Source organism: Paenibacillus humicola, from assembly GCF_028826105.1.
In the GTDB taxonomy this organism is placed as follows: Bacteria; Bacillota; Bacilli; order Paenibacillales; family Paenibacillaceae; genus Paenibacillus_Z; species Paenibacillus_Z humicola.
Genome location: NZ_JAQGPL010000001.1, coordinates 3,479,020 through 3,534,965, shown reverse-complemented (window position 1 = coordinate 3,534,965; position 55,946 = coordinate 3,479,020). Strand labels below are relative to the sequence as shown.

General features: G+C 57.0%; 64 protein-coding genes, 1 tRNA gene and 1 riboswitch (1 of these 66 running past the window's edge). Of the genes, 63 read left to right on the top strand and 2 right to left on the bottom strand.

The genetic code is table 11. From position 1 onward, the window contains the following. The first annotated feature begins 703 nt into the window (after nt 1-703). From PD282_RS16305 to PD282_RS16165, 29 genes are all read left to right on the top strand, one after another. Complete coding sequence (locus PD282_RS16305) at nt 704-1,399, top strand: stage V sporulation protein AA (protein ID WP_274651706.1); 696 nt, start codon at nt 704-706, stop codon at nt 1,397-1,399. Continuing rightward, nucleotides 1,392-1,829: a stage V sporulation protein AB gene (locus PD282_RS16300; protein ID WP_274655276.1), complete on the top strand. Its 438-nt coding sequence runs from the start codon at nt 1,392-1,394 to the stop codon at nt 1,827-1,829. The genes PD282_RS16305 and PD282_RS16300 overlap by 8 nt, the downstream gene beginning before the upstream one ends. Nucleotides 1,830-2,072: 243 nt before the next feature. Continuing rightward, nucleotides 2,073-3,695 (top strand): spore germination protein, encoded by a 1,623-nt coding sequence (locus PD282_RS16295; RefSeq protein WP_420832362.1) that lies wholly within the window; start codon nt 2,073-2,075, stop codon nt 3,693-3,695. A gap of 131 nt (nt 3,696-3,826) precedes the next feature. After that, on the top strand, nt 3,827-5,158 hold the full coding sequence (lysA, locus tag PD282_RS16290) for a diaminopimelate decarboxylase (RefSeq protein WP_274651704.1): 1,332 nt from the start codon (nt 3,827-3,829) through the stop codon (nt 5,156-5,158). A gap of 201 nt (nt 5,159-5,359) precedes the next feature. Next, on the top strand, nt 5,360-5,791 hold the full coding sequence (locus PD282_RS16285; RefSeq protein ID WP_274651703.1) for a peptidylprolyl isomerase: 432 nt from the start codon (nt 5,360-5,362) through the stop codon (nt 5,789-5,791). Between the two features lie 413 nt (nt 5,792-6,204). After that, nucleotides 6,205-6,777: a hypothetical protein gene (locus PD282_RS16280; RefSeq protein WP_274651702.1), complete on the top strand. Its 573-nt coding sequence runs from the start codon at nt 6,205-6,207 to the stop codon at nt 6,775-6,777. Then, on the top strand, nt 6,767-7,291 hold the full coding sequence (locus PD282_RS16275) for an accessory gene regulator B family protein (protein WP_274651701.1): 525 nt from the start codon (nt 6,767-6,769) through the stop codon (nt 7,289-7,291). The genes PD282_RS16280 and PD282_RS16275 overlap by 11 nt, the downstream gene beginning before the upstream one ends. Then, a complete protein-coding gene (locus PD282_RS16270; protein WP_274651700.1) occupies nt 7,288-7,419 on the top strand; it encodes a hypothetical protein in 132 nt (43 codons plus the stop codon). The genes PD282_RS16275 and PD282_RS16270 overlap by 4 nt, the downstream gene beginning before the upstream one ends. A 3-nt stretch (nt 7,420-7,422) precedes the next feature. Then, nucleotides 7,423-7,827, top strand: coding sequence for a LytTR family DNA-binding domain-containing protein (locus PD282_RS16265; RefSeq protein ID WP_274651699.1), 405 nt, complete (start codon nt 7,423-7,425; stop codon nt 7,825-7,827). A gap of 136 nt (nt 7,828-7,963) precedes the next feature. Continuing rightward, nucleotides 7,964-8,173: riboswitch (FMN riboswitch) on the top strand. A 147-nt stretch (nt 8,174-8,320) separates the two neighbouring features. Beyond that, nucleotides 8,321-9,439: a bifunctional diaminohydroxyphosphoribosylaminopyrimidine deaminase/5-amino-6-(5-phosphoribosylamino)uracil reductase RibD gene (ribD, locus tag PD282_RS16260; RefSeq protein ID WP_274655274.1), complete on the top strand. Its 1,119-nt coding sequence runs from the start codon at nt 8,321-8,323 to the stop codon at nt 9,437-9,439. A gap of 61 nt (nt 9,440-9,500) precedes the next feature. Next, nucleotides 9,501-10,169 (top strand): riboflavin synthase, encoded by a 669-nt coding sequence (ribE, locus tag PD282_RS16255; protein ID WP_274651698.1) that lies wholly within the window; start codon nt 9,501-9,503, stop codon nt 10,167-10,169. 60 nt (nt 10,170-10,229) lie between these two features. Continuing rightward, nucleotides 10,230-11,468, top strand: a complete 1,239-nt coding sequence (locus tag PD282_RS16250) for a bifunctional 3,4-dihydroxy-2-butanone-4-phosphate synthase/GTP cyclohydrolase II (RefSeq protein ID WP_274651697.1) — start codon at nt 10,230-10,232, stop codon at nt 11,466-11,468. 123 nt (nt 11,469-11,591) lie between these two features. Continuing rightward, nucleotides 11,592-12,062, top strand: coding sequence for a 6,7-dimethyl-8-ribityllumazine synthase (gene ribH / locus PD282_RS16245; RefSeq protein WP_274651696.1), 471 nt, complete (start codon nt 11,592-11,594; stop codon nt 12,060-12,062). 33 nt (nt 12,063-12,095) lie between these two features. Next, the gene (locus tag PD282_RS16240; RefSeq protein ID WP_274651695.1) at nt 12,096-12,875 is read left to right on the top strand and encodes a segregation and condensation protein A; all 780 of its coding nucleotides are present in this window, start codon (nt 12,096-12,098) and stop codon (nt 12,873-12,875) included. Continuing rightward, complete coding sequence (gene scpB, locus PD282_RS16235) at nt 12,844-13,467, top strand: SMC-Scp complex subunit ScpB (RefSeq protein ID WP_274651694.1); 624 nt, start codon at nt 12,844-12,846, stop codon at nt 13,465-13,467. The genes PD282_RS16240 and scpB overlap by 32 nt, the downstream gene beginning before the upstream one ends. A gap of 76 nt (nt 13,468-13,543) precedes the next feature. Then, a complete protein-coding gene (locus PD282_RS16230; protein WP_274651693.1) occupies nt 13,544-14,239 on the top strand; it encodes a DUF2953 domain-containing protein in 696 nt (231 codons plus the stop codon). A gap of 131 nt (nt 14,240-14,370) precedes the next feature. Continuing rightward, a complete protein-coding gene (ytfJ, locus tag PD282_RS16225) occupies nt 14,371-14,826 on the top strand; it encodes a GerW family sporulation protein (protein WP_274651692.1) in 456 nt (151 codons plus the stop codon). A 347-nt stretch (nt 14,827-15,173) separates the two neighbouring features. After that, nucleotides 15,174-16,376 (top strand): D-alanyl-D-alanine carboxypeptidase family protein, encoded by a 1,203-nt coding sequence (locus PD282_RS16220; RefSeq protein WP_274651691.1) that lies wholly within the window; start codon nt 15,174-15,176, stop codon nt 16,374-16,376. Next, nucleotides 16,370-17,059, top strand: a complete 690-nt coding sequence (locus PD282_RS16215; RefSeq protein WP_274651690.1) for a nucleoside recognition domain-containing protein — start codon at nt 16,370-16,372, stop codon at nt 17,057-17,059. The genes PD282_RS16220 and PD282_RS16215 overlap by 7 nt, the downstream gene beginning before the upstream one ends. Before the next feature lie 37 nt (nt 17,060-17,096). Continuing rightward, nucleotides 17,097-17,588: a spore maturation protein gene (locus tag PD282_RS16210; RefSeq protein ID WP_420832361.1), complete on the top strand. Its 492-nt coding sequence runs from the start codon at nt 17,097-17,099 to the stop codon at nt 17,586-17,588. 156 nt (nt 17,589-17,744) lie between these two features. After that, on the top strand, nt 17,745-18,485 hold the full coding sequence (locus PD282_RS16205) for a pseudouridine synthase (protein ID WP_274655272.1): 741 nt from the start codon (nt 17,745-17,747) through the stop codon (nt 18,483-18,485). An 84-nt stretch (nt 18,486-18,569) separates the two neighbouring features. Then, on the top strand, nt 18,570-19,103 hold the full coding sequence (locus tag PD282_RS16200) for a redoxin domain-containing protein (RefSeq protein ID WP_274651688.1): 534 nt from the start codon (nt 18,570-18,572) through the stop codon (nt 19,101-19,103). 126 nt (nt 19,104-19,229) lie between these two features. Continuing rightward, entirely contained in the window at nt 19,230-20,894 is a 1,665-nt protein-coding gene (resB, locus tag PD282_RS16195) for a cytochrome c biogenesis protein ResB (RefSeq protein WP_274651687.1), read from the top strand. Between the two features lie 26 nt (nt 20,895-20,920). Beyond that, nucleotides 20,921-22,156 carry a c-type cytochrome biogenesis protein CcsB gene (gene ccsB, locus PD282_RS16190; protein ID WP_274655270.1) on the top strand — a complete coding sequence of 412 codons (1,236 nt, stop codon included), beginning with the start codon at nt 20,921-20,923 and terminating at the stop codon, nt 22,154-22,156. Between the two features lie 27 nt (nt 22,157-22,183). Next, on the top strand, nt 22,184-22,900 hold the full coding sequence (locus PD282_RS16185) for a response regulator transcription factor (protein ID WP_274651686.1): 717 nt from the start codon (nt 22,184-22,186) through the stop codon (nt 22,898-22,900). Nucleotide 22,901: 1 nt separating this feature from the next. After that, nucleotides 22,902-24,353: an ATP-binding protein gene (locus PD282_RS16180; protein WP_274651685.1), complete on the top strand. Its 1,452-nt coding sequence runs from the start codon at nt 22,902-22,904 to the stop codon at nt 24,351-24,353. A gap of 291 nt (nt 24,354-24,644) precedes the next feature. Next, on the top strand, nt 24,645-25,337 hold the full coding sequence (locus PD282_RS16175) for a FadR/GntR family transcriptional regulator (protein ID WP_274651684.1): 693 nt from the start codon (nt 24,645-24,647) through the stop codon (nt 25,335-25,337). Between the two features lie 114 nt (nt 25,338-25,451). Continuing rightward, nucleotides 25,452-26,828, top strand: coding sequence for a dihydropyrimidinase (hydA, locus tag PD282_RS16170; protein ID WP_274651683.1), 1,377 nt, complete (start codon nt 25,452-25,454; stop codon nt 26,826-26,828). A gap of 38 nt (nt 26,829-26,866) precedes the next feature. Beyond that, nucleotides 26,867-28,303 (top strand): MFS transporter, encoded by a 1,437-nt coding sequence (locus PD282_RS16165; RefSeq protein WP_274651682.1) that lies wholly within the window; start codon nt 26,867-26,869, stop codon nt 28,301-28,303. Nucleotides 28,304-28,493: 190 nt separating this feature from the next. Here PD282_RS16165 and serA read toward each other — a convergent pair whose 3' ends face one another. Then, on the bottom strand, nt 28,494-30,086 hold the full coding sequence (gene serA, locus PD282_RS16160; RefSeq protein ID WP_274651681.1) for a phosphoglycerate dehydrogenase: 1,593 nt from the start codon (nt 30,084-30,086) through the stop codon (nt 28,494-28,496). 273 nt (nt 30,087-30,359) lie between these two features. Between serA and PD282_RS16155 the strand changes: the two genes are divergently transcribed. After that, entirely contained in the window at nt 30,360-30,686 is a 327-nt protein-coding gene (locus tag PD282_RS16155; protein ID WP_274651680.1) for a rhodanese-like domain-containing protein, read from the top strand. Between the two features lies 1 nt (nt 30,687). Here the strand turns inward: PD282_RS16155 and PD282_RS16150 are convergent, their stop codons facing one another. Next, nucleotides 30,688-31,608, bottom strand: coding sequence for a hypothetical protein (locus PD282_RS16150; protein ID WP_274651679.1), 921 nt, complete (start codon nt 31,606-31,608; stop codon nt 30,688-30,690). 155 nt (nt 31,609-31,763) lie between these two features. On the opposite strand from PD282_RS16150, the gene PD282_RS16145 reads away from it, so the two are divergent. The 33 genes from PD282_RS16145 to PD282_RS15985 form a co-directional block, all read left to right on the top strand. Continuing rightward, the gene (locus PD282_RS16145; RefSeq protein ID WP_274651678.1) at nt 31,764-32,357 is read left to right on the top strand and encodes a CPBP family intramembrane glutamic endopeptidase; all 594 of its coding nucleotides are present in this window, start codon (nt 31,764-31,766) and stop codon (nt 32,355-32,357) included. Beyond that, complete coding sequence (locus PD282_RS16140; RefSeq protein ID WP_274651677.1) at nt 32,354-32,587, top strand: hypothetical protein; 234 nt, start codon at nt 32,354-32,356, stop codon at nt 32,585-32,587. The genes PD282_RS16145 and PD282_RS16140 overlap by 4 nt, the downstream gene beginning before the upstream one ends. 72 nt (nt 32,588-32,659) lie before the next feature. Next, the gene (locus tag PD282_RS16135; protein WP_274651676.1) at nt 32,660-33,502 is read left to right on the top strand and encodes a metallophosphoesterase; all 843 of its coding nucleotides are present in this window, start codon (nt 32,660-32,662) and stop codon (nt 33,500-33,502) included. 172 nt (nt 33,503-33,674) lie between these two features. Beyond that, complete coding sequence (locus tag PD282_RS16130) at nt 33,675-33,980, top strand: hypothetical protein (protein WP_274651675.1); 306 nt, start codon at nt 33,675-33,677, stop codon at nt 33,978-33,980. A 289-nt stretch (nt 33,981-34,269) separates the two neighbouring features. Next, on the top strand, nt 34,270-34,878 hold the full coding sequence (locus PD282_RS16125) for a genetic competence negative regulator (RefSeq protein ID WP_274651674.1): 609 nt from the start codon (nt 34,270-34,272) through the stop codon (nt 34,876-34,878). Nucleotides 34,879-35,021: 143 nt separating this feature from the next. After that, entirely contained in the window at nt 35,022-36,272 is a 1,251-nt protein-coding gene (locus PD282_RS16120) for a Glu/Leu/Phe/Val family dehydrogenase (protein ID WP_274651673.1), read from the top strand. Nucleotides 36,273-36,336: 64 nt separating this feature from the next. After that, complete coding sequence (prsW, locus tag PD282_RS16115) at nt 36,337-37,035, top strand: glutamic-type intramembrane protease PrsW (protein WP_274651672.1); 699 nt, start codon at nt 36,337-36,339, stop codon at nt 37,033-37,035. A gap of 337 nt (nt 37,036-37,372) precedes the next feature. Then, complete coding sequence (ypeB, locus tag PD282_RS16110; protein ID WP_274651671.1) at nt 37,373-38,707, top strand: germination protein YpeB; 1,335 nt, start codon at nt 37,373-37,375, stop codon at nt 38,705-38,707. Nucleotides 38,708-38,820: 113 nt separating this feature from the next. After that, nucleotides 38,821-39,474 (top strand): flagellar brake protein, encoded by a 654-nt coding sequence (locus PD282_RS16105; RefSeq protein ID WP_274651670.1) that lies wholly within the window; start codon nt 38,821-38,823, stop codon nt 39,472-39,474. A gap of 96 nt (nt 39,475-39,570) precedes the next feature. Continuing rightward, nucleotides 39,571-39,783: a hypothetical protein gene (locus tag PD282_RS16100; RefSeq protein ID WP_274651669.1), complete on the top strand. Its 213-nt coding sequence runs from the start codon at nt 39,571-39,573 to the stop codon at nt 39,781-39,783. 139 nt (nt 39,784-39,922) lie between these two features. Next, entirely contained in the window at nt 39,923-40,618 is a 696-nt protein-coding gene (gene cmk, locus PD282_RS16095; protein WP_274655268.1) for a (d)CMP kinase, read from the top strand. Nucleotides 40,619-40,621: 3 nt separating this feature from the next. Then, on the top strand, nt 40,622-41,206 hold the full coding sequence (locus PD282_RS16090; protein ID WP_274651668.1) for a lysophospholipid acyltransferase family protein: 585 nt from the start codon (nt 40,622-40,624) through the stop codon (nt 41,204-41,206). 92 nt (nt 41,207-41,298) lie between these two features. Further along, entirely contained in the window at nt 41,299-42,522 is a 1,224-nt protein-coding gene (gene rpsA, locus PD282_RS16085) for a 30S ribosomal protein S1 (protein ID WP_274651667.1), read from the top strand. 188 nt (nt 42,523-42,710) lie between these two features. Then, nucleotides 42,711-43,340: a YphA family membrane protein gene (locus PD282_RS16080; protein ID WP_274651666.1), complete on the top strand. Its 630-nt coding sequence runs from the start codon at nt 42,711-42,713 to the stop codon at nt 43,338-43,340. A gap of 1 nt (nt 43,341) precedes the next feature. Next, nucleotides 43,342-44,268 carry a YIEGIA family protein gene (locus tag PD282_RS16075; protein WP_274651665.1) on the top strand — a complete coding sequence of 309 codons (927 nt, stop codon included), beginning with the start codon at nt 43,342-43,344 and terminating at the stop codon, nt 44,266-44,268. Further along, nucleotides 44,261-44,446 carry a capping complex subunit for YIEGIA gene (locus tag PD282_RS16070; RefSeq protein WP_274651664.1) on the top strand — a complete coding sequence of 62 codons (186 nt, stop codon included), beginning with the start codon at nt 44,261-44,263 and terminating at the stop codon, nt 44,444-44,446. The genes PD282_RS16075 and PD282_RS16070 overlap by 8 nt, the downstream gene beginning before the upstream one ends. Nucleotides 44,447-44,547: 101 nt before the next feature. After that, nucleotides 44,548-45,870 (top strand): ribosome biogenesis GTPase Der, encoded by a 1,323-nt coding sequence (gene der / locus PD282_RS16065; RefSeq protein ID WP_274651663.1) that lies wholly within the window; start codon nt 44,548-44,550, stop codon nt 45,868-45,870. A 78-nt stretch (nt 45,871-45,948) separates the two neighbouring features. Continuing rightward, the gene (gene plsY, locus PD282_RS16060; RefSeq protein WP_274651662.1) at nt 45,949-46,551 is read left to right on the top strand and encodes a glycerol-3-phosphate 1-O-acyltransferase PlsY; all 603 of its coding nucleotides are present in this window, start codon (nt 45,949-45,951) and stop codon (nt 46,549-46,551) included. Between the two features lies 1 nt (nt 46,552). Further along, nucleotides 46,553-47,608, top strand: coding sequence for an NAD(P)H-dependent glycerol-3-phosphate dehydrogenase (locus tag PD282_RS16055; RefSeq protein WP_274651661.1), 1,056 nt, complete (start codon nt 46,553-46,555; stop codon nt 47,606-47,608). Nucleotides 47,609-47,655: 47 nt separating this feature from the next. Then, nucleotides 47,656-47,937, top strand: a complete 282-nt coding sequence (locus tag PD282_RS16050; protein WP_476703962.1) for a stage VI sporulation protein F — start codon at nt 47,656-47,658, stop codon at nt 47,935-47,937. Nucleotides 47,938-48,114: 177 nt separating this feature from the next. Then, the gene (locus PD282_RS16045; RefSeq protein ID WP_274651660.1) at nt 48,115-48,294 is read left to right on the top strand and encodes a DUF2768 family protein; all 180 of its coding nucleotides are present in this window, start codon (nt 48,115-48,117) and stop codon (nt 48,292-48,294) included. Nucleotides 48,295-48,330: 36 nt separating this feature from the next. Beyond that, nucleotides 48,331-48,627 carry a 2Fe-2S iron-sulfur cluster-binding protein gene (locus tag PD282_RS16040; protein WP_274651659.1) on the top strand — a complete coding sequence of 99 codons (297 nt, stop codon included), beginning with the start codon at nt 48,331-48,333 and terminating at the stop codon, nt 48,625-48,627. Between the two features lie 19 nt (nt 48,628-48,646). After that, nucleotides 48,647-49,246 carry a nucleotidyltransferase family protein gene (locus tag PD282_RS16035; protein ID WP_274651658.1) on the top strand — a complete coding sequence of 200 codons (600 nt, stop codon included), beginning with the start codon at nt 48,647-48,649 and terminating at the stop codon, nt 49,244-49,246. Beyond that, nucleotides 49,243-49,587: a 2Fe-2S iron-sulfur cluster-binding protein gene (locus PD282_RS16030; RefSeq protein WP_274651657.1), complete on the top strand. Its 345-nt coding sequence runs from the start codon at nt 49,243-49,245 to the stop codon at nt 49,585-49,587. Before PD282_RS16035 ends, PD282_RS16030 begins: the two co-directional genes overlap by 4 nt. Nucleotides 49,588-49,600: 13 nt before the next feature. Continuing rightward, nucleotides 49,601-50,347 (top strand): DUF3939 domain-containing protein, encoded by a 747-nt coding sequence (locus PD282_RS16025; protein WP_274651656.1) that lies wholly within the window; start codon nt 49,601-49,603, stop codon nt 50,345-50,347. A 333-nt stretch (nt 50,348-50,680) separates the two neighbouring features. Continuing rightward, on the top strand, nt 50,681-52,159 hold the full coding sequence (gene spoIVA / locus PD282_RS16020; RefSeq protein ID WP_274651655.1) for a stage IV sporulation protein A: 1,479 nt from the start codon (nt 50,681-50,683) through the stop codon (nt 52,157-52,159). 299 nt (nt 52,160-52,458) lie between these two features. Then, nucleotides 52,459-52,734 carry an HU family DNA-binding protein gene (locus PD282_RS16015; protein WP_274651654.1) on the top strand — a complete coding sequence of 92 codons (276 nt, stop codon included), beginning with the start codon at nt 52,459-52,461 and terminating at the stop codon, nt 52,732-52,734. Nucleotides 52,735-52,917: 183 nt separating this feature from the next. After that, a tRNA-Pro gene (locus tag PD282_RS16010) sits at nt 52,918-52,994 on the top strand. A gap of 212 nt (nt 52,995-53,206) precedes the next feature. Then, nucleotides 53,207-53,428 (top strand): trp RNA-binding attenuation protein MtrB, encoded by a 222-nt coding sequence (gene mtrB, locus PD282_RS16005; protein ID WP_274651653.1) that lies wholly within the window; start codon nt 53,207-53,209, stop codon nt 53,426-53,428. Between the two features lie 77 nt (nt 53,429-53,505). After that, on the top strand, nt 53,506-54,111 hold the full coding sequence (locus tag PD282_RS16000) for a hypothetical protein (RefSeq protein ID WP_274651652.1): 606 nt from the start codon (nt 53,506-53,508) through the stop codon (nt 54,109-54,111). Between the two features lie 81 nt (nt 54,112-54,192). Next, on the top strand, nt 54,193-55,062 hold the full coding sequence (locus tag PD282_RS15995) for a heptaprenyl diphosphate synthase component 1 (protein WP_274651651.1): 870 nt from the start codon (nt 54,193-54,195) through the stop codon (nt 55,060-55,062). 4 nt (nt 55,063-55,066) lie between these two features. Further along, the gene (locus PD282_RS15990; RefSeq protein ID WP_274651650.1) at nt 55,067-55,792 is read left to right on the top strand and encodes a demethylmenaquinone methyltransferase; all 726 of its coding nucleotides are present in this window, start codon (nt 55,067-55,069) and stop codon (nt 55,790-55,792) included. Continuing rightward, on the top strand, nt 55,789-55,946 hold the start of the coding sequence (locus PD282_RS15985) for a UbiA-like polyprenyltransferase (RefSeq protein ID WP_274651649.1). The gene runs 718 nt beyond the window's last position; 158 of the gene's 876 nt are visible here — the first part of the coding sequence; its start codon is at nt 55,789-55,791; its stop codon lies beyond the right edge, outside the window. The genes PD282_RS15990 and PD282_RS15985 overlap by 4 nt, the downstream gene beginning before the upstream one ends.

Genomic DNA, 55,946 nt, shown 5'->3' with positions numbered 1-55,946 from the left:
GCCCTTGGGGCCCTCTCCTGGAGGAGAGGGTTTGGGAGAGGTCGAAAGCTCTCCGCAATGACCGCCAAAAGCAAAGCTTTGTCCGCGAAAGCGGACAAGAGCGGGCAAAATTCTCGAAGCGGCGGTCACAGAGACGGAGGCAAAACGCAGCGGACGGAGCTCCCAAAGTGGAGCTTTGTTCGCGAAAGCGGACAAAAGCGGGGTTCACTCGAAAGGAGCATCAAGGCCGGCCGCGGAGAAGGCACGCCCATTTCGGGTGTCCAGAGGGCGGAGCCCTTGGGGCCATCTCCTGGAGGAGAGGGTTTGGGAGAGGTCGAAAGATCTCCGCAATGACCGCCAAAAGCAAAGCTTTGTCCGCGAAAGCGGACAAGAGCGGGCACAATACTCGGAGGGGCGGTCACAGAGACGGAGGCAAAACGCAACGGACGGAGCTCCCAAAGTGGAGCTTTGTTCGCGAAAGCGGACAAAAGCGGGGTTCACTCGAAAGGAGCATCAAGGCCGGCCGCGGAGAAGGTACGCCCATTTCGGGTGTCCAGAGGGCGGAGCCCTTGGGGCCCTCTCCTGGAGGAGAGGGTTTGGGAGAGGTCGAAAGCTCTGGAGGAGAGGGTTTGGGAGAGGTCGAAAGCCTTTGTATACCTTTCCGCCCAGGAATCATACTAAAAGGGAATCGACCGGCAGCGCTGACGGTAAACGGAGGAGGTGCATGCGCGTGAATGCCGCCGAATCGAAGATCGTCTATTTGCGTCTGCGCAAACGAATCGGCATCAAGCCGGGTCAAGCGGTGACGCTAAGCCAGGCGGCGAGACTGTTTGCGTCCGATGCCGGCCTGGAGCGTAAGCTGAACGCGCTCGTGCTGCACCGCCACCGCGAACGGGACGGCAACCGCGTCGTGATCGACCTGCTGCAAATCGTGCGGGCGATCCGTGAAACCGAGCCGGAGGCGCTCGTCGAGTCCTTCGGCGACCCGCAGGTGCTGGTGATGGTGGCGGAAAAAGAGCAGAAGCCCCGGATCGTGGTGCTGATCGCTTCGTGGCTGCTGCTTTTTTTCGGCTCGGGCCTGGCCATTATGAACTTCCATACGGATGTCAGCATGAAAGAGGTGCACAGCCGGATCACCGAGCTGGTGACGGGCCGCCCAGCCGAGCATCCGTTATGGTTCCAGATCCCCTATTCCTTCGGCATCGGCTTCGGGATGGTTCTGTTCTTCAATCATTTGTTCCGCAAGCGGTTCAACGAGGAGCCGAATCCGCTCGAGGTCGAGCTGTATATGTATGAGGAAAACGTAAATGCATACGTCATCGCCGACGAGATGCGGCGGAAAAACGATGCCGGAGCGGAAAAGCACGGAACGAATACAAGTGAAAAGCCGGAAATCGGAGCCGGTGACGGGCATGCATGACATCGCCGCAAATGCGTTCGTCGCTCTCCTGGGCGTCGGCGGCGGGCTTGCGGTCGGCAGCGGCCTGGTGGCGTTGCTGATCGTGCTCGATCTGGTGCCGCGGCTCGCGCAAATCGGCCGCGCCTACCGCAAATCGATCTGGTACGAAACGGCGATTATTGCCGGCGGCGTTTTCTGGTCGTTGGCCGATTTTCTGGATTGGCGGCTGCGGCTGCCGGATGCCGCCGCGCTTGCGTTTATCGGCTCGTTCGACGGGATTTTTGTCGGCATGCTGGCCGCGGCGCTAACCGAGGTGATGAACGTACTGCCGATCCTGGCGAAAAGAATGGGACTGAGCCGGTTTATCGCCGGCCTGCTGATGGCCATGGTGCTGGGCAAGGTCGCAGGTTCGCTGTTTGATTGGCTTTATTACCAATGGATGGACCACTGAGGGGGGAGCGCAGCCATGAACGACCGCGAACAACAACCCGACAAGACGGAAATGAAACGTCCCAAAATGATCGGCGAATGGATTCGAACCCGTCACGGACAAGATGACAACGAGATGGAGATCGCAGCCGCGCCGGCTGTGTCGGAACACGAACATCCGTCGGAAACGTCATCCGCAGCCGCACCGGCCGAGTCGGAACGCGAACATCCGCCGGAAACGTCCTCCGCGGAAGCGCCGGCTGAAATGCGGCCCGCTGCGCATTCCGCGGATGCGACCGACGAAGAAGAGGAGCAGCCGTTTGAAGAAATTCCAATTGCCGGGCGCCGAAAAAAGAAGCCGGTTCCGGCTCGGGAGCGGGAGCGAGAACAGGATAAGGATAAGGATAAGGATAAGGATCAGAATAAAGAGCCCATCCCCGGCAGCCTGGACGATTTCATCGCGAAGCTGGAGGAGGAGCTGGGATATAAAAGAAGCTTCGACGTCGTCGTTCGCGAGATGACGTTCGGCGAGAAGCGGACGGCGATGGTGTTCATCAACGGCTTCGCCAAGGATACGATCCTGACCGAGGTGCTGAAAAGACTGACGTACCTGGACCCCGGCGATTTGTCCGCCGATGCGCTGGAGTCGTTTCTCAACCTGTACGTGCCGGCCATTCAAATCGTCAAAGAATCGGACTGGAACAACGTGCTTACGAACGTGCTGGCCGGTTCGAGCGCCTTTTACATCGATGGCGAACGGACGCTGCTTCTGATCGACGCAAGAGTGTTTCCCGGCCGCAATCCGGAGGAGCCGTCGCTCGAGCGGGTTGTGCGCGGCTCCCGCGACGGTTTCGTGGAGACGATGCTCGTCAACGTGACGCTGGTGCGGCGCCGGCTGCGGGACAAGCGTCTGCGCTATGAAATTTTGCGGCTCGGCGAACGGACGCAGACGGACGTGTGCATCGCTTATATCGACGACATCGCCGATAAGCGGCTGGTCGAATCGATTCGCGATAAAATCAAAATGATTGAGCTCGACGGGCTGCCGCTGGCCGACAAGCAGCTGGAGGAGGCGACGGTGAAGCGGGGCTGGAATCCGTATCCGCTCGTCCGCTATTCGGAGCGGCCGGATACCGTCGCCGTCAATCTGCTCGAAGGCCACGTAGCCGTGTTTGTGGATACCACGCCGAGCGTCATGATATTACCGGCCACCTTTTTCGATCTCGTTCAGCACGCGGAGGAAAACCGGCAGACGCCTTTTATCGGCACTTACTTAAGATGGGTGAGGTATTTCGGCATCTTCGCCTCGCTGTTTCTGCTGCCGATGTGGTTTCTTTTCTCCGTCCAGCCGGACCTGAAGCCTCCGTTTCTGGAGTTTATCGGCGTGCAAAAAACGAGCCGGCTCCCGATGGTCGCCCAATTCATATTCGCGGAACTCGGCGTTGATCTGATGCGGCTTGCCGCGGTTCATACACCGGCGCCGCTGTCGACCGCGATGTCCATCATCGCGGCTATTCTGATCGGGGATATCGCCGTCAAAACGGGCTTGTTTGTCAACGAGGTCATCCTGTACATGGCGGTGGCGGCGATCGGGATGTTCGCGACGCCCAGCTATGAGCTCGGCCTGGCCAACCGGATCGTCCGGCTCCTGCTGATTATTGCAGTGGCGACGCTGCACGTGCCCGGCTTTATGCTCGTTTCGACGATCGTTTTCATCCTGCTGGTGATGGAGCGTTCCTTTAACCACCCGTATATGTGGCCGCTGATCCCGTTCGATTGGCGGGCGCTGCTGGGAATCATCGTCCGCAAGCCTGTGCTGTACAACCGGACGCGCCCGAACGACCTGAAGCCGCAGCAGCGGAATAAAATGCCGAAAACGAACAAGTAGACAACGCTTCTGTCAAAAATGCAAATGAAATGCGAATTAATCCATTTGGCGCAGTGAACCGAATGCGTTATACTGATGCTAATTGATGCAAACGATTCATGGGAGCATTCGGAGAACACGGAGGGGAAAACATGTATCTTCACGGTACGGGGAAAATCAACGCGCAAGGGCATCTGGAAATCGGCGGCTGCGACACGACCGATTTGGCGAAACAATTCGGCACGCCGCTTTATATTGTCGACGAAGCGCTGGTTCGCCAGCGGGCCAGCGAATATGTCGAGGCGTTCCGCGCATCGGGGCTGAAATTTCAGGTGGCTTACGCCAGCAAAGCGTTCAGCGTCATGGCGATGTGCGCCATCGCCGAGCAGGAGGGGCTGTCGCTCGACGTCGTATCCGACGGCGAGCTGTACACCGCGCTGAAGGCCGGATTCCCGGCCGGCCGCATTCATTTCCACGGCAACAACAAGACGCCGGACGAGATCAACATGGCGCTTGACGCCGAAATCGGCTGCTTTGTCGTCGATAATTTCGTCGAGCTCCGGCTGCTGAACGCGCTGGCCGGCGAGAAGGGGCGCAAGGTCAGCATTTTGCTGCGCATTACGCCTGGCGTCGAAGCGCATACCCACGATTACATTTCGACCGGGCAGCAGGACTCGAAATTCGGCTTCGACCTCGGCAACGGCGCCGCCTACCGGGCGATCGAGGAAGCTGCGGCTCTGCCGAACCTGGAGCTGCTCGGCGTCCATTCCCATATCGGCTCGCAAATTTTCGAGGTCGAGGGCTTCAAGATGGCGGTTGACAAAGTGGCCGGTTTTGCCGTGAAAGTGCGGAGCGAGCTGAACATCACGTTTAAAGTCGTCAACCTTGGCGGCGGTTTCGGTATTCGTTACGTCGAAGGCGATACGCCTCTGCCGATCTCGCAGTACGTGAAGGCGATCACCGATTCGGTCATCTCCAACTTTACCGCGGCACAGTATCCGCTGCCCGAAATTTGGGTCGAGCCCGGCAGGAGCATGGTCGGCGATGCGGGGACGACGCTGTACACGATCGGGACAAGCAAGGATATTCCGGGCGTCCGCAAATATATTGCCGTCGACGGCGGGATGACCGACAATCCGCGTCCGGCGCTCTACGAATCGAAATACGAGGCGGTTATCGCCAACCGCGCAGGCGAAGCTCCGGAAGAAACCGTGTCCGTCGCGGGCAAATGCTGCGAGAGCGGGGATATGCTCATCTGGGATCTGCAGCTGCCGAAGTCGAGCAGCGGCGATCTGCTTGCCGTGTTTTGTACCGGCGCGTACAACTATGCCATGGCCAGCAACTATAACCGCATCCGCCGTCCGGCGGTCGTCTTCGTCAAGGACGGCCAAGCTGACGTCGCGGTGAAACGGGAATCGCTCGACGATATCGTCGGCAACGATCTCATTCCCGAGCGTCTGAAACAGGCTTCCGCCGCTAAATAAACCGGCTCATGCCGGTGTTGGCATCCATCCGACTCGTCCCCTGCAGACCGGCGATTTGGCCCGTTTGCGGGGGACGAGCCTTTGTCGGGACGAAACGACGTGTTATAATGGCAATGTTTAGTCGGAAGCGGGAGAGAGAAGCATACGCCGGGCATTCGGCGCGTCCGCTTCCCGCAAACCATTCGGAAAGGAAGATCCATAATGGCGAAACAAGCGAAAATTACGATGGAAAACGGGGCGGAGGTCGTCCTTGACCTGTTCGATCAGGATGCGCCCAATACAGTGGCGAATTTCGAGAAGCTGGCCAGCTCGGGCTTTTACGACGGTCTGACGTTTCACCGCGTCATTCCCGGCTTCGTCGCTCAAGGGGGATGTCCGAACGGCAACGGTACCGGCGGTCCGGGTTATACGATCAACTGCGAAATCAACCCAAACAAGCACGAACGCGGAACGCTTGCGATGGCGCATGCAGGACGCAATACGGGCGGCAGCCAGTTTTACATCTGCTACCAGCCGCAGCCGCACCTCGACGGCCAGCATACCGTTTTCGGCAAGGTGGTCAAGGGGATGGAGCATGTCGACGCCTTCCAGGGCCGCGATAAAATGAGCAAAGTGGAAGTGGTCGAGGTTTAAGCCTCAAGTCCTATTCCGACCCGTTTCTGTTCAGGCAGAAACGGGTTTTGTCGTTTTGTTAACTGGGAATTTTTTCTAAAGGAATAATGGATTTAATGTCGAAGTATTCCAAAAGAAACATGTCCTATAAGTAAGCTAGTCCTTTGCCGACCATTTCATGTCAATATCGAACAAAAATCTTGTTGACCCGCCAATAAAATCGTATATTGATTATGTTGGGACTTCTACAATCAGAAATCGGTCGATCAGTTGAGGAACGGGAGAAATCCGGTTTTCTGGCGATGCGCTTTTACATCAGGCAGGGGAGAAAAAGGGGAATGAATTATGTTTTGTTTGTTGTTGCATCGATAATCGAATATACGGGATTATTTATTTTTATGTTTACTTTATTTCGATTCAGACTGGATAAACGAATGCTTGTGAACGTTTTTCTCGTGACGCTTCTTATGAGCCAGGTTTCCTATTTTACGCGAAAAATACCCGAAATCGGGGAATTATCGACCTATATTCAGTTTTTTTTATTTGCGCTCGTGTTATGGATTTTGTTTCGGGTACCGCTGTTTCATTCTTTTCTGATGAACTTCGCCGGAATATCCGCTTCTTTCGTGATCGGGGCCATCTGCGCGGGGATTACGTATATGCTCGGCTTATCGATCGCCGAAATCAAACATAACGAAATCGTGACCGCTTCGCTGCAACTGCTGTCCTTTATTTTTTATATCGGGATCGCCCGGCTGGTTTACACCATGAACTGGGGATTCGATTACGTGCCGGCGGAACGCCGCCAGAATGTGGAGATTCGAGGTACGAATTCCATCCTGATCACCATAATTGCCGTCAGTGTTGTAGCTTCCGTCGTCATGACGCTTTTGTTTCGCAATAACTTCGGCAATTATGTCGATGTCGTCTCCACCGTCGTTTTTTTGCTTACGCTTCCGATTTTTTTATTTTTCTCTTTAAGAAAGGATAACGAGGATGCTGCGTAAACTTGCGGGTAATCTCCATCACCGGATGATCGCGAACGGCGTGGAAGCTCCTTCTGTCGACATTATCGTATACGCGCTTAACATCATCGGCAATTCGGTTTCGATTATTGCCTTGTCGCTCATTATCGGCGCGGTAACCGGCAAATTTACCGCAACCCTGCTCACGCTGGTCGTATTTGCGGTGATCCGTTTTTTGACGGGCGGCTACCATTTGAAATCGGGTTCCCTCTGTATCGTCGTTTCGACGATCGCCATGTCCGCCATGCCTCATTTTCATTTTGGATCCGTTACCATCTATATTTTTACAGCGATATCGCTTATAATGGTTTTAATATTTTCCCCGGCTAATTATGACAAATATGCCAGAATTTCCGAAAAGTATTATCCGCTGCTCAAGCTCATCGCCGCACTATTCGTGGCATCCAATTTTTTGTTCGTTTCCAGCATCCTTGCGATTTGTTTTATTGTACAAGCCGCAATGCTTCCATTCAAGGAAGGAGGTGAAAGCGAATGAAGAAGTATGCCTATAAAGGGTTGGCAGCCGTATTTGTCGGAGTTGCTTCCGTATTTGTACTTATGGGTTCTTATACGTGGTTTAACAAACCGGCCATTCCGGCAGAGCTCAGAAAAAAAGGAGTGTAGTTCATGCGCCGTCCACTTCACGTAGTGAAGCGTCACAGTAAAACCGATTTCGAAATCGTTGAAATCGATCTGAACGATGTCCTCTACGTGGGCACGCATAACGGCGACAGATTTCTTCAGACGCATGACGATATTTACTATTACATCAAGAGTCCGGAGGAACAGGAGCGATTCCTGACTTCGCAGGGGTTTGTAAAAGTTGATCGATGCTATATGGTTCAGATGGACAAGGTAGAATTTTATGACGAGCAACGATACAGGCTGTATTTTGAGAAAGAACCTGTAGGTAAGGATGCGCCTAGCGCGCCGGTATCAAGGGCCCACTTGAAGGAAATTAAAAATATCCGCGTCGTTTCGGACGGTTATGCTCCGAATGCGATGCGGCGAAACGGCATCCTGGATCATTAGGACGCGATACTTAAATAAACTGCCCGGTTATCCGACCCGGCAGTTTTTTGTTTGCGGCGGCATGACGGTGCGCTCTGTATGAAAAAACCTTGCATTTTTCATTTTCCGGTGGTACTATTTCAATCAAGTATTTGCGGCTTTCCTTCGGGGTCGGGTGAAATTCCCAACCGGCGGTGATCGGCTCTTCAAGTGTCGGCTTTGTGACTACACATGCCGGCTTTGAAGCCGTCAGTCCGTGACCCGGGCCGCTTTCGGCCGAGCGTATGATAAGCAGACCGACAAGCGGAACGGTGGACCTGGTGCAAATCCGGGACCGACAGTATAGTCTGGATGGGAGAAGGAGACGCTTGCGGATTCCATTTATTCCGGCTTGCCTGCTTTGTTCGATTTTTCACAAAGAGGCGGGTTTGTTTAGATGCGTCTTCAAGTTGTCCATTCTTTGCTGAACAAGCGCCATCACCCCAAAGGCAGCTCGCCGAAGGGGTGATTTTTTATTTCGACGGACATTTTGAACGATGAATCGTATATGAAGCTTGCGTTGGACATGGCCGGCAAAGCAGCGGGCCAGACCGGTATCAATCCGGTCGTCGGCTGCGTTGTCGTAAAGAACGGGCGCATCGTCGGACTCGGCGCTCATCTGAAGCGCGGCGAGGGCCATGCGGAGGTGCACGCGCTCGCCATGGCCGGAGCCGAAGCGGAGGGAGCGACCGTCTATGTGACGCTTGAGCCATGCAGCCACTTCGGCAAAACGCCGCCCTGCTGCGAACGGATTATCGAGGCGAAAGCGGCTCGCGTCGTCGTCGCCTGCGAGGACCCGAATCCGAAGGTGGCGGGCAGCGGCGTCAGAAGGCTGCGGGAAGCGGGAATCGAAGTCGAAGTCGGGCTCCTCGGGGACGAATCGCGGCGTATGAACGAAGCGTTCAACAAATACATTACGACGGGGCTGCCCTTCGTAACGGCCAAGACAGCGATGACGCTCGACGGCAAAATCGCCGCCAAAACCGGCGACAGCCGCTACGTCAGCGGGCCCGAATCGCGCGAACGCGTTCATACGATGCGCCATCGTCACATGGCGGTTATGGTTGGCGTCGATACCGTATTGGCGGACGATCCTGAGCTGACAACCCGGCTGTCCGTGCCGGCGGTCCATCCGGTCCGCATCGTCGTCGACTCGCAGCTGCGGCTGCCGCCGGACGCGAGGCTGCTGGACGGGGCAGGCGCGCCGGCGATCGTATTGACGACCGAACGGGCGGATGCAACGAAACGACAGGCGCTGGAGAAGGCAGGGGCAGCCGTTATCCCGTGCGGTACCGGGCCGAAGGTCGATCTGACTGAAGCGATGCGAACGCTCGGGAAAATGGAAATCGGTTCGATCCTGCTTGAAGGCGGCGGCAAGTTAAACGGCGCGATGCTCGAAGCCGGGCTGATCGACAAAATCGTCCTTTTCGTCGCGGCGAAGCTGATCGGCGGACCGGGTGCGCCGGAGGCGTTCACGTTCGACGGATACGAGAAAATGAGCGAAGCGTTGGAGCTGCGCGAAGTCACGGTCGAAACGGTCGGACGGGACGTCTGCATTGCGGGATACCCGGATTACGGCCGCCGCAAGCCTTAGTTCCGTTACGGTTCGTTCGGCGGAATAAAGCCAACAATGACAGATAAGGAGGGGTCGGAGGATGTTTACCGGACTGATCGAAGAAGTCGGCTCGCTGAAGCGTTCTTACCGGCAGGGAGAGGCGATGATGCTGACGATCGAAGCCTCGAAGGTGCTGGAGGACGCGGCGATCGGGGACAGCATCTCCGTCGGCGGCGTCTGCTTGACGGTGACGGAGCTGGCCGGATCAACATTTACCGTCGACGTCATGCCGCAGACGTACCGACATACGAATTTGAAGGATTTGCGCCCCGGCGAACGGGTCAATCTCGAACGTGCCATGCAGGCGGGGGGCCGTTTCGGCGGGCATATCGTGCAGGGGCACGTCGACGGCACGGGCGAGGTCGTCTCGCGAACGGCGGATGCGAATGCCGTCGTCTTCACGATTCGCCCGAACGATTCATCCTTGATGCGTTATGTCATCCCGCAGGGCTCCATTACGCTGGACGGCATCAGCCTGACGGTGGTCGAGGCCGACAAGGCGTCGTTCTCGGTTTCCATCATTCCGCATACGCTGCGCGAAACGGCGCTGCAGTTCAGGCAGCCGGGCAGCGTGGTGAATATCGAATGCGACGTGCTGGGCAAGTACGTTGACCATCTGCTTCATTTCGGTAAACGGGCAGATGCCGGAGCCCGCATGGAAGCGGGCGGCCTCACGGAGTCATTTTTGGCGGATCACGGATTTATGTAATATCCGCCGGGACATAAAATTTGAAAACTGAACAACATTGAACGAAGGAGGGAAATCGGCATGACCAATCATTATGATCCGGCCGCGGACGGCCGGGGGCAAAGCCCGCTCGACGCGATCGAAGACGCGATTTATGACCTGATGCTCGGCAGGCCGGTCATCGTTGTCGACGATGAAGATCGCGAGAACGAAGGCGATTTGATCGCATTGGCCGACAAAGCGACGCCGGATGTCATCAATTTCATGATCACTGAAGCGCGGGGGCTGGTTTGCGTTCCGATTACGCAGGAGCGTGCAGAGGCGCTCGAGCTGCCGCCGATGGTCCAGCATAACACCGACTACCACGGTACGGCGTTCACCGTATCGGTCGATCATATATCGACCACGACGGGCATTTCCGCCGCCGAACGTTCCCTGACGGTGAAGGCGCTGATCGATCCGAAGACGGCACCCGGCGATTTTCGCCGTCCCGGCCACATCTTTCCATTAATCGGGAAGAAGGGCGGTGTGCTGCGGCGGGCAGGCCATACGGAAGCGGCAATCGATTTGGCGAAAATGTGCGGCTCAAGCCCGGCGGCGGTTATTTGCGAAATCATCAAAGAGGACGGCACGATGGCGCGACTTGACGATTTGGTCGAATTCAAGAAAAAACACGGGCTAAAGCTCATCTCCATCCAGGAGCTGATCCGTTACCGGAACGAGAAAGAAAAGCTGGTCGAGCGGGTCGTCGAAGTGAAGCTCCCGACCGATTTTGGTCTTTTCAAAGCCGTCGCTTACACGAACGAGGTGGACAACAAAGAGCATGTCGCCCTTGTGAAAGGCCAAATCGATCCCGACCGCCCGGTGCTCGTGCGCGTTCATTCCGAATGCCTGACCGGCGACGTGTTTCATTCGCACCGCTGCGACTGCGGGCCGCAGTTCGCCGCGGCGATGCGGCAGATCGAAGAGGCGGGCAGCGGCGTGCTGCTCTATATGCGCCAGGAAGGCCGCGGCATCGGGCTGATCAATAAACTGAAGGCGTACGCGCTGCAGGAGCAGGGATTGGATACCGTCGACGCGAATATTAAGCTAGGCTTCCCGCCCGATTTACGCGACTACGGCATTGGGGCGCAAATATTGAAAGACCTCGGCGTACGCAAAATGCGGCTCCTGACGAACAATCCGCGCAAAATCCGCGGCCTGGAAGGCTACGGGCTCGAGGTCGTCGAACGGGTGCCCATTCAAATGGAAGCGAACGAAAGCAACGAAAACTATTTGAAGACCAAGCGGTCGAAGCTCGGTCACATGCTGAATTTGTAAAATCGGGATCCGTATTCCGCTGCGAATCCGGGCTTCAAGATCCGGTGCCGCGGCGTCTACGCCCCTGCGCGAAACAAAGTGCAGCTATGCCAATCATATTGACTCGAGAGGATGAAACGTATTATGCCGCATGTATATGAAGGACATCTGGTATCGCAAGGACAACGCTATGGAATCGTCGTCGGACGGTTCAATGAATTTATTTCCGGGAAGCTGCTGAGCGGCGCGCTGGACGCGCTGAAGCGCCACGGCGCGGATGACGGCGACGTCGACGTCGCCTGGGTGCCCGGCGCCTTCGAAATTCCGCTGATCGCGCAAAAAATGGCGGAAAGCGGCAAATACGACGCCGTCATCACGCTCGGTGCCGTCATCCGCGGATCGACGCCTCATTTCGACTATGTGTGCAACGAAGCGGCCAAAGGGGTCTCCGCGGTCAGCTTGAAAACCGGCGTCCCGACGATTTTCGGTGTGCTGACGACCGATTCGATCGAACAAGCGGTCGAGCGTGCCGGCACGAAAGCGGGCAATAAAGGATGGGATGCTGCGGTAACCGCCATCGAGATGGCGAATCTGACCAAAGCGCTGCAAGGCTAACATCGTCGTTTATTATTGGGAGGCTTAGACGCCATGACGGTTACGTACAAGCTGGAAACGTTTGAAGGTCCGCTCGACCTTCTCCTTCATCTGATCGACAAAGCGGAAATTGATATTCACGAGGTGTCCATCAGCGAGATTACCGACCAATACATGGACTATCTGAATGCGATGCAGGAGCTGGAGCTGGAAATTACAAGCGAATTTCTCGTCATGGCGGCAACGCTTTTATCCATTAAAAGCAAACAGCTGCTTCCGAAGCCGCCGGTAATCGAGGACGACTACGACATGTGGGAGGACGACGGGCTCGATCCGCAGGACGAGCTGATCGCGAGACTGATCGAATACCGGAAGTTCAAGCAAATCGCGGAGCAGCTTCGGGATCAGGAATACGAGCGAAGCCTCGTGTATACGAAGGAGCCGGAGGATTTAACGCCGTATATGCGGTCCGTTCCGCAAAACCCCGTTAAAGGCCTGCACGTCGGCGATTTGATTCGCGCCTTCCAGAAGGCGCTTCGCAAAGCATCGCGCCGCAATGCGGTCGCAACAGTGCACCGCGACGAAATTTCCGTTAAAGACCGCATCCGCGACATCGTAAGCGTGCTCCGGGAGCATGAGACCGTCCGGTTCTCGAGGCTCGTTCAGGGCGAGATAAGCCGGCACGAAATAGTCGTCACGTTTCTGGCGCTGCTGGAGCTGATGAAAATGAAGCACATTCGCTGTTTTCAGCATCAGCTGTTCGACGATATTGTGATTCATTGGAGAGGAGAAGCGGCGGAAAGTGGAGTACTCGAAGCTGAAGACAATTATTGAAGGCTTGCTGTTTATGGCCGGCGACGAGGGGCTGACCGTCAAGCAGCTGGCGGATATTTTGCAGCTGGACGCCGCGGCGGCCGCCGATATCGCCGGCGATCTGCAGCAGGAGATGAAGCGGCAGGGCCGCGGCATTCAGCTGTCGTTGGTCGCCGGCGCTTACCGGCTGACAACGAATCCGGAGCATGCCGAATATTTTGAACGGATGGCGTATACGCCGACCCGTTCAAGCTTGTCGCAGGCGGCGCTGGAAACGTTGTCGATCGTGGCCTACCGCCAGCCGATCACGCGCGTCGAAATCGAAGAAATACGCGGCGTCAAATGCGACCGTGCGCTGCAATCGCTTGTTTCGAAAGATCTGATCGAGGAAGTCGGACGAGCCGAAGCGATCGGCAGGCCGATTTTGTACGGCACGACCAAATCGTTTCTCGACTATTTCGGCCTGCCCGGTCTGGACGCTCTGCCGGAGCCTGCGGCGTTTGACGACGATGCGCTGGACGAGCAGACGCAGCTGCTGTTCGAGAAGCTCGAAGGGCGCCAGATGACAATCGATGAGCTGCCTGTTTCGGCGGCGAACGGCGAAGAGCCGTAGCAGCGCCAACATGAATGAGATTTGCCCGCAAGGCCATACTATATCCGACAAATGACAGGAAGACGGTGGAAACCACATGCTCGGATACCGGTACGGCTGGATTGCTCTGGCAGGTCTCTTTTTTTTGCTCGTTTTCGTTTGCTGGATGTCGCCGATGGTCATTCGCGGCAGCGTGAAGCGGGAGGGCGACGACGATCACGCGGAGCTTACCGTAAAGGCGCTGCTGGGGCTGATTCACTATCACTGGGAGCTGCCGGTCATGCGGTTGAAAGAGGCCGGACTAACTTTCAAGCGGGAGCAGACGGCGGAAAATTTGGGCGGCAGCGATTCGGGTTCCACGCAAGCCAGCTTTAATCTGGATACGTTTATCCAGTCGTTCGAAAAGTTGAAGCCGCTGCTGAAGCATAAAAATAGTCTGCTCGATTGGGCGAAAAAAACGCTCGCGCATGTACGGCTGACGGAGTGCCGGTGGCGGACGGTTGTCGGGACCGACGATGCGGTGTGGACGGCGATGGCAACAGGTATGGTCTGGTCGGTTAAAACGACGGCGGTGGGCGCAGCGTCGCAGTTTATGCGGATGATGACCGAGCCCGAATTGTCGGTCGAGCCTGACTACGGCAAAACCAGCTTTTCGATCGAAGGCGCGGTAACGCTCAAAATCGGGCTCGGCTACGCGATTTTTGCCGGTATTGCTTTCATGGTCAGGATGAAGAAAGCGCTCGGCCTGAAGCAGGGCCTGTTTGGCTGGCAGCGTATTTTAATGCGCGCGTAACCTACATAATGGCCGCGGGGCGGGGGAAAGCTACACCCGAAAGCCATGCTTGTATGATGAAGCTTATGCATTGCCGGTCCCGCAGACGAAGCGGAGAATGCCGGCCAAGGATCAAAAGGAGGAGTCCACTCGTGAACGATCATCCGATTCAAGGCTTGATGCAAACCGCAATGGAAAATATTAAAGAAATGGTTGACGTAAACACGATCGTCGGCGATCCTGTCCAAACGCCTGACGGAAGTGTCATTATGCCGATTTCCAAAGTCGGGTTCGGCTTCGTGGCAGGCGGCAGCGATTACCGCGCCGACGGCAATGCCCACATGGACGCGCAGAACGCATCCGTGGCGATGCCGTTCGGCGGCGGCAGCGGCGGCGGCGTATCGATTACGCCGATCGCCTTTCTCGTGGTCGGCACGTACGGCGTCCGGGTCGTGCCGCTTGACAGCCAGACGCATTTGATGGAGCGCATGATCGAATCCGCGCCTCAGGTTGTGGAGAAAATTCAGGCGATATTCAAACGCAGCGGAACGCAGACCAGCACCGATCCGTCCGTGATGATCAATCAGCCGGACACCAACTTCGTATAGCCGGCGGCTCATCAGGGCAGAGGCCCAAACGTTTGGCTCGTTTGACGGCCGCATGAAGGCCGAAGCTGTCCCGAATCGGGGCAGTTTCTTTTTTCTGCGGCCGTTTTGCCGGCTTGGGAATGGGACAGGACATATAAACCGCTAGCGTTCATATACTTGTACAAACCGTCTTTTTATGGAGCGGATGGTGTACGTGCATGCATGCTTCCGAAGCGATTTTTGCTGCGAAGTTCACGCAAAGAAGAGCCAAGCTTCACAAAAATTAAGCGAATGCTTCCGAAGCGATTTTTGTTACGAATTTCACGCAAAGAAGCCAAGCTTCACAAAAATCTCAGGAGGTCCCCGAAATGACCCTCAGCCGAAAAACGTTATGCTTTTTGGCGGTGCTCGTCCTGGCTTGGTCGGCCTTGACAGCCGTGCCTCCTGCCGCCGCGGCCGCACCGGAGCCGGTCAGTACGCACGCTCAAGCCGCGGCGCTGATCGATGTGGTATCCGGGCGTCTGTTGTACAGCGCTAACGGCGACAAACGGATGCGTATCGCCAGCCTGACGAAAATCATGACGGCTATTGTCGCAATCGAGCACGGCAAGCTTTCGGATATCGTCAAGACGAGCGTCCGCGCGGCCGGAAAAGAAGGCTCCTCCATCTACTTGCAAAAAGGCGAGCAGATGAGCCTGCAAAACCTGCTGTACGGGCTCATGCTCCGTTCCGGCAACGACGCCGCAACCGCCATTGCGGAGCATGTCGGCGGCTCGGAGGAAGGCTTCGTTTACCTGATGAACGAGAAAGCGCGCATGCTGGGGCTGACCCATACCCATTTTATGAACCCTTCCGGACTGGACGACGACGATCATTATTCCACAGCCGACGATATGGCCAAGCTGACCGCGTACGCGCTCAAAAATCCGGTTTTCAAGGAGATCGTCAAAACGAAGGTGAAAACGGCGCCCAACCCGAACGACGAGTGGGATTATAAATGGCGGAACAAAAACAAAATGCTGTCGCTCTACGACGGCGCCGACGGCGTCAAGACCGGCTACACGAAGCTCGCTCACCGCTGCCTGGTCAGCTCGGCGACGCGGGACGGACAGCAGCTTGCCGTGGTCACGCTGGACGACGGAGATGACTGGACGGATCATCAGAAGCTGCTCGACTGGGGGTTTGCGCATTACCCGCTTAGCGAAGTGGCGCATCAAGGCCAGCCGGTAAACGGGTATCCGCTGGCGGTAGGCCGTACCTTCCTCTATCCGTTCGCCGAAGGGGAAAAGGAGCAGCTGCGCTCCAAGCTGGTCCTCACCGCGGCCGCTTCTACGGCATACAGGCTCGGCGAGCGCGGAACGATTCAGTGGTTTATCGGCGACGACCGGATCGGCGCGACTCCCGTTTATGACCGCGGGGATGTCCGGCTCAAGGCGCCGGACCGGCCGTCCTGGACGCCGGAGACGACGTCCGGAGCGGTGCCGCCGCGAATCTGGCACGATTCGTTCATGGGAGCTCTAAGATTGACGTTGTTGTCGCTTTTCGGAGGGAAGGGGGCGGCGGGATGGTAAACTGGATCTGGCTGTTTTTTATCGCCGCCAGCTTCGTGGCAGCCATCGTCAACGGCCGGATGGAGGCGCTGACAGAGGCGGCTTTTGAAGGGGCCAAGAACGGCGTTACGGTCAGCTTCGGGCTGATCAGCGTGATGGTTTTTTGGCTCGGGCTGATGCGGATCGGCGAGGATGCCGGGCTGCTGCGCAAGCTGGCCGTGCTGCTGCAGCCGGCTGTACGCCTGTTGTTTCCGGATGTGCCTAAGGGACATCCCGCCCTCGGCTATATCATGAGCAATATGAGCGCCAATATCCTCGGGCTGGGAAACGCGGCAACGCCGATGGGCATCAAAGCGATGCAGGAGCTGCAAAAGCTTAATCCGGACAAGGAAACCGCGTCGGCCGCCATGTGCACGCTGCTGGCGCTCAATACGTCGAGCGTCACGCTTGTGCCGACGACGCTCATCGCCATCCGCATGACGTACGGCTCGGCGCACCCCGCGGAAATCGTCGGCACGACCCTGATCGCGACGGCGATTGCGACGGCGGCGGCGATCGCCGCCGACCGCTGGTACCGGCTGCGCTCCGGGCCGCCCGCGTGGAGAAGCCCGGGGTCCGGCGGACCGGGCGCCGTCCGGCCGCTTCAGGCTCCGCCGGGCAGCGGCAGGAGCGACCCGGGCGGAAAGGGTGAGGCTGTTGTATGAATGGATTACGCTGATATCGGCCTGGACCATCCCGTTTATGATCGTGTTTATTCCGCTCTATGCGGCGTTTCGCAAAGTGCCGGTGTACGAGTCGTTCCTCGAAGGAGCCAAGGACGGCTTCGGCACGGCGATCAACATTATTCCCCACCTGGTCGGGATGCTGGTGGCGATCAGCATGTTCCGCGCCTCGGGAGCGATGGATATGATCGTTTCGCTCATCGAGCCGCTGATGCACCGGCTGGGCGTCCCCGGCGAAGTGCTGCCGCTCGGACTGCTGCGGCCGCTGACGGGAGCGGGCTCGCTCGCGTTTACCGCGGAGCTGATCAAGACGTATGGCCCGGATTCGATGATCGGCCGCATCGCTTCGACGATCCAGGGCAGTACGGATACGACGCTGTACGTGCTGACCGTTTATTTCGGCGCCGTCGGTATCCGCAAAAGCCGTTATGCCCTGAAAGTCGGCTTGTTTTCCGATCTGGTCGGTTTTATCGCCGCTATTATCGTTTGCTTATTCGTATTCGGTTCCTGACGTACATACCGGCGTTCCGCAGACTTGCGGGACCGCCGGTTTTTTTGCGCGTGCGAAGACGGACGGATTCGTGCGAAGCAGGCACACCGGCGCGTATGCGGGTTCGACTTTCTTCGCATCTGTATTTAAGGTATGATGAGGGATGAGGTGAAAGCATTGGAACGTCTGCAAAAAATATTGGCGGGGGCCGGGGTCGCTTCGCGCCGCAAATGCGAAGAGCTTATTTTGTCCGGACAAGTTCAGGTAAACGGGGAAACGGTTACGACACTGGGGGCGAAAGCGGACCCGGGAACCGATGTCATAACCGTCCGCGGGAAACGGATTCAAGGTGAACGCAAGCTGTACCTGATGCTCAACAAGCCGAAAGGCGTCATTACGAGCGCAAAGGACCCGCAGGGTCGGAAAATCGTATCCGATTTCCTGCCCGGGATCAAGGAACGGGTATATCCCGTCGGCCGGCTCGATTACGATACGGAAGGGCTGCTGCTGCTGACGAACGACGGCGAATTCGCCAATTTGCTCACGCATCCGAGCCATCACGTGCCGAAAACGTATTTGGCCACGGTGAAAGGCGTGCCTCACGGCAGCGCGCTCGAAAAGCTGCAAAAGGGCATCAAGCTGGAGGACGGCATGACGGCGCCTGCCGAGGTGGAATATCACGACGTCGATCCGGACAAAAAACAGGCGACGATTTCGATTACGATTTACGAAGGGCGGAACCGGCAGGTGCGCCGCATGTTCGATGCGATTTCGCACCCGGTCGTTCGCCTCAAGCGCATCAAATTCGGCGATCTGAACCTGCAGCAGCTTCAGCGGGGCAAATACCGCCACCTGACCGAGCAGGAAATCAGGGACCTGCTGGCGGCGGCCGCCAAGACACATAAAATTCAAAAATAGGGAGCGGCGGCAGCCTATCTGCCGTCCTGTTTTTCGTTATAATGGAAACGATGCTCCAAACCTGCACGAGGCGGTGAAATACGCATGAAATCATACCGCAGAACGATACAGATCGTCATTTTTCTCGCGGTCGTCCTGCTGGGCGGTTATGCGATCGGGAATGCCGTTTTTTCGGACAACGGCTCCGGCGGGCTGCCGAAAATCGGCTCCAAGCCGCCGGATTTCGCGCTGCTCGGCATGGACGGGAAAACGCACAGGCTGTCCGATTATAAAGGAAAGCCGCTCATCATTAATTTCTGGGGGACCTTCTGCCCGGGGTGCGTATACGAGACGCCCGATCTGCAGAGCAAATATGCCGCCCAGGACGGGAAGCAGTTCGAGATCGTCGGCATCAATTTGGGCGAGGACGATTTAACGATTTCGAATTTTGTCCAAAATTATAAGGTCAGCTACGACATTTTGAAAGACGAAGACCGGACGGTGGAGCGCGAATACGGGCTGCGATCGTATCCGACGACGTTTTTTATCAATCCGGACGGTAAAATTGAAGACATTTTTATCGGTCCAATGCAGCAGAAAGATCTTGACGCGCGGCTTTCCAGGCTGCTCAAGACTTGAGGCTTCGGTTGGCCGCCGCTGCATAGGACATTACGATGCTTACGAAGCTGCGTTTTCCTCCGGAAAACGCTCGGCTTATGCTTACGAAGTTGCGTTTTCCTCCGGAAAACGCTAGGAGGTCTCATTTTGCTCTCTTTTGAAAACACGAAATGCGAATGCGGCCATCAGAATCCGGTCGGCACCGTGCTCTGCGAAAACTGCGGCAATCCGCTCGATCAGGAAGTGGCGGAGAGCGAAGGCCCGCTTGAGATGAGATACGACGGCGTCGCCCGCCGCTCGCAGAAAAGCAATCCGAACGTGCTTGACCAGGTGTGGAAATTCTTCTCTTCGGTTAAGATTGCCGTCCGGCTGATCGTCATTACGCTGCTGGCGTCCATCGTCGGCACGATCTTTAAACAGGAAAACGCGTTCGTTTCGTTTGATCCAACTACGTATTACAAGGACCGGTACGGCTGGATCGGCGAATGGTATTACAAGCTCGGCCTGTCGCATACGTACCAATCGTGGTGGTTTATCGCCCTGCTGGTCATGATCGCCACCTCGCTCGTCATTTGCAGCCTGGACCGCGTACTGCCGCTGTACCGGGCGCTGAACAAGCAGCAAATCCGCAAGCATTTTCTGTTTTTGACGAGACAGCGGACGGTCTACGAAGGCACGATCGACGGGGAGCCGGAGGCGTTTACGGAGAAGCTGGCCGCCCAGCTCCGTCGCAAGCGCTACCGCGTGCATACGGAGGGGACGGCGCTGTTTGCCGAAAAAAACCGCTTCAGCCGCTGGGGGCCGTACATCAATCATATCGGGCTGATCGTGTTTCTGCTTTCCGTGCTGCTGCGCACGATTCCGGGATGGACCAAGGATGAATACATGTCGATTCCGGAAGGCGAAGCGATGCAGATTCCGGATACGAATTATTACATCAAGAACGTAAAGTTTACCGTGCAATATTATACGGACGCCGAGCTTCCGAAGGATCTGAAAGGGACGCAGCGCGCCAAGTTGTACGAGACTCAGGCGGCGCTATACCAATGCACGGCGAATTGCGGTGATCCGTCGGTGAAGCCGACGCTGGTCGAGGTCGCCCGGCATAACATCCAGGTAAACGATCCGCTGTCGTACAAAGGCCTGAAGGCGTATCAGTTCAGCTTCGACGATACGCCCAAGCTGAAAGCGGTCAAGCCCGTGCTGATCGACAAAACGACGGGAAAAACCTACGGACCGTTCGACCTGCCCATGAAGAACGCGCCGCGCACGATCAAGGTTGGACCGTATACGCTCGAGCTGAAGCAGAACTATATGGATTTTGCGCTTGATGCGAACGGTCAGCCGACGACGAAATCGTCCGAGCCGAATGCTCCGGCCTTCATCTTTCTGATTAAAGGACCCGGCATCGACCCGCAGGGCGTCCCGTATATGTACTTCCCGCGCGAGATCGATAAAGTGAACTTTAGCCAGGATGCGATTAACGGCGCAATCGCCAATAAATTCGAGATCAAGGTCGGTTCGATGCAGAACGTGACGTTCGCCGGCGCGATCTCGTCACTCGATATCCGCTCGGACCGGGCGATGCCCTTCATCTGGTTCGGAGCGGGAATCAGCCTGTTCGGTTTGTTTATCGGTGCTTACTGGTTCCACCGCCGGATCTGGGTCCGGGTTGACGGGCGGCGGATAACGCTCGGAGCGCATACGAACAAAAACAATTACGGCATGCGTGCCGAAGTTGCGGCCGCGCTCGGCGGCGCGGGCATCAGCGTCGAGCCGAAGTCGCTCGATAACGGAGGGAACAAAGCGTGAATTCCTTACTTAATTTCAGCAGCAACATGTTTCTGGTTGCCTTCTTCCTGTACTGCTTCGGATTTTTGTTCTACGCCGTCGCCGTTGCAGGACAAAAATTCAGCAACCGCGATCCGGAGAAGCATCTTCGCCGGTGGGGTCGAATCGCGTTCGTAACCTCGCTGCTCGGTTTCCTGTCGCATGTCACCTTCTTCGTTACGCGGTGGATCGGCGGCGGCCATATACCGACCAGCAATATGTACGAATTCATGACGTTTCTGGCCATGGCGATCATGTTCGCCTTCGTCATCGTCTACGCGATCTACCGCAAACCGCTGATCGGCCTGTTTACGCTGCCGCTCACCGTCATCATAGTCGCGTACGCCTCGGTATTTCCGCAGGAGGTGCAGCCGCTCATCCCGGCGCTCGATTCGTATTGGCTGCGCATCCACGTGACGACGGCCGCGCTGGGCGAAGCGTTTTTCGCCGTCGGCTTCGCCACGGCATTCATGTATTTGCTGCGCACCGTCAGCTTCAAGGAATCGGGACCCCGTGCCCGCCGCGCGCAGCGCTGGGTCGAATTTCTGCTCTTTATCGTCGTGGTGATGATCGGCTTCCTCGGCTCGGTCTTCGCTTTCCGCGCCGCCGGCTACGAAGCGACTTTCGTGCAGGAGACCGTTTCGATCGATACGAACGGCATCGAAAATAACACGACGAATACGGTGGAATATACGATGCCGCCGATTTTCAAACCGTACAACAGCCGCGTGGAGAAAATCGATTCGTTCATCGGTATAAAGGATGGCCTATTGGAAACACCCTATTGGATGAAAGGCGTCAATGCGGCCAAAAAGCTGAACACGCTCGTCTGGTCGGTGATCGCGGGCGGCATCCTGTACGGGCTGATCCGCCTCGCGCTGCGCCGGCCAATCGGCGCGATTATCAATCCGGTGATGAACAGCATCGATCCGGACGATCTGGATGAAATCAGTTACCGCGCCATCGCGATCGGCTATCCGATCTTCACGCTGGGCGCACTCGTGTTTGCGATGATCTGGGCGTACGAAGCTTGGTCCCGCTTTTGGGGATGGGATCCGAAGGAAGTGTGGGCGCTCATCACGTGGCTTTATTATACCGCCTATCTGCATCTCAGGCTGTCGAGAGGGTGGCACGGCTCGAAATCGGCCTGGCTCGGCGTCATCGGCTTCGTTGTCGTCATGTTCACGTTAATCGGCGTCAACCTGGTGCTGGTTGGCCTGCATTCCTACGCAGGCGTGGATTAACTATTATTGGAAAGGGGTCTGGTCCGCATGTCCGAAACGCTGCACCGTATTCTTGTCGTCGATGACGAGGAGCGCATTCGCAGACTGCTGAAAATGTATTTGGAGAAGGAAGGCTACGCGATTGAGGAAGCCGAGGACGGCGAGACGGCGCTTCGGATGGCGACGGCCAGCGATTTCGATTTGATTCTGCTCGACGTGATGCTCCCCGGAATCGACGGGGTCGAGGTTTGTTCCCGCCTGCGGCAGGTCAAGGCGACGCCGGTCATCATGCTGACGGCGAAAGGCGAGGAAATGAACCGGGTGCAGGGCTTCGAGGTGGGGGCTGACGACTATGTCGTGAAGCCGTTCAGCCCGCGCGAGGTTATCTATCGGGTCAAGGCGATTTTGCGCCGTTCGTCGGCAACCGCCTTCCTGTCGAAGGATGCGATGACGAGCAACAATATCGTGTTCCCGCACCTCGTCATCGAGCACGATGCGCACCGGGTCATGGCCGGCGGCCAGGAGGTCAGCCTGACCCCGAAAGAATACGAGCTGCTGCATTATTTGGCGATTTCGCCGGACAAAGTATTTTCCCGTGAAGAGCTGCTAAAGGATGTATGGAACTACGAATTTTTCGGCGATTTGCGGACCGTCGACACCCATGTGAAGAGGCTGCGCGAGAAGCTGAACAAGGTATCGCCTGACGCGGCTGCGATGATCACGACCGTGTGGGGCGTCGGCTACAAGCTCGAGGTACCGAAGTAAGATGCTGCTCTGGCGTAGCGTCGTCGGAAAGCTGTGGATGACGATCATTTTGCTCGTCGCCACCGTGCTGCTTATTCTCGGGATGTTCCTGCTGCAGTATATCGATATGTCATTCACCGAACAAGGCAGCAATAACGCGCATCAGGTGAAAATGCTGTTCGTTTATACCGCGATTATCGGTTTTTTGCTTTCGACGTTTTTTGCCTTTTTCCTGTCGACGAAAATTACGCAGCCGCTCCTTCAGCTGAAGAAGGCCGCGGATTTGATTGCGCAGGGTGAATACCGGACGCGGGTCCCGATCCGTTCGAACGACGAAATCGGGGATCTTGCGAATACCTTCAATCATATGGCGACCGAGCTCGATTCGTTGATCCGGGCGCTGAACAACGAGCGAGACCATCTGGCGAGCATTCTGCGAAGCATGAGCGATGCCGTCGTGACGTTCGACGCGGAGGGCCGTGTGCTGCTGGCCAATCCGAACGGACAGCAGCTGATCGACGGATGGAACGGGGTCGACTGGGGAGGAGACGATGCGGACAGCGGGCGCAGACGGCCGCTCAGCCAGGTTCCGGCCCCTTTGTTCGAGCAGTACCGCAAGGTGCTTCGCGAAGGCAAAGATATGGCGGGCAAGGTGCATGTGCAAAGCGGGGTCTGGTCCGTCGTGATGGCGCCGCTCAAGTCGAACGATGCCGTGCGCGGAGCTGTCGCCGTCATGCGCGACGTCACCGAGGAAGAACGGCTCGAGAAGCTGAGGCGCGATTTTGTCGCGAACGTCTCGCATGAAATCCGCACTCCGCTGTCCATGCTCCAGGGCTACAGCGAGGCGCTGATCGACGATATCGCGGCATCGCCGGAGGAGCGGCGGGAGATCGCGCAGGTCATTCTCGACGAATCGCTCCGCATGGGACGTCTCGTCAAGGACCTGCTCGATTTGGCGAGGATGGAAGCCGGCCATTTCGAGATGAAATTCGTCCGCACCGATCTGGAAGCGCTGCTTAGAAGAGTGCATCGCAAGTTTCTCGTTTATGCGAAGGAACGCGGCATCCGTCTGGAATGCGAGCTGGCGCAGAAGCCGCTCGTGCTGGAGGCCGCCGACGAGGACCGGCTGGAGCAGGTGCTGACCAACCTGCTGGACAATGCGCTGCGCCATACGCCGGAAGGTGCGCAAATCAAGATTTCGGGCCGAGCCGTGACGTTGGACCGCAGGCCGTTCATAGAGCTGAAGGTGCAGGATGAAGGGCAGGGCATACCGGCCGAGGATCTCCCCTATATATTCGAACGGTTCTATAAAGCGGACAAGGCGCGTACGCGCGCTGCGACGTCGGGAGGTACCGGCCTTGGCCTTGCGATCGTCAAAAGCATCGTCGAAGCCCATCACGGCCGTATCCGGGCGGAAAGCGTCATCGGAACGGGCACGACCTTTACGCTGCTGCTTCCTGTCTTAGCAGGGTAGCAGGAGCCTTCGGGCAAATGCTAGCTGCTAGTAATGGATTTTCGATTCAACTACGAGTCAACCGTTACGCGACGGTTGACTTTTTTGTTTTAAGCCATCTAATCCGATTAGACTTACCCGTATGTTATGTATATGTTATTTATTTACGACCACAACGAATTTATGTTATCTATATTGACATATTGTGAATTGGGCTCGATAATAATACTAGCTTACCTGTCAGGCAGGCAGGCAAGTTGGCAGATTATAGGCGGTACATGTGCAGACTAACCGCGAAAGGTGTTCATAATCATGTTCCAAAGTATAAAGAAACCCGGAAAGCTTTATGTCAAAATTGCCGAGCAGATTAACCAGCTGATTTTAAAAGGGACGTTCAAGCCGGGAGAAAAGCTTCCGTCGGAGAAGGAAATCGCCGAAAAGCTGCAGGTTAGCCGCCCGTCCGTCCGGGAAGCGCTCGCGGTGCTTGAAATATTGGGCATTCTTGAGGTTAAGGTCGGCGACGGTTCCTATGTTAAAACGCATGCAAAAGACCTTGAATTAAAATTGGAAGAAATGAAAGACGTCAGTACGGTCGAGCTGATGGAAGCCCGGCAGCTGATCGAATCGCTCATTGTCGATTTGGCGGTTCAGCGCGCCACGACCGAGCAAATCGCCTCCTTACAAGAGTCCGTCGACCGGATGCGGGAATGTCTCGATGACAATTTCGAGGAATATTTCCGTCAGGGCAGCCGTTTCCACAGCGAATTGGCCGCTGCCGCGAATAATGAGGTGATGTTCAAAATCGCCGAGCAGCTTCTTCAGCCCGAGATTCATCCGCTCGCGATCAACTTGAACAAAAAAGTGCTCCATTCCCGGGAGACGCGCATTCATCAAATCGAAGAGCATCAGGAAATTATCGATGCGATCAGGGAGCGCGATCTGGAAAAAGCGCGTAAATTGATGATTCACCATATTAAACATCTGGAAGAATTGTTTTTGCTGTAACAAACTTTTGCGATTTTTCTTTGGATGAAGGAGGTGATGTGCTAGCGGAGATATTTGAAAGCAGCCGGAATATCCGAAAATTCCAACCTTACGGAAAGGTGAAAGGAGAGTGCTATGCTCGATCTTGTCATTCGTAACGGAGCGATCGTAAACGCAGACATGACGCAGCACGCCGACATCGGTATCAAGGACGGCGTCATCGTTGCCATCGGTATGGCGGACTATATGCCCGAGGCAGCAGATACGATCGATGCAAAAGGAAAATACGTGCTGCCGGGCATGATCGATTCCCATGTCCATGTCAACACGAAACTGGGAGAGTTTCAAGGGAAGGACGATTTCTACGGTGCATCCGTCGCGGCCGTTTACGGCGGAACGACGACGATGGTTGAATTCGCGATTCCTTACGGCGATGAATCTCCGCTGGATGCCGTCACCAGGCGGCTTGAGGAAGCCAAAGGCCGCACCATAATCGATTATTCGTTCCACGGCTGCATTACGAGAGGGGACGCCCGGTCGTTCCGGGACGTTCGGGAGCTTGTTACCGGCGGCATTTCGTCGATTAAAATGTTCACGGTCTATAAAGACGCGGTCATGGTCGATAAAGGCGTCATTTTGGAAGTATTGAACATTATGAGCCGCCATGGCGGTCTGGCTAAATTTCACGCCGAGAACGCGGACATTATCGATGCCAGCATTGGCAGATTCATAGCGGAGCAAAATACGACTCCGGCGTATCACGCTTTAAGTCGTCCTGCAATTGCCGAGGTCGAGGAGATGGCCGCACTGATGACGCTGATCGAGCACACGGGGACGCCGTCCCTGTTCGTGCACATGAGCACGAAAAGCGCGAGACCGCTTATGAACGCGGCGAAGAGGAGACTCCCGGTATTTGCCGAGGTTTGCCCGCATTACTTGGCCCTGACACAGGATCGGTACAGCGACGATAACGGCGAAAATTACATTTGCAGTCCGCCGATCCGCGAGCAGGAGGAACAAGACGGATTGTGGGAAATGGTGTGCGACGGTACGGTTGACGTGATCAACAGCGACCACTGCTGCTACGATACCGAGCAAAAACGGAAATATAAAGATTTCTTTCCGAAGGCGCCGAACGGCGTGCCCGGCATCGAGACGAGGGGAACGGTGCTCTATTCGGAAGGTGTGGCCAAGGGTAAAATCGGCATGAACCGTTTCGTGGACTTGGTTTCAACGAAGGCATCGAAGCTGATGGGGCTCTATCCGAGAAAAGGGGTGATTAAAGTCGGAAGTGATGCGGATATCGTAGTCTTTGACCCGGACCCTCGATACGCGATCACCTCCGGTGCATTGCACATGCAAACCAATTATACCCCATTCGAAGGACTAATGGTATCGGGAAAGCCGCGCGATGTCGTCGTCGGCGGGAGGCCGGTCATACGCGATGGCCGTATGATGGACTTGGACGTTCGCGGTCAATTCGTTCCACGCACTTCCCCGATATTGACTTAAATGCGATATTACAAATTAGAGGCGCGGGGTGACAGCATTTGAACAGCTTGAAACAGCAGTTCGAAACGCTCGGCAGCATCATTGACAGGATCCAATTCCGGTCGGTGCATAAATGGCTCATTTTTCTGATCGCACTCGGTGCCGTATTCGATGCGATCGAACAGTATAATATCGGATACGCCGCGCCGCTTCTGACGCAGCAGTGGGGGCTATCGAAGACCGAGGTCGGATTGCTGACGACCTTAACATTTGGCGGTATGGCGGTAGGCTCCTTGATTGCAGGCATATTAGGCGATCTGATCGGGCGCCGGATTACGTACATGTACAATTTGGGGCTGTATACGTTCGGCGCTCTTATCGCCGCGTTTGCGCCTAATCTGGAAATTTTGCTCCTCGGACGTTTTATCGTCGGGCTGGGACTGGGCGGTGAGCTGAACACGGGAATTACGATTGTCAGCGAATTCGTTCCGACCAAGAACCGCGGCTCGTCCGTCGCCATTGTCAATGTTGCAGCCGGCGGGCTCGGCATATTCCTTTCGGCGGCGATTGCTTATCTCATTTTGGGGCCTTTTTCAGCATTTTTGGGCGGGGATGAAGTGACGTGGAGGTGGCTGCTCGGCATTTTGGCGGCACCGGCCGTTTTGCTCTGGATCTATCGCAAATATATTCCGGAGTCGCCGCGGTACCTGATGTCCAGAGGCAAAGTGGACGAGTTGAACCGTGTGCTGTCGATTTTTGAGCAAAACACGCTGAAAGCGAAGAAACTGCGGATCAAGAAATTTTTTGACAGCGTCGCCGGTACGTACGAGAAGGAAAAAGTCCGGTTTCGCGATATTTTCTCGGCAGGCCTGGCGAAACGGACGGTGGGGCTGTGGATCATATCCGCGCTTACGTTCGGCGCGCAGGTGGCAATCACGGTTTTTATGCCGTCCGTCCTCGTGGAACAAGGCTTTACGATCGTAAACAGCCTGTTCTATTCCATGGTCATTAATACTGGAGGGCTGGTCGGAGCGATTCTGTCTTCGTATTTCGCCGCCAAGCTTGGCCGGAAAATGGTGCTCGGCTGGGGATCCTTGATCGCTTTTGCGATCGCCCTGCTGTTCGGTTTGTCGCAGTCGACGTTTATGATCCTTCTGCTCGGTTCGATCCTGCAGCTCATGTTTATGCTCCTTAACACGACAACGTGGCTGTATGCGCCGGAAATTTATCCGACACGAATCCGGGCGTTCGGAACGGGAGCCTCGGTTGTCGTTGCGCTTGTAAGCGCAAGTCTCATCCCGTATTTGGCGGGATACATTTTTGAAATCGGCAAGGCGACTGGACTGCTTTCAATGATTGCAATCATGTACGCCATAATGGGTATCACCACTTGGAAGCTTGGGGTGGAAACGAAAGGAAAAAGTCTGGAGCAGCTATCCGAGGCGGATGTTTCGATCAACGGTGCATCGTCGACTTCCGGAAAGTTCAGTGCCTAAGCTGCCCGTGTCCCGGAGCATTAACCGGCGATTTCAATTTTCCGGTGCCGGAACGAATCTTAGCCGGATTTGTTGAAGCAGGCCGATAAATCTTGTTGGTCGTGAAACAACGCGCCGTAAATAAACGAAAAAAGAAGCGCTCCGTTCGCGGAAGCGCTTCTTGTCTTACAAAAGGAGCCCAATTTCGTTTTTAAACCAATACGATTTCTTTGGCGTTGTTCAGGTCGGGCAGCTTCGTCAGCTCGGCGAGCTGTTCCTTTGTCGCCGGCTTGTCGACCGAAAGCACCATGATAGCGGCGCCGCCGGCCAGCTGACGGCCGACCTGCATCGTCGCGATATTGACGTCGTTGCTGCCGAGCAGCGTACCGACGCGCCCGATGATGCCCGGCTTGTCGTTATGCGAGACGAGAATCAGATTGCCCTCCGGCGCGACGTCGACCGGGAATTTGTCGATCTGCACGATCCGGTGCCCGTAGCCTGTCAGCAGCGTGCCGGCGACGAGACGCTCTTCCTTCTTCGAACGGAGCGTAACCGAGACGAGATTCGTAAAATCGCGGGCCGCGCGCGACGTCTGCACGACGATATTGACGCTCCGCTCCTTGGCCAGATGCATGGAGTTGACCACGTTCACCTGCTCGATGCCGAGGTGGTGCGCCAGCACGCCGCGCACGATATAGCGGGTGAGCGGCTGCGTATCGACGTCGGCCAGCTCGCCGGCGTAGTTGATGATGATATCCTCCACGGCGCCTTCGGTCAGCTGGGCGGCAAAGCTGCCCAACTTCTCGCCAAGGCTGAAATACGGCTGCAGGACGCTCAGCACGTTCGCCGGAATCGGCGGCATATTGACGGCATTGATAAACGGCTTGCCGCGCAAAATATTCAGCACCTGCTCGGAGACGTCGATCGCGACGTTTTCCTGGGCTTCGACGGTGGATGCGCCGAGATGCGGCGTCACGATGATTTTCGGATTGTTCAGAAACGGATGATCCGCCGCCGGCGGCTCCACTTCGAATACGTCGAATGCCGCCCCGGCCACGATGCCCTGACCGATCGCTTCAACGAGAGCGGCTTCGTCGATGATGCCGCCGCGTGCGCAGTTCACGATGCGCATCCCTTTCTTCATCACTTCGAACTGCGGGCGGGAAATCATATGGCGCGTTTCCGGCGTCAGCGGCGTATGAACCGTCATAAAGTCGGCGTTGCGCACGATATCGTCGACGGTGGAGAGGCGGACGCCCAGCTTCTCGGCGCGTTCTTCCGTCAGGAACGGATCGTAGCCCCAAATTTCCATGCCGAACGCCTTCGCGCGTTTGGCGACCTCGCTGCCGATCCGGCCCATGCCGAGCACGCCGAGGATTTTGCTCCGAAGCTCGACGCCGAGGAACGATTTCCGGTCCCATTCCCCGCCGACGGTTTTATGATACGCCTGCGGAATGTGGCGGGCGACGGCCATCATCATCGCAAACGTGTGCTCGCAGGTCGTAATCGTATTTCCGTCCGGCGCGTTGATGACGATAATACCGCGCTGCGTCGCGGCATCCAGATCGATATTGTCGACGCCGACGCCGGCGCGGCCGATTACCTTCAGCTGCTTGCCGGCTTCCATAATACGCGGCGTTACGCGCGTCTGGCTGCGCACGAGCAGGGCGTCGTATTCGCCGATAATCGCAATCAGTTCGTCCTCGCTGAGTCCGGGCTTTTTATCGACGGCGACATCCTCGGCATCTGCCAGCTTTTGAATGCCGAGGTCGCTGATCGGGTCTGAGACTAGAACTTTGAACATGTCGAAATGCCTCCTGAAAAAATGAAATAGAAGCGAAAAACCCCCGCCGAAGCCGACGCTTCCCGGTCAGCCGGACGAGAGTTTGATCGCTTGCGCCGCAAGCCGCCGCACATGCTTGTCGAATGACCGCAAGGACGGCAAAAACCGCACAACAAAAGCTTTTCTTATTTTATAGCAGGTAAGCCGGCAATTGCAATGCCGAAACTTGCCGAAATGTGAAATTTTCGTTATGATGAGGCGCGGGATCCTACCTGGAATTTGGAGGGAATGTAAATGAAGCGATGGACGGACGTGGAGCCGCTGGAATTCGTCCGCCGGATGCGGGAGGGCGGGCTGTCCGCAGACCAGGTAATCGACGTGCGGGAGCAGCCGGAATGGGATTATTACCATCTGGAGCAAACGACGCTGATGCCGATGAATACGATTCCCGGGCGAATCGATGAGCTGCCGCGCGACAAACCGCTGTACATTATATGTGCCCACGGCGTCCGAAGCGAGGCCGTATGCCGTTATTTACACGAAAGAGGCTTCGGCGGTCTCCAAAACGTATTGGGCGGAATGGCCGCCGTTGCCTCGCATGCCGGGTTCGAATACGACTGAGTTACCCTTCGGAGAAAAACGGAAGCATCGGCAGTACTTCCTTGCCGTAAAGCGCGGCCTGGCTGCTGCGAAAATCACCGGCGCGGACGGCGTCCGTACCGATCAGCAGATCGGCGATAGCTTGAACCGTCTGGATTTTCATGCGGCCGTCCTGACCGGAATCGATAAACGCATCGACGCGCGCCGTCAAATCCTGCGGATAAAAGGGGGCAAGCACCGCTCGTGCGTTCAGCTGAGCGGCCATAATCACGTTTTTGACAGCTAGCGGAAGCTTCTTCCACTGCGAAACTTCAATCAGCTCGGTGCTGTTGTAATCGGGGGGAATATCGGAGTCCACGGAACTGGCCCATTTCAACATGGCGCCGTAATAGCTCAGCTGTCCGGCGTTCGCCTGCTTGACCCCTTCGTGGTAGAACGCGTCCTTCTCCAGCTGCTTCGCGACGTCAGGCCCCGATTGGCCGTCCGCGCTGCCGGCGCTGCGTTGGGCCGCATCGCCCATCAGCTTCAGCGCCTTCATTAGCTGGAGCTGAGCCTGCTCAAGGAGCGGAGACGTCTTCGGCACGGCTGCGTTGCTTGCTTCGCCGTATTTTTGCACGGCTGTTCCTGCCAGCTCCTTCAGCGCGGAGGAGGGGGCCGCGAGCTGCTTCGAGACGAGCTTGCGCAGCGTTGAGGTCCATTCGGATTGAAATTCACGATAAGGCAAAAATACGGTATGATAGAAGGAAACCAGATCCTGCTGCTGATAAGCGGGCACAATCGCGCTGCTGCCTGAACTTAAATGCTTGGTCTGCTCGATAAATTTCGCTTCGGTCTTGTCCGAGCCGATTTTCATGCCGTAAAAAAAGCTTCCGACGGCGAGGACGAGCGTAAACAGAAATCCGAGGCTTGCGAACATTTCGGTGCGTGTCAAACGTTTGTCCATATGTATCCCCTTTATGTCCGGTTATCAGCCGGTAAAGATGTGACTTTCAAGCTACCCGAGGGCAGCTTTTTCGTTTCGTTATAGATCGATTGTCCTACTAGTATAGGAGAAATTGGTCGAAAAAGAAATCACCTTCACGACAGGCGGTTGGACCTATGAAAAAAATCGATCTGCGCAACATTCGCTTTCGCAAGGTCACGATCGACCAAATCGACGACCGTCTGCTGCTCATCAATTTATACGCCACGCAGGCAGGCACATTTATTATCGGCCTTATTTGGCTATTATTCCAGCGCCGCAACCCGTTGCTGCTCTTCGAATGGCCGGCCGGAAGCTCGTTTCTGCTATGGGGCGCGGGCCTGGCCGCGCTGGTGCTCCTTGTCGATTACCTGGTGTCCATGTTCGTGCCTGAAGAAGTCGGAGACGACGGAGGCGTCAACGAACGGTTATTCAAGAAAAGGCCGGTGTGGCATATCGTGCTGTTGTCGCTGATCGTCGCCGTCTGCGAGGAGACGCTGTTTCGCGGCGCCGTTCAGCACAATATCGGTCCTTACTGGACGAGTATTTTGTTTGCGGCGATTCATGTCCGCTATTTGCGCCATTGGATCCCGACGGGGCTCGTGTTTTCGATCAGCTACGCGCTGGGCTGGATATATATCCATACCGGCACGCTATGGGCGCCGATTGCCGCCCATTTCATCATCGATACGGTAATGGGACTCATCATCCGCTTTCGGAGGAAGACATGAGCAGAATGGAAAAATTCGGCTCCAGGCGTTCGACGGGAACGCCGACCGGCAGAGGGCCGGCGGCGGTCCGGGTCGCCGCCGGTCCGGATCGGCCGCTGCCTTCGCGGCGGCTGAAGCATCCTTCCAACAAAGAAACCATGACCAAATGGTTTTACCGGATTTTGATCGGCATGTTTCTGCTGCTGCTGGTTTCCCTGTTCCTGTGGGGGCGCCGCTACACCGCGCTTTGATCCGCAGCCGCTTGACTCCCGCGGCTCTTGAAGGCTCTTCAGTTTTACATCGCGGAAGGAGTTCGGTGCGATATGGTTTTATGGGTATTGGCGGCTGCAGCGGCTGCGGCCGCGCTGTTCGCGGGATATATGGTCGCGGCTTCGTTCCGTTACCGGCTGGACGTTCAAACGGTAGCGCACGAACGGCTGCCCGGCGGGTTTGACGGCACCCGGGTACTGTTTATAAGCGATGTGCACCGCCGCGTGATCCCGGATGCGGTTATTGCTCGGTGCGCCGACACGGGCGGCGCCGAACTGGTGCTGGTGGGCGGCGATTTGCGCGAGAAGGGCGTGCCGCTTGCGCGGAGCCGGACGAACATCCGCAAGCTGCGCCGGATCGCCCCGATCTATCTGGTATACGGCAATAACGATCACAGGATGGATATCCGCCCGCTCGAGGTCATGCTGGAAGAGGAACGGGTGCGCGTGCTGTCGAACGAATCGGTCGTGCTCGAGAAAGGCGGCAGCCGCATCCGGCTCGCAGGCGTGGACGATCCGAGAACGGAGCGGGACCGGCTGCCGCTGGCGCTCGAAGAGCCGGAAGGCGGCGGCCCGTCGTTCACACTGCTGCTGGCGCACGACCCGATTATCGCCACCCGAATTTCGCCGGACATGAGAATCGACCTTGCTTTATGCGGCGACACGCATGGCGGGCAGGTCGTGCTTCCGCTGCTCGGGCCGCTCGTCCGGCGATTCTCCGTCATGAATTTTCGCTGCGGCTGGTTCCGGCCGTTTAAACAGCCCGGCGGCGAGACGTTCCGGATGTTTGTCAGCTGCGGCTTCGGCACGTCGGGGATGCCGATCCGGTTCGGGACGCCGGCCGAGCTTCATCTGTTTACCCTGACCACAGGCAAGGGCTCGGCTGTTGACCGGTGAGGGCCTAGCCGGATCGCTCGCCAACACATTGCCGGGGTTAAGGTCTCTCGCAATTCGAAACCTTCGTACACTTGGGAGCAGGCCGCTCCTTTTCCTTTTTTTATGACCGGATGACCGCTCGTACAGACGGCCACAATAACATTGATTTCATCATACAAAGGAGGATGGAGCAATGAGATGGTCCGGTTTTCTGGTCGGCGGCATCGTAGGAATCGCTGCGGCCGCTTATATGGCGAAGCGGCGCCCGGGCATGTTCGCTTTGGCAAGCTCGGCGGCGAATGAAGCGTGGTCGGGCATGAAGGGCTCTGCGGTCGGCGCGGTAATGAACCGCAAATTCGGCGATGCCGCGGCAAGCGCGGGACATCATGCCGCACATCAATCCGGCGAAGCCTGGGGACAGATCGAGAAGCTGGTGAACAGCGATCCCGCCGTGAAGAAGCAGGCGAATGAAATCATGTCGGAAGCGGGCACGCATTAATCCTTTCCAGACCGGTTCCGGTTCAAAAAAAAGAATCGTTTGGCCGTCCGTTTACGTATGTAATAATGGCGGTGCAAACGATTCTTTTTTATGCGTTGGAACGGGCATTTTTTCGTGCATTCCGGGGACATACATGATAACATAGTTGCATAGCGCGATTTATTCACCAAACGGCCGCAGCGTCATACGCTGTGTATAACAGATACAGCCTTAATATGCGCTTTCGAGGTACAAGTTTTGCTCCGCATCAACGAAGCAGAAAGATGCTCTCGAGAAGGAGGATCCTATCATGAAAATCGAACGACTCAATCAAGACAAAATACGAATTTTTCTGACGTTCGACGACCTGCTGGAACGTGGGATCCAGAAGGAAGATATGTGGCGCGAAATTCCGAAGGTGCATGAGCTGTTCAGCGAGATGATGGACCAAGCCTACAACGAGCTCGGCTTCGATGCCAGCGGACCGCTCGCGGTCGAGGTTTTCGCATTGCCGGCCCAGGGCATGGTCGTCATCGTCACCCGCGGCAAAGTGAACGTGCGGCCCGATGATCGTACTCATGACGAGGACGAGAACGAGGAAGACGTATATGAGCTTGAAGTGACGCTGGAACAGAGCGACGTCGTATTATATGCATTCAAAGACATCGAAGACGTAATCGCCGTCAGCCGGCGGCTTCATGATTCGGGCCTGACCAGTGACGGGCGGCTATACTCCTACAACGGCAAATATATGCTGGCCTTCGAAGCCGAAGGCATGGAGCAGCCTCGTTACCACGCCATGATTGCGCTGCTCGCCGAATTCGGCGATGCGGCCTCGGTGACGACGGCCGTGCTCGACGAATACGGAAAAGTGGTCATTCCTGCGCAGGCCGTTGCGGAAATTTGCACTTATTTTTGAACGGAGCGCTTATACACGCATCAGCAGCTGGGCTTTCGCCCTTTTGCCTGATGCTTTTTATTTTTTTTTCGGTTCTTTTCCGCATTCGCATAGACGGTGAAGCTGCCGCCCATATTAGACATTGTAAAGGTGGTGACGGTTCCGTGAACGGAACGGGAAACAACGACGTGCTGACGTCGACGCAAATTGTCATCGAAGATGCGCTGCGCAAGTTAGGCTATGGCGACGATATGATCGAGCTTCTGAAAGAGCCGATGCGGGTGCTGACTGTCCGCTTCCCCGTGCGGATGGACGACGGAAAGACGCGCATTTTCGTCGGATACCGGGCTCAGCATAACGATGCGGTCGGCCCTACCAAAGGAGGCGTACGTTTTCACCCGGATGTGAACGAAAACGAGGTGAAGGCGCTGTCGATCTGGATGAGCCTCAAGTGCGGCATTGCCGACCTGCCTTACGGCGGCGGAAAAGGCGGAATCATCTGCGATCCGCGCAAAATGTCCTTCCGGGAGCTGGAACGGCTGAGCCGCGGCTATGTGCGCGCGATCAGCCAGATTGTCGGACCGACCAAGGACATCCCTGCGCCAGACGTCATGACGAACGCGCAGATTATGGCGTGGATGATGGATGAGTACAGCCGGATCCGCGAGTTCGATTCGCCCGCGTTCATCACGGGCAAGCCGCTTGTGCTCGGGGGATCGCTCGGCCGGGAAAGCGCCACCGCGCGCGGTGTCGCCATCATGGTCGACGAGGCGCTGAATCGGAAAAACATCCCGATCCAGAATGCGCGCGTCGTCATTCAAGGCTTCGGCAACGCGGGTAGTTATCTGGCTCATTTTATGCACCAGGCAGGCGCCAAGGTGATCGGTATTTCGGATGTGAACGGGGCGTTGTATAATGAGGATGGGCTCGACGTCGAATATTTGATGGAACGCCGTGATTCCTTCGGTACGGTGACGAACTTGTTCCGGGATACGATCACCAATGACGAGCTGCTGAAGCTCGATTGCGACATTCTGGTGCCGGCGGCGATCGAGAACCAAATCACGTCCGAAAACGCCGCCGATATTAAGGCGAAAATCATCGTCGAAGCGGCGAACGGCCCGACCACGCTGGAAGCGACGAAAATCGTGACCGACCGGGGCATCCTGCTCGTGCCCGACGTGCTTGCCAGCGGCGGGGGCGTTATAGTATCTTATTTTGAATGGGTGCAAAACAATCAGGGCTATTACTGGTCCGAACAGGAAGTCGATACGAAGCTGCGGGAAATGATGGTCCGCGGATTTAATCAGGTGTATGAGCTGCACCGGAGACGCAATGTCGATATGCGACTTGCGGCTTATATGGTCGGCGTTCGGAAAATGGCCGAAGCCGCGCGGCTGCGCGGCTGGATCTAGCGCCCGCCGCGGGCAGGGCGGCCGGATCCGGCTGCTGCAGCCCGCCAGGGGAGGTGGAACGGGAATGCTGTTATTTTCCATATTGGCAGCCGCACTGGCGCCCGGAATTGCGCTGCTTACCTATTTTTACTTGAAAGACCGCTACGAGTCCGAGCCGGTGCATATGGTCGTCAAATTATTCCTGCTCGGCGTGCTCGTCGTACTGCCGACCGTCATTATTCAACGCGGGCTTTCGCTTTGGTGGGGGGAGCAGCCGCTAGTTTTCGCGTTTGGCATTTCCGCCGGCGTCGAAGAGGGACTGAAATGGTTCTTGCTGTACCATTTCATCCTGAATCATACCGAATTCGACGAGCCGTACGACGGCATCGTCTACGCCACGGCGATATCGCTCGGCTTCGCTACGGCGGAAAACGTGCTGTACGCCTTTTTTCAGCCCGTTTCGTTCGGTTCGCTGCTCGTCCGGGCTCTTCTGCCCGTTTCCGGCCATGCGCTGTTCGGGGTGACGATGGGTTATTACGTCGGCAAAGCCAAATTTGCCGCGAAGGGCGGCAAAAAGCGCAGCTTTCTGCTGCTCGCGCTGTCGCTTCCGGTTCTCGAGCACGGGGTTTACGACTGGATAACGGGCTCCGGCGGAGCGTACTGGGTATGGTTCATCGTGCCGCTGATGGCTTTTTTGTGGGTGAAAGGCATGCGAACGATTCAACGCGCGAATTCGCGCTCTCCGTTCCGGCTGCATGCGCGCGAGGAAGAGGTTAAGCTGTAGCGTTTCCGTCCATAATAGGGGTAAAACGGCTGTCAGCTTAACGCTTTCGAAGCGGGGAGGGAACGACGATTTCGGCACGTGTCAAAGTGACGATCCGGTGCAACCAGTGCGGAGAAAAATTCGTGCTGCGCGGCAGGAGGGACAAGGACCGGATCGATACCGGGTTTAAGCAATGTTTATGCAACAATACGGAGGACTTCGAGGTGGAGGAGCTGAGCCTGTAAAGGCCGCCTTCCGCATGCGTCCCCGGCGCCGGGCCAACTTGAAAAACATGCATAAAGCTCCTTCGGGCAAACCAAACTAACACCAGGTTTTGCACACGAAAGGAGCTTTTGTCATGTACCAGCGATTAAGCGCCGTATTGTTTCCGGTGATGACGTTGCTTTTTATCGGTTCGATCTATTGGGGCTACCAGGAGCACCAGGAGAAAAACTCCATCCTGATCAAAGCCGAAAACCAGTATCAGCGGGCGTTTCACGATCTGAGCTACCATATGAACCAGCTTCACCGCGAGCTCGGCAATACGCTTGCGGTACATACCGGCTCGCAGGGGTATCATCGCAAAGGGCTCGTGAACGTATGGCGCCTGACCAGCCAGGCGCAGAACGAAATCAACCAGCTGCCGCTGACGCTGCTTCCGTTCAACAAGACGGAGGATTTTCTGTCGCATATTTCGAACTTCGCGTACAAAACATCGGTGCGCGATTTGACGGCCGAGCCGCTCACGAAGGACGAGTACAAAACGCTGGAGACGCTTTACGCCAGGTCGGACGATCTGACAAAGCAGCTGCAGAGCGTGCAGGACAAGGTCATCGCGAACAATTTGCGCTGGATGGACGTCGAGATCGCAATCGCTTCGGAGAAAACCGGCCGGGACAATACGATTATCGACGGCTTCAAAACGGTGGACAAAAAAGTGAGCGAGTACCCGGAAATCAACTGGGGTCCGTCGGTCGCCAGCATGTACGAGAAGCGGTCGGTGCGCATGCTGAGCGGCAGCATGGCAACGCCGGAGGAGATTAAACGAAAAGCGGCGGCGTTTTTGAACCTGGACGACACAAGCCGCATCCGGGTAGCGGAGAACGGGCACGCAACGGAGTTTTCTTCGTTTACGGCAACCGTGGAAACAGGCAATCCGGATAACCCGATCGAGCTCGATTATACGCAAAAGGGCGGCAAGCTCGTATCGTATACGAATCCGCGTACGCCGGCGGAAACGTCCATCGGAATCGGCGAAGCGCAGAAGGCCGCGTCGTCGTTCCTGGAAGCGCACGGGTATTCCGGCATGAAACCGATCAATTACGATCAATACGATGCGGCGGCGGTATTCACGTTCGTCGGCACGCAGGACGGGGTTTACATTTATCCCGACAAGCTGACGGTAAAAATTGCGCTGGATAACGGCGAGGCCCTCGGACTGACGGCGACGGATTACGCTTACGAGCACCACAAGCGGACGCTGCCGAAGCCGAAGCTTAGCGAGGCGCAGGCGCGCAAGAAGCTGAATCCGCGCTTCGAGGTGAGGACGCAGCGTAAGGCGCTGATCAAAAACGACGTCGGCCAAGAAGTGCTGTGCTACGAATATAACGGCAGGATAAACGGCACCATGTACCGCATTTATATCAATGCGCTGACGGGAGCCGAGGAAGCGGTCGAGCAGATGCCGGGCTGAAGGACGCGCTTGGGGCGAAGGACCTAACCTTCGCCCTTTTCTTTTCCCTGCTTTTCCACCAAATATCGACACATCGTGCTATAATCGTGGAAAAGAGGAGGGAAAACCGGGTCATGCTGCCTAAAGTAAACCAGTTTCTGTACATACAAGTCGCTTCGCCCGACCAGGCGGAAGCGGCCGTCGAGTATAAATCGCGCGTTGCCGACGAAGAAGACGGCCATCTCTTGATCGACGTGCCGATCATGGAACGGAACGGAAAATTTAAACGACTCTATTTGGGAGATGAGCTTTCGGCTTTCTATATGACGCAGGACGGCATCAAGCATTATTTTAACTCGCACGTCACCGGCTTCAAGGATGACGTCGTGCGGCTGATTCGCATCCGGAAGCCTGATCCGGCTTCCATTACGAAGGCGCAGCGGCGAAATTTTTTGCGCGTCGGAGCGGAGCTGGAGCTCGCTATCCGAATTCCGCCGCACGTCCGTTTCGTCTGCATGACCGACGATGTCGGAGGGGGCGGCGTTTCCTTTCTCGCGGACCCGAAGTGGCCCGTCAGACAGGGAATTGAGCTGGACGGCTGGCTGCTCATTCCTTACCGTAACGGCTCGCTCGAACATGCTCAATTCAAGGCGGAGATCGTGCGCATCAAGGGGCTCGAAAACGGCAAAAATCAGGTGATGGCCAAATTTACCGAAGTGACGGATGGCGAAAGGCAGAAAATTATCCGCTTCTGCTTCGAACGCCAGCTCGATATCCGCAAGCAGTGACGGGCTAAACTTCCTGAATATTCCTTCTTTCGCGTATAAAGGAAAATGCGACGGATCACACTATCCGCAGAATAAAGCGAAGGAGGCGATTTGCCGATGCTGCGAATGTTTTCCAAACTTGGAGGGAAGCTTTTCCTGTCCAAGCCCCGGAAAAAGCCGGAGCAGCTGTCCGACGAAGTGGCGAATTTGCTGAGAAAGATCGTAATCGCGCTGCTGATCGCCGTTGCCGTCAGCCAGCTGGCCCTGCAAATCCCGGAAGTCAGAATATGGATAACGGGAGTGGACAGGCTCGAGGGAATCCCTTTTTAGCGGGCTCGCTTTCTTTGCATCTCCTATCCCGCTGTGGTATAATTTTCACAATCGCAGGCAGAGCCTGCTTTTTTCTTGATGACTACGGTGGGGTTACAGCCGCTATCGGCTTCCTGGGGAGGGTTAGCACAGTTTGAGCATGCAAGGGGAACGCGACGGCGGCCGCATCAACGTTGCGATCGACGGCCCCGCAGGGGCCGGGAAGAGCACGGTGGCGCGCATGGTTGCCGGACGTCTCGGCTACATCTATATCGATACCGGCGCCATGTACCGCGCGGTCACGCTCGCCGCTAACCGTTCGAATATCGGACCGGATGAAGGGGACAAGCTGAGCAAGCTTGTCGCCGGACTGGAAATCCGGCTGAAGCCGGGACCGGAAGGGCAGACGGTGCTGCTGAACGGGGAAGACGTTACGGCCGAAATCCGTTCGCGCGAAGTGACGCTTCGCGTTTCGGAGGTCGCCTCCCATGAACCGGTAAGGCGCAGGCTTGTCGAGCTGCAGCGGCATTATGCCGTCGAGAAAGGCATCGTCATGGACGGGCGCGATATCGGAACGCATGTATTGCCGGGTGCGGAGCTCAAGATCTTCTTGACGGCGAGCGCACGGGTGAGAGCGCTCCGGAGGTTCGAGGAGCTGCCGGACGATCAGAAAATCCCGATCGAGCAGCTCGAACAGGAAATTGCCGACCGCGACCGCAGCGACGAGCAGCGCGAGCATTCGCCCCTTGTCCGGGCAAGCGACGCGATCCTGCTCGACAGCTCCGGGCTGACGATCGAACAAGTCGTGCAGCGAATTCTGGACTTTAGCCGAACCAAATTGGCGGAGGCGAAGTAAACTATGTTATATAACGTCTGCCGCAGCCTCCTTCGCGTTCTGTATGCGGTCCTGTTCCGGTTCGAAGCGCAGGGCCTCGACAATATTCCCGCAGCCGGCCCCGTCATTTTATGCTCGAACCATACGAGCAACCTGGATCCGACGACCGTCGGGGTGATGGTGAACCGCAAAGTGCACTACATGGCGAAGCAGGAGCTGTTTAACGTTCCGCTCTTCGGCCCGTTCATCCGGGCGCTCGGCGCCTTCCCTGTCAAGCGGGGCGGGGTAAGCAAGGATACGATCCGCACGGCGATCGCGCTGATGCGGGACGGCGGGGTGATGGGCATTTTTCCGGAGGGGTCGCGAAGAGCGCCTTCCGGCGCGGGCAAGAAAGGCGCAGCGATGATCGCCCTGCGCAGCGGGGCGACGGTGATTCCGGTAGCGATTACCGGCAACTACCGGCTTTTCAGCAAGGTCGTAATCCGATACGGTCAGCCAATCGATTTATCCGCATTTATTCAGGATTCTTCTTCCAATGTGCTCGATAAACTGACCGAAACGATTATGACCCGTATTCGCGAGATGGTTCGCGAAGACCGCGGCCGATAATCATGTTTTAGACGGGAGCCGCGCTCGGTGTTTCATTTGCCGGCCGGCACGTTTAAATAAAGTTGGGGTATGAATTGAGGAGGTTATTGCAAATGTCAGAAGAAACGAAAGTTCAGGAATCCGAAACGATCAGCCAAGAAGCAATGGACAATTTTGTGTCCTTGAAAAAAGGCGACACGGTGAAAGGTACGATCGTCAAAATCGAAGATAACCAAGCTTTTGTAAGCCTTGGATATAAATATGACGGCGTCATTCCGCTTCGTGAGCTTTCCTCGGTTCAGCTAGACAGCGCTGCCGATGCGGTACAGGTCGGTCAAGAAATTGAACTGAAAGTGGTCAGCATCGATGACGAGAAGGAGCGGCTCGTGCTCTCCAAACGCGCTATCGACAGCGAGAACGCCTGGGATGAGCTGCAGCGCCTTTTCGACGAGCGTGAAACGTTCGAGGTGACGGTAGCCGACGTCGTTAAGGGCGGTCTCGTCGCCGATGTGGGCGTGCGCGGCTTTATTCCCGCTTCGATGGTCGAGCGCCATTTCGTCGAGGATTTCAGCGACTACAAAGGCCGCAAGCTGCGCGTAAAAGTGAAGGAAATCGACCGCGAGAACAACAAAGTGATCCTGTCCCAGAAAGAAGTGCTTGACGAAGAGTTCGAGCAGAACAAGCAGCAGATCATGAGCTCGCTTCAGGTCGGGCAGGAAATTGACGGCACGGTGCAGCGTCTCACGCCGTTCGGCGCTTTTGTCGATATCGGCGGCATCGACGGGCTCGTGCACGTATCCGAATTGTCTTGGCAGCATGTCGCGCATCCGAGGGACGTCGTCTCCGAAGGTCAAAGCGTGCGCGTGAAGGTGCTCAAGGTCGATCCGGCCGCAGGCAAAATCAGCCTGAGCATCAAGGCTGCGCAGCCGGGGCCATGGGAGCTTGCTAACGGCAAATTCAATACCGGGGATATCGTAACGGGTACGGTTCGCCGGATTGTCAGCTTTGGCGTATTTGTGGAAATCGCACCCGGCGTCGAAGGCCTCGTTCATATTTCCCAGCTCGCTCACCGTCATGTGGCCACACCGTATGAAGTGGTGAAGGAAGGGCAGGAAGTAAAAGCGAAGGTGCTCGATTTCAATCCGTCCGAGAAGCGCGTTAGCCTCAGCATCAAGGAAACGGAAGAAGCGCCGGAGCAGGCGCCTCGTTCCGAGCGTCCTTCGCGCTCGCGCGAGCCGAAGGTGGAGTTGAACAACCCGAACGTCAGCCTGAGCAACGAAAGCATGAGCTTTACGCTTGGCGAACGTTTCGGCGACAAGCTGAGTAAATTGAAATAACCGTTCCGCTGCGAACGGTGAGGGAAAGCCGTCTGTTCGGCCATCGAGCCGGACGGACGGCTTTTTTTTTCGGGCGGGCGACGGCAGCTTTGGGCGAGAAAGGCCGCCTTGTATGTTTTGTCCAGCCCCCGCAGCCGATTAGCCCGGGAATGGAAGGCGCATAATACAGGCATCAAGAGGTGAGAGAAGTGAATGACGGATATACGGCGCTTTGGCTTGGGCTGATCGGAGGCATTTTGTATATAACGGGCTGGCGGGAACGTAACGACGCGGCTCCGCCCGCCCCAGTCTTGCTGCTGCTGCTCGCTGCCGCCGTATGGCTGCACGCTTATGAGTGGCCGATTGGCAGCGGCATTCGAATCAGCGGCAGTGCGGCGCTTCTGCTCGTCTGCCTGATGGCGTACGTCCTCACCCGGGGCAATGGGGGCGAAACGGCGCTTCTTGCTGCTTGCTCCGGCTTGGCGGGGTTATTATGGGTGTGGATCCGGTGCATGTATGCGGCGGATCCGGTGTTCGTCCTGATCCGTCCCGAATGGGACGGCCCGCTGCTTGCGGGTGCGGCCGCCGGGCTGTTGTCGGATAAAGCGCGGCTGCACTATGCGATTGCCGCAGCGGCGGCGGCGGCGGCCCCGCTGTCCGGGCTGCTGCAGCCCGGACTGTCGCAGCCCGCCGCCGAAATCGGCGGTCCCGCCTGGTGGGACGGGCTCGCGCTGGCAGCGCTTGCCGCCCGGCTTACCGGCTGCGCAAGGCTTTTGCTTCGGCAGGCGTCCGAGCGAGTCAACGGCAGCCGTCTGAAACAACGGGGAGGGAACTCGTAATATGTGGAACCATTACAATATCGGCGAGCCGCATCATATTTTATACGGCATTTTGCTCGGACTCGGCTTCGGTATTGCGGCCAGACTGATCATGCTCCGTACCGATTACAGGCAGTACCCTACCTATCCGCACGGCCGGATAATTCACATTTCGCTCGGTGTCATCGCCGCGGCGCTCGGGGCGGTTGCGGTGCCGGCGCTGTACGAGAAAAACTACACCGCCATTACGTTTTTGACGCTGGCGGCGCAGCAGTTTCGCGATGTCCGAAAGATGGAGCGGGACACGCTGGAGAAGATCGACAGTCTGGAGCTCGTTCCCCGCGGAGCGACTTATATCGAAGGGATTGCAATGGTATTTGAAGGACGGAATTACCTTGTTATCCTGACGGCGCTGCTGACGGCGCTGACCTCGCTCGCGCTGGATTACTGGATCGGCGCGGCCGCCGGCATTTTGCTGCTGCTTATCGTGAAGGCGCTGAAATCGGGCAAATCGATCTCCCATATCGCACTGGCCGAGAGTGCTCCGGTCCGGGTGGACGGCCCCGATTTATATGTCGGCGATATTTATATCATGAATGTCGGGTTGACCTCGAACCGGCAAATCATCGGCGAACGGGGGCTCGGGATCATTTTGACACCGTACAACCCGAACGGCAAGGCGACGCTCAGCAACTTGGGCCAGCGTCAGGCGCTCCTTTACGACTTGTCCACGATTCTCGGCGTCTACCGGGACGACGGGGAGCCGGCGCTCATTCCGTTGGCCAAGCTGGACATCAAGGACGGGAGGCTGGCCGTCTTTATTTTACCGCAGGAGCGACAGCCGGAGAAAGCGCTGGAAATCATCCGGCGGGTGCCGATTCTCGAAGCGGCGGTCCGCATGCCGACGGAAGCCGGCGTGAACAAAGGAAAGGAGCGGCAGCATGGCTAAAATCGTGGCTATCGTAACGACGGAGCGGGATGCAGTAGGCGGCGGCGCTCCGATTTTTATTGAACCGGACCCGAAAAAACGGGAATCGACCGCTTTTTTGCTGGAAAAAATTTTGGACGCCTCGGTACAAGATTTGAAGAACGGCTCCTATATTCTGGTCGATCATCGAAGCGAATGAAATGTTAGCCAAGCGTGTTGTTTTTTGCTATGATGAAAGGCGTGAGGTTTTGAGACCGTCCATTTACGGCAGATGCCGTAAACGGTTTAAGGAGTGAAACTATGGCTAAGCCCATTATCGCCATCGTAGGAAGGCCCAATGTGGGGAAGTCTACGATCTTTAACCGCGTCATCGGCGACCGGTTAGCGATTGTGGAAGACAAGCCGGGCGTGACCCGCGACCGGATTTACGGATCGGGCGAGTGGAACGGCCGGCTGTTCAGCATCGTCGATACCGGAGGCATCGAGATCAGCGGCGAAGACGAAATCATGAAATCCGTTCGGATGCAGGCCGAGCTGGCGGTTGAAGAAGCGGATGTGATCATTTTTATGGTCGACGCCAAATCCGGTCTGACGCAAGCGGATGACGAAGTGGCCCAAATGCTGCTGCGATCGAGAAAGCCGATCGTGGTAGCCGTCAATAAAGTCGATAATTTCAACCGTCACGACGATATTTACGAATTTTATAACCTGGGCTTCGGCGAGCCTTATCCGATCTCGGGGTCTCACGGCACGGGCATCGGCGATCTTCTCGACGCCGCCGTCGAGAAGCTCCCCGACCCGGAGGAAGAGCCGTACGAGGAGGACGTCATCCGCGTTGCGCTGATCGGCCGGCCGAACGTCGGCAAATCTTCCCTTGTGAATGCGCTGCTCGGGGAAGAGCGCGTAATCGTCAGCGATGTCGCCGGAACGACCCGAGATGCGATCGATACGCCTTTCGAACACGACGGGCAGAAATTCGTCCTGATCGATACGGCGGGTATGCGCAAGCGCGGCAAAGTGTACGAAACGACGGAAAAATACAGCGTCATGCGCGCGCTGAAGGCGATTGAGCGGGCGGACGTCGTGCTCGTGCTGATTAACGGCGAAGAAGGCATTATCGAGCAGGACAAGCATATCGCCGGATTTGCGCACGAAGCGGGCAAAGCTTCGGTATTTGTCGTCAACAAATGGGACATCGTGGAGAAGGACGACAAAACGATGCAGCAGTTTACGCAGAAGATCCGCGATCATTTCCTGTTTATGACGTACGCGCCGATCGTTTTCCTGTCGGCCAAGACGAAGCAGCGCCTGCACAAGCTGCTGCCGGTCGTTACGCATGTCTCGGAGCAGCACGCGATGCGTATTCAAACGCATCTGCTTAACGACGTCGTCTCCGATGCGATCGCGCTTAATCCGCCGCCGACGGACAAGGGGAAACGGCTGCGGATCAACTATGTGACGCAGGTTGCGGTCAAGCCGCCCACGGTCGTCCTGTTCGCCAATGATCCGGAGCTGATGCATTTCTCGTACGAGCGGTACTTGGAAAATAAAATCCGCGCCTCCTTCGACTTCTCGGGGACGCCGATTCGGATTTTCACGCGCCGCAAATCCGACGAGGATTAACGGGAACGGTCACGGAGCTTCCGGAAACGTTTTATCATGGGCAGGTCGGGCGAATGTTCGGCCAGTGGGGGAGTAAACATGGCGTATACAGTCATCGCGGTATTGCTCAGTTATTTGTTAGGCTCGATATCCTTCAGCATCCTGATTGCCAAATGGGTGAAAGGAATCGATATCCGCAGCTACGGCAGCGGCAACGCAGGCGCAACCAACACGCTTCGGGTTCTGGGCAAAGGGCCCGCGGTCTTCGTTTTTCTGCTCGATATCGGAAAGGGAGTGGCCGCCGTATGGATCGGCCATTGGCTGACAACCGGAGACTGGGGCCCCGTGTTATGCGGTCTGGCCGCGATTGCCGGGCATAACTGGCCGGTATATTTCGGCTTCCGGGGCGGCAAAGGCATTGCGACAACGGTCGGAGCGGTGGCGACGCTGGCATTCGTGCCGGCGCTGATCGCCGGCGTGCTGACGATTTCGATTATCGCCATTACGCGCTACGTTTCGCTCGGCTCGCTGGCATTCGCGCTGCTGACGCCGATATTTATCTGGCTGCAGCATAAACCGATGGCGCTGCTGTGGGCGAGTCTGGTCATTTGCGTATTCGCCTTTATCCGGCATCGTTCCAATATCGTAAAGCTGCTGAACGGCACAGAAAACAAGCTGGGTGCAAAAAAAGGCAGGGGGTAGCATGAACAAACGGAAGGCGGCCGTACTCGTTGCCGGCAGCTGGGGCACGGCGCTGGCGACGGTGCTTGCGATGAACGACTGCAAGGTCACGCTGTGGGCCCGCAGCGCCGGCCAGGCCGGCGAAATCAATCGGGAACACCGGAACGCCAGGTTCATACCGGATGCGGCGCTGCCCGATACGATCCGCGCGACAAGCGATATCGAAGAAGCCGTCTCGGGAGCGGAGCTGGTTGTGTTCGTCGCCCCGTCCGCGGCGATGCGGGAGGTGGCGAGGCAGGCGGCGCCTTTCATCGGCAGCGAGACGCTTTGCGTTCATGCCACGAAAGGCTTCGAAGCCGATACGCTGAAACGAATGTCGTCGGTGCTGGAGGAAGAGCTGAATACGGATCCTCGGCGGCTCGTCGTGCTTTCGGGGCCAAGCCATGCCGAGGAAGTCGTCCGCCGCCAGCCGACGACGGTCGTCGTCGCATCGGTCTGCCAGGAATCGGCCGAGCTTGCGCAGGATTGGTTCATCGCACCGCATTTTCGCGTGTATACGAATCCGGACGTGGTCGGCGTCGAGGTGGCGGGGGCGATCAAAAACATCATCGCCCTGGGGGCCGGTCTGTCGGACGGACTCGGCTTCGGGGACAATGCGAAGGCGGCGCTGCTGACGCGCGGTCTGACCGAGATCAGCCGTCTCGGCGTGGCGATGGGGGCGAATCCGCTCACCTTCGCCGGACTTGCCGGCGTCGGCGATCTTGTCGTCACCTGCACAAGCAAACATAGCCGCAACTGGCGGGCCGGGTCGATGCTGGCGGGCGGCATGCCGCTCGGCGAGGTGCTCGCCAAGATGGGCATGGTCGTGGAGGGCGTCCGCACGACAAGCGCGGCGCGCGAGCTTGCGGCCAGGCATGAGGTCGACATGCCGATTACGGAACAGCTGTATCACGTCCTGTTCGATCATAAGCCGCCCCGTAAAGCGGTCGAAGATTTGATGGGCCGCATCCGCACGCATGAAATGGAAGAGGTTGCCGGTTCCTGGAGCCTACACCAATCCCGTCCTCCCCTCATATGATGCTAGGAGCGCTGTCCGGCGCTTACGATGCTTATGGGAGGGAAAGCATGAGCGGGAAAAACAATCTTTCCAAAGATGTCCTGAACGCCGTCAGCAAAAAAACCGGGAAGCCGATTTCCGAAAATGCGGTCAAAAAGCTGGCCAGCGGCGTAAACGAACATACGATGCAGAACGAAGATGAGCTTCGCAAGCTGATCAAGCAGGTATCGGCGATGGCAAAGGTGCCGGTAACCGAGCAGACGATTAACGATATCGTCGGAGCGGTCAAGAAAAGCGGGATGAATACGAGCAACATGGAAGCGCTGATGAAGATGATGCTGAAGAAGTAATTCTGGGGGACATCGATGGCAGGGCCGCCCCGACAATCGTCGGCAGGCGCCCGCCCGCCGATGTCCTTTTTTTTGACGTCACGGACCGTTTGGTCAAGCTGGAAAGTAGCCGCCTCCATACCGGTAATGGTATAATAGAACGAATATTTCCTTGGGATAAGGTGGAGTTAACGTCGTATGGATCCAATGACAAAAATGTGGGTGTCGTTTGTCGGCATCGGACTCATGGTCGTAGCGGCCGTGCTGATTACCTTCGCTCGTATGAAGCTCAAAGGGCTGCTGCGCTTCATAACCTCCTTCGTCGCCTTTGCGCTTCTTCTGATCGGAGGCCTGCTCGGGCTGTTGTCCATTACATAACGCGCACATTCACAAGACGGAAAGGGACGCTGTATTATGATCGAAATGACCGGACGAACGCAAACGAAAACTATCGAGCCGGAACCGGGGCGGACGCTGCTCGATTTGGCAGTCGGGCACGGCATCGACTGGGGGTTCGCCTGCACGCGGGGCACCTGCGCACGGTGCCGCTGTTTGATCGAAGAAGGCGCCGGCGGACTGGAAGAAGCGACGGACGCCGAATGGGACCGGCTGGAGCCGGAGGAGCTGGAGCAGGGATACAGGCTGGCGTGCCAGGCGGTCGTGAAGCAGGGGGCGGGACCGATTAAAGCGGTCAATCGTCCGTATTTTTAGGCCGGAGGTGGTACACGACATGAACGACACCGACCCGATTGAGCGGGCGCTTGCGGTTATCGCCGAACGGGTCTCCGGCTCCGGAGCCTCGTGGCTAGTCGGGGGCAGCGCCGGTCTACGGCTCCGGGGGCTTGCCCTGGAAAAGCCGCCGCGCGATCTGGACCTTTACGCCGATAAGCCCGATGCGGCGCTCCTGCACGAAGCGCTGCGGATTTATGCCGTCGACGAGCCGGTCGAAAGCGTCAGCGCCATTTACCGCTCCGTGCTGAGCCATTACCGTATCGAAGGCGTGAACGTGGAGCTGGTCGGCGGCTTTGTCGTCGCGTCGGGGGCCGACCGGTACGCCGTTGAGGTCAGAAGCGTGCTGCATCCGCTGCGGATCGTCGTACATGCCGGCCGTTACCCGGTGGGGCTCGTGCCGCTCGCGCACGAGATGTGGTTTAACTTGCTGCGTGGGAGATCGGACCGGACCCGCCTGATCGCAAGGGCGATCCGCTCCGAGCCGGAGAAGCATCTGCCGGCTTTCCGGGAAATCGAAACGCGCAATGCGCTGTCGGCCGAGTCGGTCAGGCGCATCCGCCTGCACCTGTCGGACCCTGAAAGAGAGGAAGCCGAATGAATCCGCACATCACGTTTCTACCTTCGGGCAAGCGCATCGCCGTTCGTCCCGGAACAACGGTACTGGATGCCGCCAGACGTGCCGGCGTCCCGATCCGCACCCGCTGCGACGGCAAAGCGTCCTGCCTCATGTGCAAGGTAACGGCGCCGTCCCGCGGCGGACTCTCGCCCCTGAGCGAGCAGGAACGGCGCAAGCTGGCCGGGCTTGACAAGCAGGGGACACGGCTTGCCTGCCAGGCCCGGATTGCCGGGAATGCGGTTGTCGAGGTGCCGGAGGACCCGCTGAAGGCGGCGGTCCGGCGCCAGCTGGAGCGGCAGGCGGAAGACGATGATTTATGGTAAACGGAAACCGGGAGTGAAAAAATCAACGATGATTACGTTCAAACGGACTGCCGCGGCGGCGCTGATGCTTGCTGTTTGTATGCTCCTCTCCGGCTGCCTTTATCCGCGGGACAGGCTCGAACAGAACCAGCGGCCCCCGAAGGATGCGATTCTCACCGTGCAGGCGGTAATCGACCAATATCAGAAGGATACGGGCCTGTTGCCGATTTTGAACAGCACGGAGGATACGCCGGTTTACGAGAAATATCGGGTCGATTTCGAAAAGCTTCAGGAGATGAATTATTTATCGGAAATTCCGCCCAGCGCCTTCGAGAACGGCGGCGGCTACTATTTTCTGATTATTAACGAAGAAAAAGATCCGACCGTGAAGCTGATGAATCTCGTATTCTATCAGCAGATTAACGATGTCCAGGCCGCGGTCAAGGCCTACGTCGGCGCGCATGGCGGGAAGCTGCCGGCCGGCCAGCGGGCATATCCGGATTTCACGTATATCGATTATTCGAAGCTGAAGCCGCTGAAGGAGCCGGTCATGAACAGCATGTTTACCGGACAGCCGCTCCTCACGATGATGGATGCACAGGGAAACGTGTATCTCGATTACGGCAGCGATATTATGCAGCAGCTGAACAAGCAGGGCGCCGCGAAGCCGGAGCCCGGGCAGGATTTGCGGACGCTGCTTGTGAACGGATCGGACTTCGTTCCGGTCAAATCGGCCGTTTATCGTCTCGTAAACGGTGAGCCGCAGGCGATGCTGAAGTAACCTCCGACCTTTAAAACCTCTTCCGGGCGTGATGCCCGGGGAGGTTTTTTTCGCATCCGAAGGAATAGGCGTGCGCGTTCTCTCATATATCTCAATCTTGGAAGGCCCGGGCCGGCAGCCGGAAATTCGAAAGATTTCATTGCCGGCACCGTCATAATCGGGGCGGATGCGCAATAAGCTATTACTAGTCCAAATTCATGTACGAGTTGCGTCGCTGGTTTACTCGGATACGGCGAATGGCGGTGAACCTCGGGCGACTACTTCGGCAGGAGGAAACGCGGCAGTAACGGTACGTCCATGTGCTGGCGAAATTCGATTGGGAGGGGATATTCAGTGGAGAAAGTAGACATTTTCAAGGACATAGCCGAACGAACCGGCGGGGATATTTACCTCGGCGTCGTCGGTGCGGTCCGCACGGGCAAATCAACCTTCATCAAGCGGTTCATGGAGACGGTTGTGCTGCCGAACATCACCAGCGAGGCCGATCGGGTACGAGCGATTGACGAGCTGCCCCAAAGCGCGGCAGGCAAAACGATTATGACAACGGAACCGAAATTCGTTCCGAACCAGGCGGTGCAGCTCCGGGTGACCGAAGGGCTCGAAGTGAACGTCCGGCTGGTTGACTGCGTCGGCTACGCCGTTGACGGCGCGAAGGGCTACGAAGACGAGAACGGCCCGCGCATGATTACGACGCCCTGGTTCGAGGAACCGATTCCGTTTCAGGAAGCGGCCGAGATCGGCACGCGCAAAGTGATCCAGGAGCATTCGACGCTCGGCGTCGTCGTCACGACGGACGGTACAATCGCGGAAATTCCCCGCAGCTCTTACGTGGAAGCCGAGGAGCGCGTCATTAACGAGCTGAAAGAGGTCGGCAAGCCGTTCGTCCTCATCGTCAACTCTACGCGTCCGCGCAGCGAGGAAGCGCTCCAGCTCCGCGGCGAGCTGCAGGCCAAATACGATATTCCGGTCATGACGATGAGCGTGGCGACGATGGGCGAGGAAGACGTAACCGGCGTTCTCCGCGAGGTGCTCTACGAGTTCCCGGTTCACGAGGTGAACGTCAACCTGCCGAGCTGGGTCATGGTCCTCAGCGAGAACCACTGGCTGCGCAGCAATTACGAGAATTCCGTCCGCGATACGGTGAAGGATATTCGCAGACTGCGGGATGTCGACCGCGTCGTCAGCCAGTTTATGGAATACGATTTTATCGCCCGCGCCGGCCTCAGCGGCATGAACATGGGGCAGGGCGTCGCGGAGATCGATCTCTACGCCCCGGACGAACTGTACGACCAAATCCTGATGGAAGTGGTCGGCGTCGAAATCCGCGGCAAAGACCACCTGCTCCAGCTCATGCAGGAATTCGCCCATGCGAAGCGGGAATATGACCGGTTCCAGGAGGCGCTCGAAATGGTCAAAACGACCGGCTACGGCATCGCCGCGCCGACGCTGGCCGAGATGCAGCTGGATGAGCCCGAGCTGATCCGTCAAGGCTCCCGCTTCGGGGTCCGGCTGAAGGCGACGGCGCCGTCGATCCATATGATCCGGGTCGACGTCGAGTCCGAATTCGCGCCGATCATCGGTACGGAGAAGCAGAGCGAGGAGCTCGTGCGCTACCTGATGCAGGATTTCGAGAACGATCCGATCAAGGTATGGGATTCCGATATGTTCGGCCGCTCGCTCCATTCCATCGTCCGCGAAGGCATCCAGGGGAAAATCGCCATGATGCCCGACAACGCCCGCTACAAGCTGCAGGAAACGCTCGGCCGCATTATTAACGAAGGGTCCGGCGGACTGATCGCCATCATCCTCTAGCAGATCGATAGGCCAAAAACAGGAGGCATGCGCGCACTGCGCACGCCTCCTTTTGCTTGGCCTTCAAGCGTTCCGTCTACGGCCTTGAGGGGGGAAAACTTGCCTTGCCTCTTGAAATTGTATAGACTTCTGTATTACTATAAATCTGTTCGCGCCGCGCGGCAGGCCGCAAAGTCTAGGCGCTGCCGACGTTCAGCCGCCTGGTCTGCGAGGCTGCGCATGTATATTTTTTCCGGTTTCGGTTAAACAGAATGATAATGAATGTCTTTTAAGAGTTTTCTGCAGGGGAGGTGAATGAATTGAACAAAACGGAACTTATTGCAAAAGTAGCCGAGTTGACCGACCTGTCCAAGAAAGACGCATCGAAAGCGGTTGACGCCGTATTCGACGCGATTGCCGATGCGCTCCAGGGCGGAGACAAGGTTCAGCTGGTCGGATTTGGCAACTTCGAGGTGAAAAACCGCGAGGCTCGCAAAGGACGCAACCCGCAAACGGGTGAAGAAATCGATATTCCGGCGAGCAAGATCCCGTCGTTTAAAGCGGGCAAATCGCTTAAAGATCTTTGCTCCAACTAAGAGTAGGCGGCGCCTGTCGCGCCGTTCCGCGTCCGGATGCGCTGCCGCATCCGGACGTTTTTCATTTGCGGGCCGAATTCCTGCGACGTCTCTATTGACATCCGCATCAAATTCCAGTAGACTGATTTTTGCGGTTCGCGGTTGCCCATCGGTTTTGACCGGGGGGTGCCGGGCCAAGATTGTCGGGTGTTAGCTCAGCTTGGTAGAGCGCTACCTTGGGGTGGTAGAGGTCGCCAGTTCAAATCCGGTACACCCGACCATAACATAACCAGCCCAGACTGCCATCCATAAGCGGATCTCGCTTCGGAGGCAGTTTTTTCATAACCGGCGCTGATCATTCCGGTTCCGGAAAACAATCGAATGAAGCCTCGAAGGATCGCTTTCTTGTTGGAGATCGTGTTTTGCGGGCGCCCCGGCAGCGAGCTTATCGGGGAAATTTTTCAGCGGGCTTTCGGGCCGAGGAGGAATCATAATGAGCGATTTGCAGGGCGATTATATTGTCGTGAAAGCGAAAGCCGGCGGCGTGCAGGTGATCGGGCTGACCCGCGGGCAGGACACGAAATTTCACCATACCGAGAAGCTTGATAAAGGCGAAGTGCTGATCGCCCAGTTTACCGACCACACGTCGGCCATTAAAATCCGCGGCAAAGCTACCGTATTGACAAAATACGGCGTCGTCGATACGGAAGATTGACGAGAGGCAGGCATAGCCTGCCTTTTTTGTTTATAAAATAAGGGGGAAGGACAATCTCGCTTCGGAGGCGGTTCCGCATGGCCGTATGGAAAAGACTTCTCCTTGCTTTGACGGCGACGCTGGCGGTTACCGTCCTGCTGACGGCTTTGCCGCATGCCGGCAGGCGGCCCGCGGAGGACGGGCGAGACCTGGCCGTCTTTCGCCCTGTGACGGTGAAGCGGCTCGGCTCGGACAATCTGGTCGATTCCATGATCGGGCTCCGGCTTTCGCTGAAGCTGAAAAAAGTGGACTGGAAGCAGGGCGTGCTGTCTGCCGATTTGTCCGCGGAGAATATGCCGGACGATCTGGCGGCGTGGATGGGCGATGTGCAGCGTATGCTTAGTCTGGCGTTTGCGCAAACCGACAACGTGAGCCGCGTGCTGCTCCGCATCGTCGAACCTATGGCTGTGCAGCAGGGAGCGCCCGTGCAGCCTTCCTACAGGCTGCTGGCCGCTGTAGACGTCCGCAGGACGGACGGCTGGCTTCCCGCCGATCTTTCCCGCGTCGGCGACGCCAATCCGGTTGCCGATGCAGCCTGGCGGGCAAAGCTGCGCATGACGCTTACGGGCGACGTCATCCGCCGTTTCGGCTCGGCAGCCGGAGGAGACGGAGAGCCGGTGCCCGGGACAACGAGCGGCTTGTAGCGAAACAGGAAACAAAATGCTATAATAATTTAGATTATAGAACAGCACGATTCTCGCTGATCTGTCCGGAGGCTTGACCTAATGAAACTGTACAGGATTCCCGAAATGGCCAAAAAATACATCGAATACGATGTCATTCAAAAGCATACCGAGCTGCCGGCTTTTCCGGATTCGCGGATTCGGCTGCTTTTCGCTTTTCTGGCCAACCAACGCACCCCGATGCTGCATAGCGAGCTGTATTCGCTTGTTGTCTCGCTTGTACAGCTCGGTATGGATACGCACGATCTGATCGACTCCGATTCCGGCCGCGTAGGCGAGCGCGAAATGCGCGCCCGTCAGCTTAAAGTGCTGGCCGGCGATTATTACAGCAGCCGGTTTTACCAGCTGCTTTCACAGGCCGGGCAGGTCGATATGATCCGCCGGATCAGCGAAGGCGTATGCGAGGTCAACCGGCTGAAAATGAATTTGTATACGCGGATGAAGCTTCTGAAGGTGACGGCCGAGGAATACATCAATCATTGCGTGCAGCTGAAAACGGAGCTGTTTCGGGCGTTCGGCGGCATTGTGGACGATAAAATGTCCCGCATCTGGCCGGAGCTGCTGCACGGCATCGGCCGCTGCGAGGTTATTGCGGACGAGCTTGCGCGCGCCGGAGCGCCGGAGAGGTTCGGCGGCAGCTGGGGTTACTGGCACATCCTGAGCGAGGGCTCGGATGAAGAGAAGCAAGAGCTTTCCCGGCGGCAGGAGGAGCCGTCGTTTATTCAGACGCTGCTCGCCAAATACGATATCCGCAGCCAGCTGGCGGAGAAGCTGAGGCAGTCCGTGCAGCAGGTGCAGACGATTGCGTCGCGGATCGAATCGGATAAGCTGATGCGCGAGCTGATGCAGATCGGGGAATCGTTCCTGCGGCCGCTCATGCCGGCCGCTCCGGCTTTGGGCGAGAGAAGGTGACGGCATGACGAGCGGGTCGAATTCCAAGGAGCAGCACGTTCACGCCGTCTTCGAAAGCATCGCGCCAAAATACGATTTCATGAACGATCTGCTCAGCTTCCGCCGGCATAAAGCCTGGCGCGCGTTTACGATGCACAAGATGGCCGTCCGGCCGGGCTCGACCGCGATCGATCTGTGCTGCGGCACCTGCGACTGGACGGTCGCGCTGGCCCGCGCGAGCGGCAGCGGGCAGATCGTCGGCCTCGATTTCAGCCGCAATATGCTGGAGGTCGGCCGGGAGAAGGTCGGGCGCGAAGGGCTGGACCGGCAGATTTCGCTCGTACACGGCAACGCGATGGAGCTGCCGTTCGAGGACAACCGGTTCGACTACGCGACGATCGGCTTCGGGCTGCGGAACGTCCCGGACCTGGTCCAGGTGCTGCGCGAAATGCAGCGGGTGGTCAAACCGGGAGGGCAAGTCGTTTGTCTGGAATTGTCCAAGCCCGTCTGGCAGCCGTTCAAGTCGGTTTATTATTTTTATTTCGAGCGGATCCTGCCGATGCTCGGCAAGCTGCTGGCCAAGCGGTACGAGCAGTACAAGTGGCTTCCGGAATCGCTGAAGGCGTTCCCGGATTTGGACAAGCTGGCGGATATCTACCGGGAAATCGGTCTCCGTAACGTGCGGGCCTATCCGCTGACCGGCGGCATCGCGGCGCTACACATCGGGACGAAGGGAACGGACGGAGCATGATTCGCAAAATTGGAATTTTTTTGGAAATGATAAAATTCGAGCATACGATTTTTGCACTGCCTTTCGCATTCATGGGCGCCCTGTTGGGCGCCGTCGTTATGGAGAAGCGGCTTCCGGCTTGGAGCGAGATCGGCTGGATCGTGCTGGCGATGGT

What these genes read in the sequence shown, in the direction of transcription:
- PD282_RS16305 (WP_274651706.1), top strand. Translation starts at nt 704, where the DNA reads ATGCGCGTGAATGCCGCCGAATCGAAGATCGTCTATTTGCGTCTGCGC.
- PD282_RS16300 (WP_274655276.1), top strand. Translation starts at nt 1,392, where the DNA reads ATGCATGACATCGCCGCAAATGCGTTCGTCGCTCTCCTGGGCGTCGGC.
- PD282_RS16295 (WP_420832362.1), top strand. Translation starts at nt 2,073, where the DNA reads ATGCGGCCCGCTGCGCATTCCGCGGATGCGACCGACGAAGAAGAGGAG.
- lysA (WP_274651704.1), top strand. Translation starts at nt 3,827, where the DNA reads ATGTATCTTCACGGTACGGGGAAAATCAACGCGCAAGGGCATCTGGAA.
- PD282_RS16285 (WP_274651703.1), top strand. Translation starts at nt 5,360, where the DNA reads ATGGCGAAACAAGCGAAAATTACGATGGAAAACGGGGCGGAGGTCGTC.
- PD282_RS16280 (WP_274651702.1), top strand. Translation starts at nt 6,205, where the DNA reads ATGCTTGTGAACGTTTTTCTCGTGACGCTTCTTATGAGCCAGGTTTCC.
- PD282_RS16275 (WP_274651701.1), top strand. Translation starts at nt 6,767, where the DNA reads ATGCTGCGTAAACTTGCGGGTAATCTCCATCACCGGATGATCGCGAAC.
- PD282_RS16270 (WP_274651700.1), top strand. Translation starts at nt 7,288, where the DNA reads ATGAAGAAGTATGCCTATAAAGGGTTGGCAGCCGTATTTGTCGGAGTT.
- PD282_RS16265 (WP_274651699.1), top strand. Translation starts at nt 7,423, where the DNA reads ATGCGCCGTCCACTTCACGTAGTGAAGCGTCACAGTAAAACCGATTTC.
- ribE (WP_274651698.1), top strand. Translation starts at nt 9,501, where the DNA reads ATGTTTACCGGACTGATCGAAGAAGTCGGCTCGCTGAAGCGTTCTTAC.
- PD282_RS16250 (WP_274651697.1), top strand. Translation starts at nt 10,230, where the DNA reads ATGACCAATCATTATGATCCGGCCGCGGACGGCCGGGGGCAAAGCCCG.
- ribH (WP_274651696.1), top strand. Translation starts at nt 11,592, where the DNA reads ATGCCGCATGTATATGAAGGACATCTGGTATCGCAAGGACAACGCTAT.
- PD282_RS16240 (WP_274651695.1), top strand. Translation starts at nt 12,096, where the DNA reads ATGACGGTTACGTACAAGCTGGAAACGTTTGAAGGTCCGCTCGACCTT.
- PD282_RS16230 (WP_274651693.1), top strand. Translation starts at nt 13,544, where the DNA reads ATGCTCGGATACCGGTACGGCTGGATTGCTCTGGCAGGTCTCTTTTTT.
- PD282_RS16220 (WP_274651691.1), top strand. Translation starts at nt 15,174, where the DNA reads ATGACCCTCAGCCGAAAAACGTTATGCTTTTTGGCGGTGCTCGTCCTG.
- PD282_RS16215 (WP_274651690.1), top strand. Translation starts at nt 16,370, where the DNA reads ATGGTAAACTGGATCTGGCTGTTTTTTATCGCCGCCAGCTTCGTGGCA.
- PD282_RS16210 (WP_420832361.1), top strand. Translation starts at nt 17,097, where the DNA reads ATGATCGTGTTTATTCCGCTCTATGCGGCGTTTCGCAAAGTGCCGGTG.
- PD282_RS16200 (WP_274651688.1), top strand. Translation starts at nt 18,570, where the DNA reads ATGAAATCATACCGCAGAACGATACAGATCGTCATTTTTCTCGCGGTC.
- ccsB (WP_274655270.1), top strand. Translation starts at nt 20,921, where the DNA reads ATGTTTCTGGTTGCCTTCTTCCTGTACTGCTTCGGATTTTTGTTCTAC.
- PD282_RS16185 (WP_274651686.1), top strand. Translation starts at nt 22,184, where the DNA reads ATGTCCGAAACGCTGCACCGTATTCTTGTCGTCGATGACGAGGAGCGC.
- PD282_RS16180 (WP_274651685.1), top strand. Translation starts at nt 22,902, where the DNA reads ATGCTGCTCTGGCGTAGCGTCGTCGGAAAGCTGTGGATGACGATCATT.
- PD282_RS16175 (WP_274651684.1), top strand. Translation starts at nt 24,645, where the DNA reads ATGTTCCAAAGTATAAAGAAACCCGGAAAGCTTTATGTCAAAATTGCC.
- hydA (WP_274651683.1), top strand. Translation starts at nt 25,452, where the DNA reads ATGCTCGATCTTGTCATTCGTAACGGAGCGATCGTAAACGCAGACATG.
- serA (WP_274651681.1), bottom strand. Translation starts at nt 30,086, where the DNA reads ATGTTCAAAGTTCTAGTCTCAGACCCGATCAGCGACCTCGGCATTCAA.
- PD282_RS16155 (WP_274651680.1), top strand. Translation starts at nt 30,360, where the DNA reads ATGAAGCGATGGACGGACGTGGAGCCGCTGGAATTCGTCCGCCGGATG.
- PD282_RS16150 (WP_274651679.1), bottom strand. Translation starts at nt 31,608, where the DNA reads ATGGACAAACGTTTGACACGCACCGAAATGTTCGCAAGCCTCGGATTT.
- PD282_RS16145 (WP_274651678.1), top strand. Translation starts at nt 31,764, where the DNA reads ATGAAAAAAATCGATCTGCGCAACATTCGCTTTCGCAAGGTCACGATC.
- PD282_RS16140 (WP_274651677.1), top strand. Translation starts at nt 32,354, where the DNA reads ATGAGCAGAATGGAAAAATTCGGCTCCAGGCGTTCGACGGGAACGCCG.
- PD282_RS16135 (WP_274651676.1), top strand. Translation starts at nt 32,660, where the DNA reads ATGGTTTTATGGGTATTGGCGGCTGCAGCGGCTGCGGCCGCGCTGTTC.
- PD282_RS16130 (WP_274651675.1), top strand. Translation starts at nt 33,675, where the DNA reads ATGAGATGGTCCGGTTTTCTGGTCGGCGGCATCGTAGGAATCGCTGCG.
- PD282_RS16125 (WP_274651674.1), top strand. Translation starts at nt 34,270, where the DNA reads ATGAAAATCGAACGACTCAATCAAGACAAAATACGAATTTTTCTGACG.
- prsW (WP_274651672.1), top strand. Translation starts at nt 36,337, where the DNA reads ATGCTGTTATTTTCCATATTGGCAGCCGCACTGGCGCCCGGAATTGCG.
- ypeB (WP_274651671.1), top strand. Translation starts at nt 37,373, where the DNA reads ATGTACCAGCGATTAAGCGCCGTATTGTTTCCGGTGATGACGTTGCTT.
- PD282_RS16105 (WP_274651670.1), top strand. Translation starts at nt 38,821, where the DNA reads ATGCTGCCTAAAGTAAACCAGTTTCTGTACATACAAGTCGCTTCGCCC.
- PD282_RS16100 (WP_274651669.1), top strand. Translation starts at nt 39,571, where the DNA reads ATGCTGCGAATGTTTTCCAAACTTGGAGGGAAGCTTTTCCTGTCCAAG.
- cmk (WP_274655268.1), top strand. Translation starts at nt 39,923, where the DNA reads ATGCAAGGGGAACGCGACGGCGGCCGCATCAACGTTGCGATCGACGGC.
- PD282_RS16090 (WP_274651668.1), top strand. Translation starts at nt 40,622, where the DNA reads ATGTTATATAACGTCTGCCGCAGCCTCCTTCGCGTTCTGTATGCGGTC.
- rpsA (WP_274651667.1), top strand. Translation starts at nt 41,299, where the DNA reads ATGTCAGAAGAAACGAAAGTTCAGGAATCCGAAACGATCAGCCAAGAA.
- PD282_RS16075 (WP_274651665.1), top strand. Translation starts at nt 43,342, where the DNA reads ATGTGGAACCATTACAATATCGGCGAGCCGCATCATATTTTATACGGC.
- PD282_RS16070 (WP_274651664.1), top strand. Translation starts at nt 44,261, where the DNA reads ATGGCTAAAATCGTGGCTATCGTAACGACGGAGCGGGATGCAGTAGGC.
- der (WP_274651663.1), top strand. Translation starts at nt 44,548, where the DNA reads ATGGCTAAGCCCATTATCGCCATCGTAGGAAGGCCCAATGTGGGGAAG.
- plsY (WP_274651662.1), top strand. Translation starts at nt 45,949, where the DNA reads ATGGCGTATACAGTCATCGCGGTATTGCTCAGTTATTTGTTAGGCTCG.
- PD282_RS16055 (WP_274651661.1), top strand. Translation starts at nt 46,553, where the DNA reads ATGAACAAACGGAAGGCGGCCGTACTCGTTGCCGGCAGCTGGGGCACG.
- PD282_RS16050 (WP_476703962.1), top strand. Translation starts at nt 47,656, where the DNA reads ATGAGCGGGAAAAACAATCTTTCCAAAGATGTCCTGAACGCCGTCAGC.
- PD282_RS16045 (WP_274651660.1), top strand. Translation starts at nt 48,115, where the DNA reads ATGGATCCAATGACAAAAATGTGGGTGTCGTTTGTCGGCATCGGACTC.
- PD282_RS16040 (WP_274651659.1), top strand. Translation starts at nt 48,331, where the DNA reads ATGATCGAAATGACCGGACGAACGCAAACGAAAACTATCGAGCCGGAA.
- PD282_RS16035 (WP_274651658.1), top strand. Translation starts at nt 48,647, where the DNA reads ATGAACGACACCGACCCGATTGAGCGGGCGCTTGCGGTTATCGCCGAA.
- PD282_RS16030 (WP_274651657.1), top strand. Translation starts at nt 49,243, where the DNA reads ATGAATCCGCACATCACGTTTCTACCTTCGGGCAAGCGCATCGCCGTT.
- mtrB (WP_274651653.1), top strand. Translation starts at nt 53,207, where the DNA reads ATGAGCGATTTGCAGGGCGATTATATTGTCGTGAAAGCGAAAGCCGGC.
- PD282_RS16000 (WP_274651652.1), top strand. Translation starts at nt 53,506, where the DNA reads ATGGCCGTATGGAAAAGACTTCTCCTTGCTTTGACGGCGACGCTGGCG.
- PD282_RS15995 (WP_274651651.1), top strand. Translation starts at nt 54,193, where the DNA reads ATGAAACTGTACAGGATTCCCGAAATGGCCAAAAAATACATCGAATAC.
- PD282_RS15990 (WP_274651650.1), top strand. Translation starts at nt 55,067, where the DNA reads ATGACGAGCGGGTCGAATTCCAAGGAGCAGCACGTTCACGCCGTCTTC.